Origin of the sequence: Microbacterium paulum (genome assembly GCF_015707995.1) — a bacterium.
Classification (GTDB): domain Bacteria; phylum Actinomycetota; class Actinomycetes; order Actinomycetales; family Microbacteriaceae; genus Microbacterium; species Microbacterium paulum.
This window is the reverse complement of sequence record NZ_JAAGRY010000025.1, coordinates 1-41,557: the sequence shown is the minus strand read 5'-3', so window position 1 is coordinate 41,557 and position 41,557 is coordinate 1. Positions and strand designations below refer to the sequence as shown.

The 41,557-nt window shown below is 67.7% G+C and carries 37 protein-coding genes and 2 pseudogenes; 27 read left to right on the top strand and 12 right to left on the bottom strand.

The window, feature by feature from the left end:
* Nucleotides 1–466, top strand: a pseudogene (locus G3N18_RS07785) (hypothetical protein); the annotation flags it as partial.
* An 89-nt stretch (nt 467–555) separates the two neighbouring features.
* On the opposite strand, the gene G3N18_RS07780 reads toward G3N18_RS07785, so the two are convergent.
* Nucleotides 556–1,962, bottom strand: a complete 1,407-nt coding sequence (locus G3N18_RS07780) for a sugar nucleotide-binding protein (protein WP_196383727.1) — start codon at nt 1,960–1,962, stop codon at nt 556–558.
* 4 nt (nt 1,963–1,966) lie between these two features.
* Nucleotides 1,967–2,965: a dTDP-glucose 4,6-dehydratase gene (rfbB, locus tag G3N18_RS07775; RefSeq protein WP_196383726.1), complete on the bottom strand. Its 999-nt coding sequence runs from the start codon at nt 2,963–2,965 to the stop codon at nt 1,967–1,969.
* An 87-nt stretch (nt 2,966–3,052) separates the two neighbouring features.
* On the opposite strand from rfbB, the gene rfbA reads away from it, so the two are divergent.
* The 6 genes from rfbA to G3N18_RS07745 all read left to right on the top strand — a co-directional run bounded on the left by rfbA (nt 3,053) and on the right by G3N18_RS07745 (nt 10,992).
* On the top strand, nt 3,053–3,937 hold the full coding sequence (gene rfbA, locus G3N18_RS07770) for a glucose-1-phosphate thymidylyltransferase RfbA (protein ID WP_196383725.1): 885 nt from the start codon (nt 3,053–3,055) through the stop codon (nt 3,935–3,937).
* 11 nt (nt 3,938–3,948) lie between these two features.
* A complete protein-coding gene (locus tag G3N18_RS07765) occupies nt 3,949–5,922 on the top strand; it encodes a rhamnan synthesis F family protein (protein WP_196383724.1) in 1,974 nt (657 codons plus the stop codon).
* Nucleotides 5,919–7,862, top strand: coding sequence for a rhamnan synthesis F family protein (locus G3N18_RS07760; RefSeq protein ID WP_338038385.1), 1,944 nt, complete (start codon nt 5,919–5,921; stop codon nt 7,860–7,862). The genes G3N18_RS07765 and G3N18_RS07760 overlap by 4 nt, the downstream gene beginning before the upstream one ends.
* 50 nt (nt 7,863–7,912) lie before the next feature.
* On the top strand, nt 7,913–8,824 hold the full coding sequence (locus tag G3N18_RS07755) for an ABC transporter permease (protein WP_338038384.1): 912 nt from the start codon (nt 7,913–7,915) through the stop codon (nt 8,822–8,824).
* Nucleotides 8,824–10,047, top strand: a complete 1,224-nt coding sequence (locus G3N18_RS07750; RefSeq protein WP_196383723.1) for an ABC transporter ATP-binding protein — start codon at nt 8,824–8,826, stop codon at nt 10,045–10,047. Before G3N18_RS07755 ends, G3N18_RS07750 begins: the two co-directional genes overlap by 1 nt.
* Before the next feature lie 327 nt (nt 10,048–10,374).
* Nucleotides 10,375–10,992: a DUF2142 domain-containing protein gene (locus G3N18_RS07745; RefSeq protein ID WP_196383731.1), complete on the top strand. Its 618-nt coding sequence runs from the start codon at nt 10,375–10,377 to the stop codon at nt 10,990–10,992.
* 39 nt (nt 10,993–11,031) lie between these two features.
* Here the strand turns inward: G3N18_RS07745 and G3N18_RS07740 are convergent.
* Nucleotides 11,032–11,487 (bottom strand): annotated as a pseudogene (locus G3N18_RS07740) (IS30 family transposase); the annotation flags it as partial.
* A 231-nt stretch (nt 11,488–11,718) separates the two neighbouring features.
* Here G3N18_RS07740 and G3N18_RS07735 point away from each other — a divergent pair.
* Nucleotides 11,719–12,924 (top strand): IS110 family RNA-guided transposase, encoded by a 1,206-nt coding sequence (locus tag G3N18_RS07735; protein WP_206693059.1) that lies wholly within the window; start codon nt 11,719–11,721, stop codon nt 12,922–12,924.
* A 5-nt stretch (nt 12,925–12,929) separates the two neighbouring features.
* On the opposite strand, the gene G3N18_RS07730 is transcribed toward G3N18_RS07735, so the two are convergent.
* From G3N18_RS07730 to G3N18_RS07720, 3 genes are all read right to left on the bottom strand, one after another.
* Nucleotides 12,930–13,649, bottom strand: a complete 720-nt coding sequence (locus G3N18_RS07730; RefSeq protein ID WP_196383721.1) for an IS30 family transposase — start codon at nt 13,647–13,649, stop codon at nt 12,930–12,932.
* 617 nt (nt 13,650–14,266) lie between these two features.
* Nucleotides 14,267–16,240: a DUF7657 domain-containing protein gene (locus tag G3N18_RS07725; RefSeq protein WP_196383720.1), complete on the bottom strand. Its 1,974-nt coding sequence runs from the start codon at nt 16,238–16,240 to the stop codon at nt 14,267–14,269.
* Between the two features lie 14 nt (nt 16,241–16,254).
* The gene (locus G3N18_RS07720) at nt 16,255–17,175 is read right to left on the bottom strand and encodes a glycosyltransferase (protein ID WP_196383719.1); all 921 of its coding nucleotides are present in this window, start codon (nt 17,173–17,175) and stop codon (nt 16,255–16,257) included.
* 121 nt (nt 17,176–17,296) lie between these two features.
* Here G3N18_RS07720 and G3N18_RS07715 point away from each other — a divergent pair, with 121 nt between their 5' ends.
* The 8 genes from G3N18_RS07715 to G3N18_RS07680 are packed head-to-tail and all read left to right on the top strand — an operon-like array spanning nt 17,297 to nt 23,746.
* Entirely contained in the window at nt 17,297–17,782 is a 486-nt protein-coding gene (locus tag G3N18_RS07715; protein ID WP_196383718.1) for a GtrA family protein, read from the top strand.
* Entirely contained in the window at nt 17,779–18,675 is an 897-nt protein-coding gene (locus G3N18_RS07710) for a glycosyltransferase (protein WP_196383717.1), read from the top strand. The genes G3N18_RS07715 and G3N18_RS07710 overlap by 4 nt, the downstream gene beginning before the upstream one ends.
* A gap of 49 nt (nt 18,676–18,724) precedes the next feature.
* Nucleotides 18,725–19,342: a DapH/DapD/GlmU-related protein gene (locus G3N18_RS07705; RefSeq protein WP_196383716.1), complete on the top strand. Its 618-nt coding sequence runs from the start codon at nt 18,725–18,727 to the stop codon at nt 19,340–19,342.
* Entirely contained in the window at nt 19,339–20,436 is a 1,098-nt protein-coding gene (locus G3N18_RS07700; RefSeq protein ID WP_196383715.1) for a DegT/DnrJ/EryC1/StrS family aminotransferase, read from the top strand. Before G3N18_RS07705 ends, G3N18_RS07700 begins: the two co-directional genes overlap by 4 nt.
* The gene (locus G3N18_RS07695; RefSeq protein WP_196383714.1) at nt 20,436–21,449 is read left to right on the top strand and encodes a Gfo/Idh/MocA family protein; all 1,014 of its coding nucleotides are present in this window, start codon (nt 20,436–20,438) and stop codon (nt 21,447–21,449) included. Before G3N18_RS07700 ends, G3N18_RS07695 begins: the two co-directional genes overlap by 1 nt.
* Nucleotides 21,450–21,454: 5 nt before the next feature.
* Complete coding sequence (glf, locus tag G3N18_RS07690) at nt 21,455–22,591, top strand: UDP-galactopyranose mutase (RefSeq protein WP_196383713.1); 1,137 nt, start codon at nt 21,455–21,457, stop codon at nt 22,589–22,591.
* A gap of 40 nt (nt 22,592–22,631) precedes the next feature.
* Nucleotides 22,632–23,363 carry a glycosyltransferase family 2 protein gene (locus G3N18_RS07685; protein ID WP_196383712.1) on the top strand — a complete coding sequence of 244 codons (732 nt, stop codon included), beginning with the start codon at nt 22,632–22,634 and terminating at the stop codon, nt 23,361–23,363.
* The gene (locus tag G3N18_RS07680; RefSeq protein ID WP_196383711.1) at nt 23,360–23,746 is read left to right on the top strand and encodes a DUF2304 family protein; all 387 of its coding nucleotides are present in this window, start codon (nt 23,360–23,362) and stop codon (nt 23,744–23,746) included. Before G3N18_RS07685 ends, G3N18_RS07680 begins: the two co-directional genes overlap by 4 nt.
* On the opposite strand, the gene G3N18_RS07675 is transcribed toward G3N18_RS07680, so the two are convergent.
* Complete coding sequence (locus G3N18_RS07675) at nt 23,707–25,227, bottom strand: DUF2142 domain-containing protein (protein WP_196383710.1); 1,521 nt, start codon at nt 25,225–25,227, stop codon at nt 23,707–23,709. The two genes, G3N18_RS07680 and G3N18_RS07675, sit on opposite strands and share 40 nt — an antisense overlap.
* Nucleotides 25,228–25,403: 176 nt before the next feature.
* Here G3N18_RS07675 and G3N18_RS07670 point away from each other — a divergent pair, with 176 nt between their 5' ends.
* Both G3N18_RS07670 and G3N18_RS07665 read left to right on the top strand, forming a co-directional pair.
* Nucleotides 25,404–26,462 carry a glycosyltransferase family 2 protein gene (locus G3N18_RS07670; protein ID WP_196383709.1) on the top strand — a complete coding sequence of 353 codons (1,059 nt, stop codon included), beginning with the start codon at nt 25,404–25,406 and terminating at the stop codon, nt 26,460–26,462.
* Nucleotides 26,459–27,541: a UDP-N-acetylglucosamine 2-epimerase gene (locus G3N18_RS07665; protein WP_196383708.1), complete on the top strand. Its 1,083-nt coding sequence runs from the start codon at nt 26,459–26,461 to the stop codon at nt 27,539–27,541. Before G3N18_RS07670 ends, G3N18_RS07665 begins: the two co-directional genes overlap by 4 nt.
* An 8-nt stretch (nt 27,542–27,549) precedes the next feature.
* Here G3N18_RS07665 and G3N18_RS07660 read toward each other — a convergent pair whose 3' ends face one another.
* Together G3N18_RS07660 and G3N18_RS07655 are read right to left on the bottom strand one after the other, a co-directional pair.
* On the bottom strand, nt 27,550–28,434 hold the full coding sequence (locus G3N18_RS07660; protein ID WP_196383707.1) for an alpha-1,2-fucosyltransferase: 885 nt from the start codon (nt 28,432–28,434) through the stop codon (nt 27,550–27,552).
* On the bottom strand, nt 28,431–29,711 hold the full coding sequence (locus G3N18_RS07655) for an oligosaccharide flippase family protein (protein ID WP_196383706.1): 1,281 nt from the start codon (nt 29,709–29,711) through the stop codon (nt 28,431–28,433). Before G3N18_RS07655 ends, G3N18_RS07660 begins: the two co-directional genes overlap by 4 nt.
* A 199-nt stretch (nt 29,712–29,910) precedes the next feature.
* On the opposite strand from G3N18_RS07655, the gene G3N18_RS07650 reads away from it, so the two are divergent.
* From G3N18_RS07650 to G3N18_RS07625, 6 genes are all read left to right on the top strand, one after another.
* The gene (locus G3N18_RS07650) at nt 29,911–30,849 is read left to right on the top strand and encodes a GDP-L-fucose synthase family protein (protein WP_196383705.1); all 939 of its coding nucleotides are present in this window, start codon (nt 29,911–29,913) and stop codon (nt 30,847–30,849) included.
* Nucleotides 30,850–30,851: 2 nt separating this feature from the next.
* Nucleotides 30,852–32,021: a DegT/DnrJ/EryC1/StrS family aminotransferase gene (locus G3N18_RS07645; protein ID WP_196383704.1), complete on the top strand. Its 1,170-nt coding sequence runs from the start codon at nt 30,852–30,854 to the stop codon at nt 32,019–32,021.
* Nucleotides 32,022–32,067: 46 nt separating this feature from the next.
* Nucleotides 32,068–33,117, top strand: a complete 1,050-nt coding sequence (gene gmd / locus G3N18_RS07640) for a GDP-mannose 4,6-dehydratase (RefSeq protein ID WP_196383703.1) — start codon at nt 32,068–32,070, stop codon at nt 33,115–33,117.
* A gap of 65 nt (nt 33,118–33,182) precedes the next feature.
* Entirely contained in the window at nt 33,183–33,713 is a 531-nt protein-coding gene (locus G3N18_RS07635) for a hypothetical protein (RefSeq protein ID WP_196383702.1), read from the top strand.
* Between the two features lie 10 nt (nt 33,714–33,723).
* Nucleotides 33,724–34,524, top strand: a complete 801-nt coding sequence (locus G3N18_RS07630) for an ABC transporter permease (protein ID WP_196383701.1) — start codon at nt 33,724–33,726, stop codon at nt 34,522–34,524.
* Entirely contained in the window at nt 34,524–35,264 is a 741-nt protein-coding gene (locus tag G3N18_RS07625) for an ABC transporter ATP-binding protein (protein ID WP_196383700.1), read from the top strand. Before G3N18_RS07630 ends, G3N18_RS07625 begins: the two co-directional genes overlap by 1 nt.
* A gap of 28 nt (nt 35,265–35,292) precedes the next feature.
* Here the strand turns inward: G3N18_RS07625 and G3N18_RS07620 are convergent, their stop codons facing one another.
* Genes G3N18_RS07620 through G3N18_RS07610 form a run of 3 tightly spaced genes read right to left on the bottom strand, consistent with a single transcriptional unit; the run spans nt 35,293 to nt 39,104 of the window.
* Entirely contained in the window at nt 35,293–36,303 is a 1,011-nt protein-coding gene (locus tag G3N18_RS07620; protein ID WP_196383699.1) for a glycosyltransferase, read from the bottom strand.
* A 12-nt stretch (nt 36,304–36,315) separates the two neighbouring features.
* A complete protein-coding gene (locus G3N18_RS07615) occupies nt 36,316–37,719 on the bottom strand; it encodes an O-antigen ligase family protein (protein ID WP_338038381.1) in 1,404 nt (467 codons plus the stop codon).
* A complete protein-coding gene (locus G3N18_RS07610; RefSeq protein ID WP_196383698.1) occupies nt 37,698–39,104 on the bottom strand; it encodes an O-antigen ligase family protein in 1,407 nt (468 codons plus the stop codon). The genes G3N18_RS07615 and G3N18_RS07610 overlap by 22 nt, the downstream gene beginning before the upstream one ends.
* A 41-nt stretch (nt 39,105–39,145) precedes the next feature.
* Here G3N18_RS07610 and manA point away from each other — a divergent pair, with 41 nt between their 5' ends.
* From manA to G3N18_RS07595, 3 genes are all read left to right on the top strand, one after another.
* Nucleotides 39,146–40,309, top strand: a complete 1,164-nt coding sequence (gene manA, locus G3N18_RS07605) for a mannose-6-phosphate isomerase, class I (RefSeq protein WP_196383697.1) — start codon at nt 39,146–39,148, stop codon at nt 40,307–40,309.
* A gap of 160 nt (nt 40,310–40,469) precedes the next feature.
* Nucleotides 40,470–40,787: a WhiB family transcriptional regulator gene (locus tag G3N18_RS07600; RefSeq protein WP_230403990.1), complete on the top strand. Its 318-nt coding sequence runs from the start codon at nt 40,470–40,472 to the stop codon at nt 40,785–40,787.
* 92 nt (nt 40,788–40,879) lie between these two features.
* A partial coding sequence (locus tag G3N18_RS07595) for a glycosyltransferase family 2 protein (RefSeq protein ID WP_196383696.1) occupies nt 40,880–41,557 on the top strand: 678 nt, incomplete at its 3' end.

Below are 41,557 nucleotides of genomic sequence, written 5' to 3'. Positions count from 1 at the left end.
GTATGGACCGAACCACGGGTTCGCGGAGACGGTGCAGTTGCCGACGGGGACCTCGACGGTGTGTGCGTACGCGATCAATCAGGGTGCTGGCGGGAACGCGTCGCTCGGCTGTACGACGGTGACGGTGCTCCCGACGATTGCGGATCAGGGTCGTGTGCCGTTCGGTGTGCTGGAGGCTGTTCAGGTGTCGGGGAACTCGGCGGTTGCGTCGGGGTGGGCGATCGATCCGGATACGGCGTCGCCGATCAGTGTGCACTTGTATGTGGGGAGTGTGGGTAAGGCGGTGACGGCGGATCGTGCGCGTTCGGATGTGGGGGCGGCGTATCCGGTGTATGGACCGAACCACGGGTTCGCGGAGACGGTGCAGTTGCCGACGGGGACCTCGACGGTGTGTGCGTACGCGATCAATCAGGGTGCTGGCGGGAACGCGTCGCTCGGCTGCAAGACTGTCACCGTCGGCGGCTGAACACCGGGGACCGCGGGTTCGTTCTCCATCGCGCACGCACCGGCGCGCAGCCTCACGCGAAGGCGCCCCGCAGTACCCGTCCGGACGGTTCAGGGGAGACGGTTGCGCAGCGACGCGGTGGCGTCGGAGGGCACGAAACCGATGCTCTCGATCCGAGCCAGGTCGAGCACGCTGTTGCGAGGACGGGCCGAGATCGGCCCGGGCGCGGTGGCGAAGTACTCCTGGGTCGACACGCCGGTGACCCGCGCGGGGTCGTGCCCGTTCAGTTCGAACACGAGGCGCGCCACATCGGCCCAGGATCGCGGCTCGCCCGATCCGGTCAGGTTGTACACGCCATAGGGAGCGTCGGTCTCGACCAGGTGGCGGATGCCTCGAGCGAGGTCCTCCGTGAAAGTGAGTCGGCCGATCTGGTCGTCGACGACCTTGGGGTCGATGCCGCGCTCGGCGAGCGAGGCCATCGTGCGGACGAAGTTGTCGCCGTCGCCGATCACCCAACTGGTGCGGACGATGTAATGACGCGGCGCGGTCGACACGACGGCGTCGCCTGCCGCCTTCGTCTGGCCGTAGACGCCGAGCGGGCACACCTCGTCGTCTTCGCGGTAGGCGCGTTCAAGACCACCGTCGAACACGTAGTCGCTCGAGACGTGTACGAGAGTGATGGCGTTCGCCGCGGCGACGGCGGCAAGGGCCGCGACGGCAGAGACATTCGCCGCCCAGGCTTCCGCTCGCCCCTCGCGTGTCTCGGCGAGGTCGACCTTCGTGTAGGCGGCGGCGTTGATGATCGTGCCGTAGTCGCGCCACCGACGCGCCGTCGCGAGACCCGGCGAGGCGAGGTCGAGCGTCGCGCGGTTGGCGTATTCGATGTGCGGTTGGTCGCCGTACTCGGCGCGCAGCGCGCGGCCGAGCTGGCCGTTCGCGCCGAGGACGAGGACCTTCTTCGGCGGGATCGGCGTCACGTCCGCGAGGCGCGGGTGGGCGAGGTCCTTCGGGGAGATCTCGACGTCGGTCAACGGGATCGGCCACTCGATCGCGGCAGTCTCATCGGCGAGGTTGAGGAACGAGTACGCGGCATCGGGCGACCAGTGGTCGTTCACGAGGTACGTGTACGCCGTGTCGGGTTCGAGTGTCTGATATGAGTTGCCGACGCCGCGCGGCACGAAGATCGCCTTCGACGGATCGAGCTCGGTCGTGTAGACGGCGCCGAACGAGGGGCCCTCACGAAGGTCGACCCATGCACCGAAGATGCGCCCCGTCGCCACCGACACCCATTTGTCCCACGGTTCGGCGTGGATGCCGCGGGTCGTGCCCACGGCATCGTTGAAGGAGATGTTGTTCTGCACCGGACCGAAATCGGCAAGGCCGAGCGCGGTCATCTTCTCGCGCTGCCAGTTCTCCTTGAACCAGCCGCGCGCATCGCCGTGCACCGGGAGGTCGAAGACAATGAGCCCCGGGATCGCGGTCTCGGTGACGGACAGCTGTTTGCCGTACTCGGTCATGCGGTCACTGGCCCTTCGACGCGTAGAACGCTTCGACGCCGTCCTTGTCGGCTGCCCACCACGCCTCGTTGGCCTTGTACCAATCGATCGTCGCAGCGAGGCCCGCCTCGAAGTCGCGGTACTGCGGCTGCCAGCCGAGCTCCGTGCGGAGCTTGGTCGAGTCGATCGCGTAGCGCAGGTCGTGCCCGGCGCGGTCCGTGACGTGATCGTACGCATCCGCCGGCTGACCCATGAGCTCGAGGATCAGCTCGACGACGGTCTTGTTGTCTTTCTCGCCGTCGGCACCGATCAGGTAGGTCTCACCGATGACGCCCTTATCGAGGATCGTCAGCACCGCCGAGGAGTGGTCGTCGGCGTGGATCCAGTCGCGCACGTTCTCGCCCTTGCCGTAGAGCTTGGGACGGATACCGCGGATCACGTTCGTGATCTGACGCGGGATGAACTTTTCGACGTGCTGGTACGGGCCGTAGTTGTTCGAGCAGTTCGAGATCGTCGCCTGCACGCCGAACGAGCGCACCCACGCCCGCACGAGAAGGTCGGAACCCGCCTTCGTGCTGCTGTAGGGCGACGACGGGTTGTACGGCGTCGACTCGGTGAAACGCGCCGGGTCGTCGAGCTCGAGGTCGCCGTAGACCTCGTCGGTCGAGATGTGGTGCAGACGCGTGCCGTGCTTGCGGGCCGCTTCGAGCAGCGTGTAGGTGCCGATGATGTTGGTGTCGAGGAACGGGCGCGGATCGTTCAGCGAGTTGTCGTTGTGCGACTCGGCTGCGTAGTGCACCGCGGCATCTGCGTCGGCGAAGAGCCCGTCGACGAGTGCGGCGTCGGCGATGTCGCCCTCGACGAACGTGAGCCGGTCGGCAGGCAGGCCCTCGAGCGAGGCCCGGTTGCCGGCGTAGGTGAGCTTGTCGAGCACCGTGACGTGATCGTCGGTGTGCTCGATCACGTGGTGGACGAAGTTCGAACCGATGAAGCCGGCGCCGCCGGTCACGAGCAGTTTGCGCATCAGACCAGATTAGTGGGGGCGATCCTGAGCGCTCGGTGCAAGCTGTACCGAATTGGACTGGGCCGGATGGGATGGGAGACTGGGGGAATGCGCGGCATCATCCTCGCCGGGGGCGCGGGCTCCCGGCTTCACCCGATCACTCTCGGTATCTCGAAGCAGCTGGTCCCGGTCTATGACAAGCCGATGATCTACTACCCGCTCTCGACGCTGATCCTCGCCGGTATCCGCGACATCCTCATAATCACGACGCCGCAAGACTCCGATCAGTTCCAACGTTTGCTCGGCGACGGTTCGCGGTTCGGTGTGTCGATCACTTACAAGACGCAGCCGTCGCCCGACGGACTCGCGCAAGCGTTCATCCTCGGGGAAGAACACATCGGCTCCGATTCGGCGGCGCTCGTCCTCGGCGACAACATCTTCTATGGTCAGGGGATGGGCACTCGGTTGCGGCAGTACACCGATCTCACCGGCGGCGTCGTGTTCGGCTACTGGGTCGACGACGCCACCGCTTACGGCGTGGTCGAGTTCGACGACGACGGGAAGGTGGTCTCGCTCGAAGAGAAGCCCGTCGTCCCGAAGAGCAACTACGCGGTTCCGGGGCTGTACTTCTACGACAACGACGTCGTCGAGATCGCCAAGAACCTGACGCCGTCGCCCCGTGGCGAGCTTGAGATCACCGATGTGAACAAGGCGTACCTCGAGCGCGGCGACCTCAAGGTCGAGCTGCTCCCTCGCGGCACTGCCTGGCTCGACACCGGGACCTTCGACTCGCTCAGTGAAGCGACAGACTTCATCCGTACGGTGGAGAAGCGACAGGGGCTATCTATCGGATGCCCGGAGGAAGTCGCGTGGCGCATGGGGTTCCTGACTGATGACGAGCTGCGCGAGCGTGCGGAACCGCTGGTGAAGAGCGGGTACGGCGCGTATCTGCTCAAAGCCCTCGCCCAGGGTCACACCGCCAGCGCGGGCTAGGCTCGTCGTTCGTGCCCTCTTCTGAACGCGACCTCCTCACGACGTCCCCATCCGCCGCCGTAGCCGATCCCGGGGGGTTCGGGGCGGGTGGTCGTCGTCTTGTGGTGTATGTGGTGTGGGATCGGCGTGGTGGTGTGGATGATTTCGTCGCGTTCGCGTTGGCGGGGTTGCGGGAGCATGCGTCGCGGGTGCTGGTGGTTGTCAATGGGGCGTTGACCGATGAGGGCCGGGCGAAGTTGGAGCCGGTGTCGGATGAGATTCTGGTGCGGGAGAACGTCGGGTTCGATATCTGGGCGCATAAGGAGGCGCTGGAGCACGTGGGGGAGGGTATCGCCGAGTTCGACGAGGTGGTGCTGACCAATGACACGTGGTTTGGTCCGGTGCGTCCGTTCGGTCCTGTGTTCGATCGGATGGATGCCCGTGACGTGCATTTCTGGGGGATGACCGATCATGCCCGGGAGGAGCCGAATCCGTTCACGGGCAAGGGGGTGCTGCCGTATCACTTGCAGTCATTCTGGATCGCGGTGCGTCGGGAGATGTTCCTGTCGGAGGCGTGGCGCGAGTATTGGCGGGATCTGCCGCAGATGCCGTCGTATTTCGATGCGGTCCTCAAGCACGAGGCGCTGTTCACGGAGCGGTTCTCCGATGCCGGGTTCATCCACGCCGCCGCCTACCCCCACACCGAGTATCCAACCGATCACCCGGCGCTGTTTAACCCCGATCTGCTTCTGGCGGACGGATGCCCGTTGCTTAAACGACGACCTCTGTTTCACTATCCGCCGTTCCTCGACCGGCACGCAGTGATCGGTCGCCGGATCCTCCAGCAGGTCGACTCCTACGGATTCCCGATCGCCATGATCTGGCAGAACCTCGCGCGTAATGTCGCTCCGAAGACGCTCAACGCCGATGCCGGCATGCTCGAGGTGCTGCCCGACGTCGATGTGGCGTACGAGGCGTTGTCGCCGCTGTCACTGTTGGTCTCCCTACACGTTGCCGACGCCGACGACGTGGGAGACGTTTTCACTCGTATTGCCGAGATTCCCGTCCCGTTCGACCTGGTCATCACGACGCCGTTCGCCGATGACGGGGCGAAAGTGCGCGAGCGAATCGATGCATGGGATGCACCGAACGCGCATTCTGTCGACGTCCGCGTAATTAGATCGCCCAGAGGTCGGCACATGAGCGCATTCTTCGTGGGATGCCGCGATTTGCTCGATGACCAGCGATACGACCTAGTACTCAAGCTCCACACGAGGGTCCCAGCGAAGCGGAAAGCAACGGTGTCGCGCTACTTCCGGCGTTACCAGACGGAGAACCTTCTGAGCAGTCCGGGATATCTGCTCAACCTCCTCGCTCTCTTCCAGCGCGAGCCTGGCCTCGGGTTGGTATTTCCCCCGATGATCCACACAGGTTATGCGACCGCCGGGAGAGGGTGGCTCTCGTATCGTGAGCGCGGCGTCGTTCTGGCCAAACGGCTCGGCATACGCGTCCCTCTCGACGGAATCTCACCTCTCGCCCCGCTCGGCGGCATGTGGGCGGCGCGCCCCGCGGCCTTGCGACTCATTCGTGACGCTGGATGGAGATACGAAGATTTCGGAGCGCCGGAGAAGAAGGGGCTCGCGCGGACCCTCGAACGGCTGGTTCCCCTCGCAGCCGGTGAGCTTGGTTACCACACGCGCACGGTTATGAACGCGGAGTTCGCGTCGCTCAGTCACCTCTCGCTTGAGTACAAAGTCGATCAGCTGTCGGCAACATTGCCGGGCTACCCGATTGAACAGATCCAGTTCCTGCATCGCGCGGGTTGGGCGGGTCATGGAGGTATCGTGGCGATCACGCGCATGTATATGAAGCTGAACCACCCCAGGCTGGCGCGCGCGATCGAGCCGGTCACCGTTCCGGCCGGGCGCGCGGCTCGGTTCGCGATTCGGAGGTTGCGTGCGGTGAAGGCGCGACTTCGCGGCGGCGGATCGGAGGACCAGCCGTGAGTTCCGATACGACTGTGGCGGTGCGGTTCCCTGTGGGTGGTCGTCGTCTTGTGGTGTATGTGGTGTGGGATCGGCGTGGTGGTGTGGATGATTTCGTCGCGTTCGCGTTGGCGGGGTTGCGGGAGCATGCGTCGCGGGTGCTGGTGGTTGTCAATGGGGCGTTGACCGATGAGGGCCGGGCGAAGTTGGAGCCGGTGTCGGATGAGATTCTGGTGCGGGAGAACGTCGGGTTCGATATCTGGGCGCATAAGGAGGCGCTGGAGCACGTGGGGGAGGGTATCGCCGAGTTCGACGAGGTGGTGCTGACCAATGACACGTGGTTTGGTCCGGTGCGTCCGTTCGGTCCTGTGTTCGATCGGATGGATGCCCGTGACGTGCATTTCTGGGGGATGACCGATCATGCCCGGGAGGAGCCGAATCCGTTCACGGGCAAGGGGGTGCTGCCGTATCACTTGCAGTCATTCTGGATCGCGGTGCGTCGGGAGATGTTCCTGTCGGAGGCGTGGCGCGAGTATTGGCGGGATCTGCCGCAGATGCCGTCGTATTTCGATGCGGTCCTCAAGCACGAGGCGCTGTTCACGGAGCGGTTCTCCGATGCCGGGTTCATCCACGCCGCCGCCTACCCCCACACCGATTACGACACGAAGAATCCGTCGCTGCTCAACGCCGACGAGATGCTCGATCGGGGTTGTCCGCTCGTGAAGCGCCGCGTGTTCTTCCAATCGCCCCCGTACCTCGACCACTTCGCGGTGATCGGACGGTGGGTGCTCGAGAAGATGGCGCTGTTCGGCTATCCGATTGCGCTTGCGCTTGCGAACCTCGCACGGACGGTACCGCCGAAAGATCTCAACACCGATGCGGGGCTTTTGTCCGTCCTCCCCGACGTGGACGTGTCCTTCGACCCGTCGAAGCCGTTCCGCACGGTCGTCATCGCGCACATCTTCTACGACGAGATGACCGATGAGATCCTCGACCGAGTGGACACCTTGCCCGGTGAGTACGACCTCATCGTGACTACGCCCGACGCGGATCGTGCGGAGCGGATTTCCGCAGCGATCGCGAATCGGCCAAGACGGGCGCGGGCGGTCGACGTACGGGTAGTGGACTCCAATGACGGTCGCGATCAGAGTGCGTTCCTGATCGGATGCCGGGACGTGCTGCTCAGCGACGATTACGACATCGTCGTCAAGCTGCACTCCAAGAAGACGCCGCAGGACGGTTTCAACGTGGGGCGGCATTTCAAGGAGCAGCAGTTCGAGAACCTCCTGAACAGCCCTGGATACACAGCGAATCTTCTCGCCCTGTTCCAGAACGAACCTGGGCTGGGTCTGGTCTTCCCCCCGACCATCCACATCGGATACCCGACGATGGGGAGGGGGTGGTGGTCGAACAAACCTGGTTTCGAAGTGCTCGCGGAGACGCTCGGTATCCGAGTCCCCCTCGACGACCTCACGCCGCTCGCTCCCTACGGTTCGATGTTCATCGGGCGTCCGGCAGCGCTGCGAACGCTCGTCGCGCACGAGTGGCGTTACGACCAATTCGGTGGTCGAGAGGCCTATCAAGACGGCGGACTCGCCCACATCCTCGAGCGGATGCCCGTCTACGCTGCGGCGGAGCGCGGGTACCACAGCCGAACGGTGCTGACGTCGGAGCAGTTCTCGATCAGTCACACCGCGTTTGAGTACAACTTCGATGAGTTGTCATCGACGATTCCGGGTGCCACCTACGAGCAGATCGAGTTCCTTCGGCTTGCCGGCTACATGGGCACGGGACGGCTACGAGACTTCGCTCGCATCTACATGCGTCTGCATCACCCGGGTACGGGGGCGCGGCTGCGACGCCTACTGGAGCCCGATCGGCGAGTCGGCCGATGGTGGCATCGACTGCGTCATCCGCGCGCCACCCTCAGAAATGCGGCGCGTCGGATCGCCAGGCATTGACGGGGGTCCTCCCCGACTATCATTGACCGACCCGAACGAGTTAGAAACAAGTGGATACGACCGACCGATTCGCCCGGCTCGCCCGAGAGCCCTTCATCGTCATCGACGACACCGGAGTCCGCTCCACCCAAACGGGTGGGAAGATCCGGGAGATCTTGCGTCACCGGGAGCTGCTTGGGCTTCTGGTGCGCCGCGATCTGCAAGCGCGCTACCGCGACAGCTTCCTCGGGTTCCTGTGGACGGTGATCCGGCCGATCGTCCAGTTCCTCATGTACTACATCGTGCTCGGCCAGTTCTTGCGCGCCGCCCAGGGTATCGACCAGTTCGCGATCTATCTCTTCTCGGGTCTAACGCTGTTCGCTTTCTTCAGCGACATGGTGTTCGGGTCGACCGGCTCGATCGTCGGCAACGCGGGCTTGATCAAGAAGATCTACCTGCCGCGCGAGATCTTCCCACTCGCCGCGATCGGCGGCGCGGGGTTCATGTTCCTCATCCAGCTGGCGATCCTGTTCTTCGCGGCCGTCATCTTCCGAGCGCTACCGGAGCCGTCGCAGTTGCTCTGGTTCTTCCCGTCTGTGCTTCTCGTGGCCGTGTGGGGGCTCGCCATCGGGCTTTTTCTCGCGGCGGCCAACGTGTACCTCCGCGATATCCAGTACCTCACGGAGGTGATCATGATGCTCGCCATGTGGGCTTCTCCCATCGTCTACTCATGGAGCATGGTCACGGATGCCATCTCGCGACTCGGCCTGCCCGCATGGACGATCGAGATCTACACCGCGAATCCGATCACTCTGGGCGTGCTTGGATTCCATCGCGCGTTCTGGGGCCCGGGAGGGGCCGGTGATTATCCAGATCACCTCGCCCTACGGATGCTGATCGCCGGTGTCATCGGTCTGGTCCTGCTCATCGGTGCGCAGCGCGTCTTCACTCGCCTGCAGGGCAACTTCGCTCAGGAGCTGTGATGCGACACGACACGACAGCAGATGCAGGGGACGGCGTCCAACCACGCCCCGACATCGTTCGCTTGGCGGGCGTCACCAAGCGTTTCCGCGTTCGGAAAGACAACAGTCTGAAGGATCGGATCGTTCACCTCGGCCGGCTCGGCAAGGCTTACCGCCAAGATTTCTATGCGGTCAAAGAAGTCTCTCTGACGATCGAGGCTGGTACCACGGTCGGTCTCATGGGAGCCAACGGCTCGGGCAAGAGCACGCTCCTCAAGCTCATCGGCGGCATCGTGACGCCGAGCGAAGGAACCATCGAGCGTCGCGGGCGCATGGCGGCGCTGCTCGAGCTGGGTGCGGGGTTCCATCCCGACCTCAGCGGCCGCGAGAACGTTTACCTCAACGCCGCCATCCTGGGGCTGAGCCGCGTGGAAGTCGACGAGCGCTTCGACGACATCGTCGAGTTCAGCGGGATCGGCGAGTTCATCGACACGGCGGTCAAGTTCTACTCGTCTGGGATGTATGTGCGCCTCGCGTTCGCGGTCGCTGTTCACACCGACCCCGATATCCTGCTTGTTGACGAGGTTCTCGCCGTCGGCGATGAGGCGTTCCAGCGCAAGTGCATGGATCGCATCAATCAGTTCCGTGAGGAGGGGCGCACGATCGTCCTCGTGAGTCACTCCGCACAACAGGTGGCCGAACTGTGTGACCGAGGCGTCGTCCTCAGCGACGGCCAGGTCGTGTTCGACGGCGGGACGCGCGACGCCATCACGGCACTCCGCAATGTGCTGGAGGGGCGCCGAGCCGACCAGGGGCCGGCTGCGGAGACGATCCACCCGATCCAGGTGAAGTCCGTCGAGTTGCTCGATGCCGATGGGCGGAGCAAGACCGAGGTCCGCGAGGGCGACCCGCTGACCATCCGCGTGAACGTCGACTCCCTGCGTCCGATCGAGCGCTGGGAGATCGGCTTCAGCATGGACACGCCGCTCGGGCAGATGGTGCTCGCCTCGAACACCGAGGTGCTCGGGGTGACGCTCGCCCCAATCTCGGGTCCGACGTCGGTGGAGCTCACTCTCGACGCCGTCCACTTCGGGCCCGGACAGTACTACGTGAACGCGAATGCCGCCGGTGTGAGCGAACCCAGCAGCCACGGCCTCATGCAGGCCGCGATGCTCACCGTCCTGGGCGACGACTCGACAATGGGAACCGTCTCCGCACGCATCCGGGTCGCGGAGCGTAACTAGCCCCGCGAGGACACGGCGAATCCTTCGCCTGTGGGGTGCCTCTTCCGCCTTTCTCGTCCTGTGCGCGGTCGCGCTGGGCTTCTTCGTCGTCGCGACCCCTCCCGGGTGGGGGCTCGACGAGCAGTCCCACGTCATGCGCGCCTACCAGGTCGGTGAGGGGCACCTGGCCCCGTACACGCGCGAGGACGGCGTAACCCTCGGCGCCGAGGTGCCCCGCGCCCTGCACGACCTGGAGATGCACGGCCACACCATCTCGAACGTCATCGACCGCGAGGCCGGGTGGTGGGACCGCCGCGACCTCCGCGATGCGCATCGGATGGTTGAGCTCTGGGGGCGCCGCTCAGCTCGGGCGGTGAGACGGTCGACTTCGACCGCTCCAATGCGGCCGCCTCGCCGTTCATCGCGTATCTGCCGGCCGCCGCCGGGTTCCGGATCGCCTCATGGCTCGACGTCGGCGCGGGATGGGCCATTCTCTTGGCCAAACTCTGCAATGCGGCCGTGTACGTCGTGGGCGGCTGGTTCGCTCTGTGCCTCGTGCGCGGACTGCGTGTGCGGTGGCTGCTCTTCGCGATCGCGCTGCTGCCGCAGGCGGTGTTCCAAGCGGTCTACATCACCGCCGACACCTACGCCAACGCCGCCGCCCTGGTTTTCGTCGCCGCGGTGCTCCGATTGATCCTCGGCCGAGGGCATCCGCCCGCCGGCGTCATCGTCACCGTCGCGGCGGCGGGACTGGGCGTCGTTCTCGGCAAGCCGTCGTACGCGATCCTGCTCGCCCTGCTGCTGGCCGTCCCGCCGTCGAGATTCATCCCGGCGCAGCTTCTCGGCTGCGTCGGGGAGCGCGTCCGGCGGGTGGGGTGGTCGGTCCTCGCGGGGTACCTCGTCGTCGCCGCGGCGCTGACGCTCGCCCTCCTGCGCCTCACCTCTGACGCTGACGGCGCTCACTGAAATTCCTCGGTTCTGCTCGGCGGGTTCCAGCGATCGTCGCTACACGGCTCTCTCCTGAATGCTAGCGAAGAGCTCGTGGGGTGTCTTCCAGTCGAGCGTCTTGCGGGGCCGCCTGTTGAGCTCGTCGCTGACCCGCTGAAGGTCCTCGGCCGTGTGGACGCGGAGATTCGTGCCTTTCGGGAAATAGTCGCGTAGGAGCCCGTTGGTGTTCTCGTTCGTGGGCCTCTGCCAGGGCTTACCGGGGTCGCATAAGTAGACCGGCATGCCGACTGTTTCCGCGCCGGTGTGGTGGTGACTCATCTCACTGCCCTGATCCCACGTCAGCGCGCGCCGCATCTCCGGCGGTAGCGCGCTGAACGTCGCGATGAGCTGGTCCCGGACGGCGCCCGCTCGAGATTCGCCGTCAAGGTGAAGCAGGATCGTGTAGCGGAAGGTGCGCTCGACGAGGGTGCCGATCGCGGACCGGTTGTACGCGCCGACGATGCAGTCCCCCTCCTTACGTTGTTGGGGAGGCCGGAAGGCAGATTGTCGTAGCGTTTCGGTCACCCTCGGGCAGCGGGTATGGCTCAGGTCTCCCTGCCGCATGGACGGCTCACTGGGAATGGCCGCCCGCTGCCCGCTGATGGCTCGACCGCTGATTGAGAATTGCGACATTGATCGTTGGGTAAGGACGTGCCGGCGTGGTCGTCAACAGGGACCAGACAACCGACCGAAAGGAACACGATCATGCAAACGATTTGGGCTGGAATCGACTCAGGGAAGCGGGCGCACCATTGCGTCGTCATCGACCACGCCGGCACTGTCCTGCTGTCTCAACGCGTCGAGAATGATGAGGCCGAGCTGCTCGAGCTCATCGCTGCGGTCACGGAGCTTGCTGTTGACGGTGAAGTCTGCTGGGCGACAGATCTAAACGCCGGTGGCGCTGCGCTGCTGATCGCGTTGCTCACCGCGCACGGACAGCGGGTGCTCTATATCCCCGGCAGGATCGTTCACCACGCCGCGGCAACCTATCGCGGTGATGGGAAGACGGACGCGAAGGACGCGAAGATCATCGCCGACCAGGCGCGTATGCGGACGGACCTGCAACCGGTGCGGGGAGCGGACCAGGTCGCGGTGGACGTGCGGTTGCTGACATCTCATCGCCTCGACGTCATCCACGACCGGGTACGCGCGATCAACCGCCTCCGCGCGACGCTGTTGGAGTACTTCCCTGCTCTGGAGCGGACGTTCGACTACTCCAAGAACAAGGCCGCGCTCACTCTCCTCTCCCGCTATACGACTCCCGACAGCCTTCGCAGAGTCGGCGTCACCCGACTCGCGACATGGTTGAAGGGGCGCGGCTGTCGCAACAGCGCGAAGGTCGCCCAGGCCGCCGTCGATGCTGCGCACGCGCAACACACTGCTCTCGCGACAGAAGCGGTCGGCTCCGCCCTCGTGACGAGGCTCGCCGCCCGGATCACCGCGATCGACGAGGACCTCGCGGAAATCGACGCGAAGATCGCCGAGCACTACGGCCAACACGAAGATGCCGAAATCCTGCTCAGCCTGCCCGGATTCGGCCCCGTCCTTGCCGCGACATTCCTCGCGCAGATCGGCGGCACCCTGGACAACTTCGACACCGTCGACAGGCTCGCCTGCGTCGCCGGGCTCGCACCCGTTCCACGCGACTCCGGACGCATCAACGGCAACCTCCACCGGCCCCGCCGGTTCAACCGTCGGCTGCTGCGCACCTGCTACCTCGCTGCGCTCTCGAGCCTGAAGAACAGTCCCGCATCGAGGACGTTTTACGACCGCAAACGCGCCGAGGGGAAGTCACACAAACAAGCGCTCATCGCTCTCGCGCGACGCCGGATCAACGTGACCTGGGCCATGCTCCGCGACCACACCCCCTACGCCGAACCAGCAGTCGACAGCACCCCGATTGCCGCTTGACAACTTCATTGAGATTCCCAGTGGCCAGGCTCGACCCGTTCCAGCACTTCGGCTGGTCTCTGGTCGATCGGGGTGATGGGCACAATGAACCGAGGCCGGCGCTGATCACCGCGGCGGCGAGGACGTCGATGCGGGCGCCCGGTTCGCAGCACGGCCCGCGGATCCCGTGCGATCACGCGGGTCGGCGCGTAGAGCGCCTGGTAGATCGTCTCCACCGCGATCGGCGATCCATGCTTCGTCGCGAGCTCGTGCGCGATCTGCTCGGGACTCCAGTGCTCGTCGAGATGCTTCTGCACCCGACCCCGAAGCGCCGCGTCCATCTCGAGCCTTCGAGGCTTCGGACGCGGGCGGCGAGTTCGCATGAGCGCGTGCGCGGTGAACGGGTGATAGGCACCATCGCTGGCACGGTTGCGCGTCAGCTCCCGAGCGACCGTCGAGACCGCGCGCCCCAGCTCCATCGCGATCGCCCGCGCCGACTTCCCCGCCCGGTGGCCGTCCGCGATCACCACCCGCTCGGCCTCACTGAGATACCGGTCGGACTCAGGCTTACCCTGGTACCGCCCGATGACGGGTTCGATTATCCGCGTGCCCGTGGACGTGACGACCGCGCCGCCGTTCTTCCACCAGTGCCCAGTCTTGCGGTCGATCCCGAGACGCCGGCACGCCTCCGAGATCGACATTCCCTGCTGAAGTAGCTTCGCGAACGACCGCTGCTTGTCCACCATCGGCTGCCGTCCCCGGACGACGCGTTGAACCAGATCTCATACCCACCCATTTACCTCAGGTGTAGCGACGATCCCTGGAACCCGCCGAGCAACTCTGGGGAATTTCGATGAGCGCCATCAACGCCTCGGCGGCGATCGCCGCGACCTACCACCGCGGCGCCGACCCGGCCCTGCAGCTGGAGGGGATCCTCGACGCGCCGTGGCACCTGCCCAGCGTTATCGTCGACTCGATCAGCGCGTATGGCGACTCGTGGGTCGGGGCTCAGTCGGCTTGTTCGGATACAACGCCGTCCCGCTGCCTCAGCCGTTCGCACTCGCCGCGGTCCTCTCGGTCGTGCTCGCCGCGCTGGCCGCCGAGCGGGTGGGGCACTGGCGCGGAGCGCTGTTCGCGGGAGTCGCGATCGCGTGTGGGCTGCTCGCGATCGTCGCCATCTACCTGTCGGCCTCGCCGTCGCAGCCTGGATGCCGGGGCGCTACATCCTCAGCGATCGCGCGTCGCGCGTCCTCTTCCCCGGCATCGCAGCACTGTGCCTCGCGGCGGCCGCCCTGAAGTGGGTGCTGTAGCTGTTCTGAGTGCTCTGCGCCGTGGGCTTGAGCTCTCCGCGATCGATCTTCGGTCAGGGCGCAGCGACGTCGTAGACGTGGAAGGTCTCGCCCGACCACTGGACGGTGCCCGCGCCGGTCAGGCAGGGTGCGCTCAGATCGTGGCTGGACGCGATGTGCGTGAGTTCGGGCACGGCCTCGGCGACGGCGCATGGCGAACCGTGCAGGATGACGACGTCGGCGACGGGCTGTGTGATGGTCACTTCGTCGTCGTCGGTCCAGTCGAAGGTTATGTGCAGTCCACCGCGGTTCCACCAGCCAGCTCCGTCGGCGTCGGGATCGAGGCGGCGCCAAGCATCCATGTCAGGGCCGACCTGCTGGCGCACGCTCAGCGACGGCGTTCCCGTCGCGGTGAGCAGGGAGTCCAGCGACTGCGAGTCCGTCGCCCACACGGTGCCATCGGCGCGTGCCTGTTCCCCCCACGCCATGAACTGGTGGGCCGTCTCACTCGCCCGGAGATCTCCCAGGCCGAACAGGATGGGCGAAGCAGTGAAGGTCAGCGACGCCGCGGCGACGGCGGCGACCAGGAGGGACCACCAGCGGTCGGTCCACTGGACGACGACGAAGACGACGGCGCCCGCGAGGGCGGCGCTGAGCCACACCATCCACACCGTCAGGCCCGGGAGGGCGCTGTCCTGGAGCTGCGACCCGGCGTATCCGGTCACGAAAAGGGTGAGCGCTCCGGCCATGCCGGCCGTCGCGATCCGCCGTTTCGGGCGCCACTGCGACATGAAGAGGCAGAAGGCGATCACGGCGAGGTACCCCACGCCCTGGGCGGCGCGCGAGTTCGGCACGCGGTTGACGAGCGGGATAAGGCTGCCGAGCGTTCCCCAGTTGAGCGTCGCCCAGCTGAGCCAGAAGACGGCGAGGCCGACGATGGGGATGAGCGCGGCCGCGGTCGCGCGCTCGCCGCGCCAGCGTGCCGCGGCGAACAGCATCGCGAGCACGAGCAGCAGCACGGTGAACGAGGTGACGAACTCGGAGGCCGGCAGCGTCGCCGAGCCCTGCACGAGTTTGAGGAAGCCGAGGCTCGGCGCGCCGAAGACGAGCCCGATGTCCATCGATTCGCCCGTGCTCGTGCGGAACCCGGGATACACGGTCGCCAGGCCCGCGGCGATCGCGTCGCGGTTCTCCCAGAAGATGAGGCCCGTCCACGCAGCCCCCGAGACGGCGATCAGCGCCAGGCTCAGCAGAGATCGGCGCAGCGGCACGGGACGCCACAGCAGATAGGTGGCCGTCGCGAGGATCAGCGGAATGCCGACGACGATCGCAAGAGGTTGGTAGTAGGTGGGGAAGCGTGCCAGCAGGATGCCCGATCCCAGGATCGCGACGATTCCCACCGCCCACGAGCGGCGCTCGATCCGGCGTGCGCCGTAGATCGCCAGAGCACAGCCGGCGGCGACGAAGCCGAGCGTGTTGACGGGGCGTCCCGACCACCACATGCTCGCCGGCGCGACGACCGTCAAGAACGCGGCGAGGTACCCCCAGCGCAGTCTGCCGGTGAGCTGGCGGAACCACACCGGCAGGCCGAGGAACAGCAGCAGTGTCGGCAGCCACCACTTCGCGGCGAAGAGCATCTCATGCGGGATCCATTGCCCCAGTGTGAGTGCGGTTCCGTCGAAGAAGACCACCGCCGACACGGGACCGTCGGGGAGCTGGGCGAAGAAGTCGTTCGACACCGTCAACGGCGTGACCGCGTCCTGCCCGCCGCGGGCGAGTTCCCCCAGCCAGATGGGCGACTCGGTGCCGTACTCGTCGCCGCGCACGGCCTGCGACGTACCGATCTGGAGGCCGTGCGGGTCGGCGGGATCCTGCCGCAGGCTGTCGATGCCGATGTTGGAGTTCGTGACGCCGAACAGGACGAGGAGGAGGTACACGACCACCGGGATGACGAACACGGCGCGCGGTTGCCAGCGCACCCACCGTTCGGTGAGGCCCAACCAGAGTGTCTTCTCGCGCTCGTCGCCCGCGGTGCTGCGCTCGCTCACGGTTCGCGGTCCTCTCACGCCGTCGGCGGCGCGGGGTAGGTCAGGTAGTTGAGCCGGCTGATCTCGCGGCGCGACTTCAGGACGCCGTCGAGGATAAGCCCGATCATCCAGGCCAGGAAGGCCACCAATACCACGCCGACGGCCAGCACGGCGGTAGGAAGGCGCGGCACCAGTCCCGTGTCGAGGAAGTCGACGATGACGGGGACACCCAACAGCACGCCGATCAGGGCCAGGACGGCTCCGATTACACCGTAGAACATCATCGGCCGCTCATGCCGGATCAGCCCGAGGATCAGCGAGAGGATGCGGAAGCCGTCGTGATAGGTGCGCAGCTTGCTCTCGCTGCCCGCCGGACGGTCCTTGAAGCCGACCGGCACCTCCACCTGGGGGACCCGCAGGCTCATCGCGTGGACGGTGAGCTCGGTTTCGATCTCGAACTCGCGCGAGAGTGCGGGGAAGCTCTTGACGAATCGGCGCGAGAACACGCGGTATCCGCTCAGCATGTCGCTGACGGGTGACTTGAACACGCTGCTGACGAACCAATTGAAGCCGCGGTTTCCCAGTTCATGCCCGGCGCGGTACGCGCTGCCGACCTCGGTCTCGCGGCGCACGCCCAGCACATGGTCGTACGGACCTTCGCGCAGTTCCGCGATCATGGCGGGGAGGTCCGCCGTCGCGTAGGTGTCGTCGCCGTCGATCAGCACGTAGATGTCGGCCTCGACGTCGGCGAAGGCGCGGCGCACGACGTTGCCCTTGCCCTTCGCGTACTCGTGGCGGATCTCGGCCCCCGCTGCGCGGGCGACCTCGACGGTACGGTCGGAGCTCGCATTGTCGTACACGTAGACCGTCATCTCGGGGACCGCTGCGCGCAGATCGGCGACGACGGTGCCGATCGCGAGTTCCTCGTTGTGACAGGGAACGATCGCAGCGATCATGGGCGCCGATGATGACAAGGGGGCTCCTTTATGGACGGGCCTCGTCCGAGCACACCAGTCTTCGAGGCGGCTCCCAAGGTATCATGGCGGGTCGAGCCGTTTCCGGGATCAGAGGAGTCGAATGTCCGATAGTACCGGCCGCCTCGGTCATCTCCGGCGCGGCGGCGCGTTCCTCGTCGTCGGAGGGATCGCGTTCGTCGTCGACGCCGGCGTCTTCAACCTCCTGGCATTCGGGTTCACGGGGCACGGACCGCTGTACGACGCGCCGCTCGTGGCGAAGACGATCGCGATCCTGCTCGCGACGGTATTCACTTACGTCGGCAACCGGTATTGGACCTTCGGCTCGCGGCACATCGAGCGCCGGTTCTCGCGCTACGTCCTGTTCGTGCTGCTCAACGTCGTCGCGATCGGCATCCAGCTCGGCTGCTTGGCCTTCTCGCGCTACGTCCTGGGCCTCGAGGGCATCGTGGCGGACAACGTGTCGGGCACGCTCATCGGGCAGGCCCTCGCGACGCTCTTCCGCTACTTCACTTATGACCGCTGGGTCTTCCCCGAGGCGAAGGAGCCGGTGTCCCCGGCGGTCGTAGCCTCCGAGCGGGCGGCATGAGCGCCGACGGACAGGATCAGCGTGTCGCCGGTGTCGTGCTGGCCTACCGTCCGGAGCCTTCGATCGTCGACAACGTACGCGCCCTCCTCCGGCAGGTCGCCCGCGTCTACGTGGTCGACAACTCCCCGGAGGGCCCCGGCGAGAAAACCGACGCGGATGCCGAACGCATCATCGCGACCCTGCGTGCCGAGGAGCGCGTGAGCATCCTGCCGCAGGGGGGCAACGTGGGCGTCGCTGCGGGTTTCAACTCTGGCATGCGCGCCGCGCTGGACGCCGGATTCGACTTCGTCTGGATCTTCGACCAGGACAGCACCGTCACGGACGGCTCGCTCGCGCGCTTGCTGGCGGCCCGTGCGGCCGCGGGCGTGCGGGTCGGAATCGTCGCGCCGGCGCTCCGGTCCCACGCGACGGGGATCGTGTACGCGCGCGAGCAAGGCGAGGGGCCGCGCGAGGTGGACGTGTTGATCAGTTCCGGGTCGCTTTTCTCCCGGGGACTCGTCGATACCGTGGGTCTGCACGACGAGCCTTTGTTCATCGACTACGTCGACCATGAGATCAGTCTCCGTGCGCGCAAGTACGGCTTCCGCAACCTGAAGGTCCACGACACGCTGCTCGACCACCGGTTCGGCGACTCCGATCCCATCCGGGTCTTCGGTCGGCGCGCGTATCTGGCGAATTACTCCCCGGTGCGGCACTTCCACGCCGCGCGCAACCGGATCATCATCATCCGCCGATACGGATTCGGCCGGTGGTTTTGGGAGGATCTGTGGTTCACGGCCAAGGCCTGGACGAAGCTCCTGCTCGCCGAACCGGCCAAGTGGTCGAAGATCACCGCTGCTGCCCGCGGGGTGGGCGCGGGGCTTCGCTACCCCGCCCGCGAACTGCACTTTTGACGGCTGTGCGCCCGTGTCGGCAGAGCGGTGCCCGGTAGACTCAGTAATCGTGTCAGCAGCATCACTCGACCCCGATGTCCGTGTCAGTGCGAGCGCCGATGTGGATCCCGGTGCCGTCATCGCGGACGGCACTCGGGTCTGGCATCTCGCGCAGGTACGTGAGTCGGCGCGAATCGGACGCTGCTGCATCGTCGGACGCGGCGCCTACATCGATGCCGGCGTCATCGTGGGCGACAACTGCAAGATCCAGAACTACGCGCTGGTCTACGAGCCGGCCGTCCTCGAGGACGGCGTGTTCATCGGACCCGCCGCCGTCCTCACCAACGACATGCATCCCCGCGCCGTCAATCCTGATCTGACCCCCAAGAGCGCCGACGACTGGACCCCGGTCGGCGTCACGATCCGGCACGGTGCCTCGATCGGCGCACGGGCGACGTGCGTCGCCCCCGTCGAGATCGGCGCGTGGGCGACGGTTGCCGCCGGCGCCGTCGTGGTCAAGGACGTCCCTGCGCACGCCCTCGTGGCAGGCGTTCCCGCCCGCCGGATCGGCTGGGTCGGCGCCGCCGGGGTTCCGCTCCGCGACGCGGGCGACGGGCTCTGGCGGTGTCCGAAGACGGACGAGACATACATCCAGGACGGCGAGACGTTGACGAAGGTGGAGAGATGACCGATTTCATTCCCGCGGCAAAGCCGATCATCGGCGACGAGGAGCGCGAAGCCGTCGACCGGGTTCTGCGCTCCGGCATGGTCGCGCAGGGGCCCGAGGTCGCCGCCTTCGAAGCCGAGTTCGCCGCCCACTTCGTCCCCGGCCGCTCGGCCGTCGCCGTCAACTCGGGGACTGCCGGACTCCACCTGGGTTTGCTGGCTTCGGGAGTCGGCGTGGGCGACGAAGTCATCGTCCCTTCCTTCACGTTCGCGGCCACCGGCAACTCCGTCGCGCTGACGGGGGCGACGCCGGTGTTCGCCGACATCTCGGCCGACAGCTTCACGCTGGACCCCGCCGCGGTCGAAGACGCCATCACGCCCCGCACGAAGGGCATCATGCCCGTGCACCTGTACGGTCACCCGGCGGCCATGCGAGAGCTCCTCGCGCTCGCGGACGCCCACGGGCTGCAGATATACGAGGACGCCGCCCAGGCGCACGGTGCGAGTCTCGACGGGCGCCCGGTCGGAGCATTCGGCGCGTTCGCCATGTTCTCCCTGTATCCGACGAAGAACATGACCAGCGGCGAGGGCGGGATGATCACGGCGGAGGATGCCGACATCCTCCGCCGCTCCCGGCTTCTGCGTAATCAGGGCATGGAGCGCCAGTACGAGAACGAGGTCGTCGGCTTCAACGCCCGCATGACCGACATCCACGCCGCGATCGGCCGCGTGCAGCTGACCAGGGTCGACGGATGGACGAAGACGCGCCAGCACAACGCCGCGCTCCTGGACGCCGAGCTGCGCGGGGTCGTCGCGCCGCCGGTCGCTCCCGGTGCGGTGCACGTCTACCACCAGTACACGATCCGTGTCCCCGAGGACCGTGACGGCTTCGTCACGGCGCTGCGCGAAGAGCACGGGGTGGGCAGTGGTGTCTACTACCCGATCCCCAACCACCGCCTGGCCTCCCTCGCGCCGTTCGCGTCGGGTCTGGACCTGCCCGAGACCGAGCGGGCCGCGCGCGAGGTCGTGTCGCTGCCGGTGCACCCGTCGCTGACCGACGCCGACCTCCAGCGGGTCGTCACCGCCGTCAATACCGTCGCGGCAGCGGGCTCCTGATGGCCGCGCTGCGAGCCGGGCTCGTCGGTCTGGGGATGATGGGGCGACACCACGCACGGCTCCTTCGCGAGATCGACGGGGTCGAGCTCGTCGCCGTGTCCGATCCCGGCGGCGACCCGCACCGAGTGGCGGGAGATCTCGCTGTGCTCCCCGACGTCGCGGCCCTCGCCGCGGAGTCGCTCGACATCGCGGTGGTCGCCGTGCCGACGCGTTTCCACGCGGACGCCGCCCGCGCCCTCGCCGACGCCGGCATCCACACCCTCGTCGAGAAGCCCGTCGCCGACGACGCCGAGACCGGCCGTGAGATGGCGCGCATCTTCGCCGACCGCGGTCTCGTCGGGGCCGTCGGGCACGTCGAGCGCTTCAACCCCGCGCTGCAGCAGCTGCGGACGCGGCTCGAGGCGGGAGACGCCGGCGACGTCTATCAGATCGCGACCCGTCGACAGAGCAGCTTCCCCGCTCGGATCGGCGATGTCGGGGTCGCGAAGGACCTCGCGACGCACGACGTCGACCTGACCGCCTGGGTCGCGCAGTCCTCGTACCGCGCTGTGTCCGCCCAGACGGCGCACAAGAGCGGCCGCGACCACGAGGACATGATCGCGATAACGGGCCGGCTTCGCAGCGGGCTCATCGTAAACCACCTCGTCAACTGGCTGAGCCCCATGAAGGAGCGCGTCACCGTCGTGACGGGCGAGCGCGGCACCTTCGTCGCCGACACCGCGACGGGCGATCTCACCTTCTTCGCCAACGGCACGGAGCCGCACGAGTGGGAGTCGGTGACCACCTTCCGCGGGGTCTCCGAGGGCGATGTGACGCGATTCGCGTTCGCGAAGAAGGAGCCGTTGCGGGCGGAGCTCGAGGCCTTCCGCGACGCCGTGCTCGGTCGCGAGACGCAGCTGTCGTCGATGGCATCGGCCGCTCACACGCTCGACGTCGTCGAGGCGGCGCTCACTTCGGCGACCACCGGCGGCGCGCTCGTCGAAACCGACCTCCCGACCGGTACGGCGGTCTGAGCGCCATGGATCTGCTGGTCGTCGGGTCGGGGTTCTTCGGGCTGACAGTCGCGGAGCGCGCCGCGGCGTCGGGTCGGAAGGTGACGGTGATCGACCGCCGTCACCACATCGGGGGCAATGCATACAGCGAGGACGAGTCGGTCACCGGCATCGAGGTCCATCGATACGGGGCGCACCTGTTCCACACGTCCAATCGCGCGGTGTGGGAGTACGCGAACCGGTTCACGACCTTCACAGACTACGTGCACCGGGTGTACACGAATCATCGGGGGGTCGTTTACCCGCTGCCGATCAACCTCGGCACGATCAACCAGTTCTTCCAGGCTGCGTACTCGCCCGATGAGGCGCGAGCGCTCGTGCACGAGCTCGCGGGGGAATTCGACCCGAAGGATGCCCGTGATCTTGAGGAGCGTGCGATCGGGCTGATCGGACGCCCGCTGTACGAGGCGTTCATCCGCGATTACACCGCCAAGCAGTGGCAGACCGATCCGAAGGACTTGCCGGCCGAGGTCATCAGCCGACTGCCGGTGCGCTACACCTACGACAACCGGTACTTCAACGACACGTGGGAGGGTCTGCCCACGGACGGGTACACGGCGTGGCTCGAGCGGATGGCCGACGACCCGCTGATCGAGGTGAAGCTCGGAACGGACTTCTTCGACGATGCGCAGCCGCTGCACAAGGGGGCGACGGTCGGACAGCTGCCGATCGTGTACACGGGTCCCGTCGACCGTTATTTCGACAATGTAGAGGGCGAGCTATCGTGGCGGACGCTGGACTTCGAGCAGGAGATCCTCGAGATCGGCGACTTCCAGGGCACGAGCGTCATGAACTATGCGGATGCCGACGTGCCGTACACGCGGGTCCACGAATTCAAGCACTTCCATCCCGAGCGGGCGGACCGATACCCGCGGGACCGCACGGTCGTCATGCGCGAGTTCTCGCGGTTCGCCGAGCGCGATGATGAGCCGTACTACCCCGTAAACACGGCGCAGGACCGCGCGCGGCTGCTCGCCTACCGGGCATTGGCGGAGGGAGAGTCGGGAGTGCATTTCGGCGGGCGCCTCGGCACCTACCAGTACCTCGACATGCACATGGCAATCGGGTCCGCCCTCTCGCTCTGGAACAACCACCTCGCCTGAGCGCTCGGGTGCTGAGCGGGACGAAAGCTAGAATCGACGTATGGCTTCCACCTCTTCCCGCGTGCTGATCGTGGTGCCCGCGCTGAACGAGGAAGAGGCGATCACAGCCGTCATCGACGAAGTGCGCGCGACTCTGCCGGGTGTGCGCTGCCTCGTCGTGGACGACGGATCGACAGACTCGACTTCCGCGGTCGCGACGGCTGCCGGCGCGACCGTCGCGCGGCTTCCGTTCAATCTCGGTGTGGGCGGTGCCATGCGCCTCGGGTTCAAGTACGCGCTCGAGAACGGCTACGACGTCGTCGTGCAGATCGACGCCGATGGTCAGCACGATCCGGCCGCCGTCCCGCGGATGCTCGAGCGACTCGACGAGGCCGACCTGGTCATCGGCGCGCGCTTCGCGGGCGAGGGCGACTACCGGGCGCAATGGCTGCGCCGCTTCGCGATGCGCACGATCGCCGCCGTCCTGAGCCGCTCGGCCAAGTCCAAGCTGACCGATGCGACCTCCGGTTTCAAGGCCTGCGGCCCGCGCGCGGTGGCGCTGTTCGCCGAGAACATGCCGGCGGAGTATCTCGGCGACACCGTCGAGGCGCTCGTGATCGCGGCGCGGGCGGGATGCCGCATCACGCAGGTCCCCGTCGCGATGCGCGAGCGCGCCGGCGGCAAGCCGTCGCACAATCCCGTCCGCGCCGCGATCTATCTGCTCCGCGCGTTCGTCGCGCTCGGCTTCGCCTATGTCCGCCCGGTACCCACGATGGCGGGAGCCTCCGCGTGACCCCCACGGGCTACATTCTCGGGGTCGTCGCGGCCCTCATCACCTTCGGGGTGGTGGTCGAGCTGTTGCGTCGCCGCCGACTCCGGGAGCGTCACGCGATCTGGTGGCTCGTCGCTGCCTCGCTCGCCCTGATCGCCGGCTTGTTCCCCGACTTGCTCGTCTGGGCGACCTCCGTCGTCGGTGTCGTGCTGCCGACGAACCTCATCTTCTTCATCAGTATCGCCGTGCTCTTCCTCGTGTGCATCCAGCACAGTGCGGAGCTGACCAACCTCGAGGCAGAGACGCGCGTGCTCGCCGAACGGGTCGCTCTGCTGGAACTGCGCGCGAGCGAGCTCGAGCAGCGTCAGGCGCGCGAGGACTCGGCGGGCGACACTTCCTCCTGAACCGCGTCGTTCGCGACGGGCTCGGAGACGGCCTCCTCGAGCGCCGGGCGGCGCGCCGCCGACCAGATCGCGAGCGCGAGCGCGGCGGCGAAGGCGGCCGAGCCGAGCAGCCACCACGCCATGGGCGAGACCGGGATGTTCCACCACCAATCGATCGGCCAGTTCAGATTGACGTTCGTGACGTCGAGGCCCGTGATGTAGCGCCGCATGTTGGTGTGGAGGGCAATCGCGTTGGCGAGCGCAAGGGCCGCCCCCGCCACGATCAGCTGCACGCGCGTGAGCCCGAGGCTCGAGCGGGCGAAGCCCACCAGCGCGATGCCGCCGAAGATGATCAGCATCGGGTAGACGTAGCGCGGCTGGACGTTCGAGCCGACGATCATCCCGTCGTGGACGAGGATGTACATCGGCACGACGATGAGGGCGAGCCCGACGCCCGCGAGGGCGAGGAACTTCCGCCAGTCGCCGCGGCGCAGCCCCCAGAAACACAGCGCGGCGAACAGGCCGACCGTCGTCCCCCAGACCAGACCCGGCATCGTCGTATCGAGCCACCCGAGCCCCCAGAGTCCGAAGGCTCCCATCCACAGCTGAGGCAGGAGCTTGAGGTTGGTGAAGATGAGGGACGAGAGGGGCATGGAGGCATCCACGGCCGTATCTCCCGAGATGATCGCCGACTGGCCGACGCTGAAGAACATCTGGACGGCGACGATACTCAGCCCCAGCGGTAGGAGCAACTCGACGAGATAGCGGCGGTCGCGTCGGAACCCCAGCACGGATGCCGCGAGCAGGGCGAGCACGCCGTAAACGGCGGCGTCCCCGCGTGCACCGGCGCCGATCAGGAGGAGGAGGAGCGCCATTCCCGCGAGCAGCCATTTGCGTGTCCCCGACGTGAGGAAGAATCCCCACGCGGCGAGCCATAGTCCCGTCGCGGACAGGATCGCCCACCCGCTCGGGTTGACGCTCGGGATGAGGAACGTGCCCAGCGGCACGATCGTCAAGAGCGAGGTCCACACGACCAGCGGGCGCTTGCGTCGCGGCAGCAGGAAGAACAGCGCGGTCAAAACACTGACGTACAGGCCAGCATTGAATGTTCGCATGAGGAGAATTGACGTGTCGAAGTCATCCGTCACGAAGACGTTCATCACTGCGTAGAAGTACGGCGGATACGCATGGCCCACCCAGTTGCCGCGATCTGTGGACCGCATGCCATGCGGTACGGGGCAGGACGCGGACTGGTCGGGCAGGAACGCGAAGCAGCTTGACGCCCTAACCAATTCCGCGGGTAGTCCCCGCCGGTCAGGGGAGCTCGTCTGCTCGCAGCGGCCGTCGACGTCTCCGGACGCGCACCAGATGCTCGCCATGTGGTAATCGTCGTCGGGGCTCGACCCGGGAGGCGACGACCCCGCCCACGCGAGCAGCGCCAGGAGCATCGCGACGGGGAGGGCGATTCCCGCGAGGATGTGCAGGATTCGTCGGTGTCGCATGCGGAAATCGCTCCTGGTCGATAGGGGCCGCGCCCGCGCTCGAGGATGAGCGTCCATCCGGACCGGCCCGGTAGGCTGAAGCGGTGATCGCCCAGCCGTACCCATCGTATCCGGGCGGTGCCGTCGAAACGACGCCGACGCTTCGCCGAGTCGCACGCCCCGGGAGCGTGTAGACGATGCCGGATGCGACAATCCCCTCGCTCAGCATCGTCATCCCGGCCTTTGACTCGGCGCCGTGGCTGCCCTCGACGTTCGCGGCGCTCGCCGAGGCGATCACGGTGGCGCGTGCGGAGATCGAAGTCATCGTCGTCGATGACGGATCCACCGACGATACCGCCGGTACGGCATGCTCGCTCGCCGAATCCTTCCCGGCCCCCGTGTCGGTGATCACCCAGCCAAACGGCGGACGGTTCCTCGCGAGATTCGCAGGGCTCGAAGCGGCGCACGCACGCCACGTGCTGTTCCTGGACTCGCGCGTGCTCGTCGATGCCACCACGATCCGACACGTCCTGGCGGCGCTCGAGGCGGACGGCGCACCGCGCGCCTGGAACGCCTACGTCCGCACCGACTCCGCGGCGCCCCTGGTCGGGCTCTTCTGGGAGGTTCCAACCCACGTGTTCTGGGGCCGGTTCCTGCGGTCGCCACGCCCGTTCGATCTGACGCCCGAGACCTTCGATCAGGCGCCGAAAGGGACCACGATGTTCCTCGGTGAGCGGGATCTGCTTCTCGACGCCTTCAACGCGACGTGGCCCGAGGGCGATGCACGGCTCGTCTCGGACGATACGAAGCTGCTTCGTTGGATCGCCGCGCACGCGCCGATTCGCCTCGACCCGGAGTTCTCGGCGACCTACCGCCCGCGGACGACCCTCGCGTCGTTCGTGCGCCACACCTTCGACCGCGGGACTCTTTTCGTCGACAGCTACGCGGGTACGACGCGTCTGCGCTCGGTCGTGCTGGTCCTGCTCGCCCTCGCGCCGGTCGCGCTGCTGGCCGGAGGAGCGCTCCTGCTCGCGCGCGGCGCACGGGGGGCGGTCGCCGTCGGCCTCGGGCTGTCGGCGGCGGCCATCCTCGCGCCGGTCGTTCTCGCCGCGCGCAACCGTGCGCCCGCGCGCGGCATACTCGCCTATGTGGCGTGCCTGCCGGTGTTCGTCGTGCCGTTCTGGCTCGGTCTCGTGCGCGGCACGATCCTGCACCGCGCATCCTTCACCCCGAAGCGTGACGAGGAGTCCGCATGATCATCTTCATATACGGAACGACGGCCGAGGCGATCAAAGTCGCCCCCGTAGCGCGCAGGCTGCAGGAGCGCGGCATCGCCTACGAGCAGTGGATCACCCAGCAGCACACCGTGGCGCTGCGCCGCGCCATCCCCGAGCTCGGGCTGAAGGCGCCGGACCGGATCATCGCCGACGGATGGCGGGGGAAGCCCCTGAAGACGCCGCTGCAGATGGTGGGCTGGGCGTTCGACGTCGTCGCGTGGGGCGTGAAGAACCTGCGTCGGATCCGGCGCGAGCTCCCTCCGGGGTCGCTCGTCGTCGTGCACGGCGACACCATGACGACGGTCCTCGGCACGTTCATCGGACGGCGACTGCGGACGCCCGTCGCGCACATCGAGGCGGGGCTGCGGTCGGGCAACTGGCGCCACCCGTTCCCTGAGGAGCTTGACCGCCGCGTCGTCGGCAGGTTCGCGACTATCCACTACGTCCCCTCGCAGGAGGCCGCGGACAACCTCACCGATCGGCAGAACGTGGTCCTGACGCATGGCAACACCGCCAAAGACGCCGTGCGCGATGCGGCGCAAGGCGCGACGGATGCCACGGCCGACCCTTACGCCCTCGTGCTACTGCACCGCTACGAGTTCATCTCCAACCCAGCGCTCGTCGCCGAGACGCTGCGCACCCTCGATCAGAACAGCCCGCTCCCGCTGCGCCTGATCGTCGACTCCTACTCGCGGGAGGCGATCGAGCGCTCGATCGCCGACCTCGGTCTCACGAAGTTCTCTGTGATGACAAAGCTCGAGCATGGGCAGTTCGTCGCCGCGATGCAGGGGGCGAGGTTCATCGTGACCGATTCCGGTGGCATCCAGCAGGAGGCCGCGGCGCTCGGCATCCCCACCCTCATCCACCGTAAGGTCACCGAGGGGCAGGAGGGGTTCGGCACGAGCGCCGTGCTGTCCGGCTGGGACCAGGGCACGGTCCGCTCGTTCCTCGGTGACTACGAGCGGCTGCGGCAGACAAACATCGAGGCGGGCGCGTCGCCCTCCGACATCATCGTCGACGACCTCATCGCCCGAGGCTTCGCCGTACCCGGAGAGTGAGGCGCCGCTCAGCGCGCGTCGAGGCTGATCCAGTCGGGGTCCAGCAGGTCGGCCTTCGCCGTGCCCGTCTGCGTCCACGGCCGCGGTGCGATGACCGGAGTGTCGCCGCCGAATCGGCGCCGCATGAGCTCGGCGCCCCACCAGCTGAAGCTCGAGTTGCTCATGATCATCGCGCGCCCGGCCGACATCGCCTTTAGGCTCGCCCATGTGCCCAGAAGGCCGTCCTCGACGAACTCGAAGTCGCCCGGGATGCCCCGCAGCTCCTGTTTGACGAGGTCGACCGAGTCGGAGAACACGCGAACGGGAAGATCGACGCCCATCGAGCGCAGCAGACGGATCGCGCGGACCGCGTAGGCGACCGACGCGATGAACTGCCGATCCTCCGAGACGGCGAGATAGTCGCCGCGGCGCAGGTGTAGCGAGATCGCGGGGTTCTCGAGCATCTGCGAGATCGTCGCCGCCTCGGCGTCGGAATCCGGCACGGCGAGCATCGACGCGCTCAGTTCGTCGCGCACCGAAGGGAAATACTTCGGCGACTGGAAGTAGCCGATGAGGGTCGTGCCGGGGCGGATCCTCTCGATCGCGGGCGAGTAGGTGTCGCCGTCGCGCTCGAGGTAGATGTGTCCCCAGGGCCGGCGGGGGACCGGCAGCACACGCTCGCGGTTGATCCGCACAGAGCGCCACGGAGACTCCCCCGGCTCCAGCACGGTCGCGGGATGGTCGAAAGCATCGAGCCCGTACGCGAACGTGCCGCCGACCGCGAAATGCGACCGGTCGAGGTGGACCGGTACGCCCAGCCGTCGAGCCTGCTCCCACGCCGCGGCGAGAATGAAGATCTGATTGCCCAGGCCGCCCATGACGTAGCCTGTGACGCCGTCGCGATGCGCGTTCATGCGTCCGTCCTCTCCGCCGGGTCTGTCCGCCTGGCATGTCTGCTGTCGATCACGAGGAAGGACGCCACCACGACGACGCCGATCGCGCCGAACCACACGAGCATCGCGGTGACATCCGGGGTGACGGTCTGGAAGGCGAAGAACTGGACGGCGACCGCGACGGCGAGGACGGCGGCCCCGGCGCGTGAGGCGAACGACGTCATCTTGATGAGCATCCCCTGCGCGGCCATCCACGGCAGGTAGGCCAGGCACACCGGAACCAGGAGTTCTGCCGTCATGGCGAACTCCTCGCCGTACAGCAGGTGGATCAGCCACGGCCCGAGAAGGGCGAACACCGTGATCATCGCGAGGCTCGTCGCCAACGACAGCCCCAGGGTGACGAGAACGCCCATTCGCGACAGATGACGGTTCCCGCGGTTGCGAACGAAGCGGGGGAGGAGGTACAGCGAGAGCGTCGAGGGGACGAGGAATCCCGCCTTGACGAGTACCGTCGCGGCCGCATACGACCCCGCAAGCGCGGATGCCTCCCCGGCGCGGAGGAACAGGACATCGGAGGAGGTCAACCACGCGAAGGCGACTGTCAGGACGACGATCGCCGCGCCGTCGCGGGTGAACGCGCCGCCCGCGGGACGCGGCACGCGCCGCGCCGACCACACCGCTCCGACGAGAGTCGCCGCCGTCGCGACGACGACGGCGCCGATCACCCCCGCGATGCCCCACGCAGCGATGATCGCGATGACGAGGAGGCCGACGCGGAGGACGAGCGAGACGGTCGACCACCAGACCGCCCGCGACACCTGGCCAGATCCCTGCAGAAGTCCGAGCGCGTCGGCGAAGACGAAGCTCAGCGGAATGCAGAGGGCGGCTGCGAGCACGACGCTCGCCGAACTGTCCAAGGCGGCCCCGAGGAACGGCGACGCGGCGGCGACAAGTGCGCCGCCCACCGCGCCGATCACGAGAGCGTCGACGGGGATGCGGCGCCGGGCGACGGGCCGCTCCGGATGGGCGAGCGCATCGGCGGTCTGCACCGTCACGATGTTCTGCAGCGACGAGCTTCCGATCGCCGCGGTGCTGACCACCGCGAGGAAGGCCGACAGCAGACCGAACTCGGCGGGAGCGAGGTAGCGCGCGCTCGCGATCTGGAACACGAACGACGCGAGAACGCCGAGGATGCTGGCGAGCACGACCTCCGACAGGCCCCGGGCGTGCGACCGCACGTGCCCCGACAGTCCGCCGCGGGCGACGTCGTCCTCGGGGGCGGGGGGGTGATCGGACATGGTGGTGTGCGTGCCTCACGGACGTGGGCGGACGCCGGCAGCGTCCGTCGGGGGTGCCCCGGCGCGCGGCGCACGAGACCGGGCAAGTCTACCCGTGCCCGCGGGCCCGCCCGAGAGGGCGGCGCCGTCTACACTGGAGCCCGGTTCCGACTCTCATGGGGAGGGTCCCGTCCCACCTTCCTCGACTGGAGATCGAAACATGCGCGTTCTGCTGACCGGTGGCAATGGCATGCTCGCGCGCGCGCTGCAGGATGCCTGGGCGCGCCAGTCCCGCACCGACGAGTTGGTCGTCGTGACGCGCGCCGACGCCGACCTGCGCGATCAGGCATCCGTGCGCGCGTTGATCGAGCGGATCCAGCCGGCTCTCGTCATCCATGCCGCGGCGCGCGTGGGCGGCATCGCCGCCAACATGGCCGATCCCTCGGGCTTCCTCATCGACAACATCCTCATGGATTCGAACCTGCTGTCGGCGGCGACCGATGCGGGCGTCGAGAGGTTCCTCTACTTCGGCAGCTCCTGCATGTATCCGAAGGACTACCGCCAGCCGCTCGTCGAGGAGGACGTGCTCGCCGCGCCGCTGGAGCCCACGAACGAGGGCTACGCGATCGCGAAGATCGCGGCCGCGCGCTACTGCCAGTACGTCTCAGACCAGCTCGGCCGAGCCTACCGCGTCGTGATCCCCTCGAATCTGTACGGCCCGAACGACGACTTCTCGCTCGACAAGGGCCACCTCGTCGCCGCGACGATCGCGAAAGCGCACCGCGCCAAAACGACCGGAGCGGTCTCTATCGACGTGTGGGGAGACGGTACGGCACGTCGGGAGTTCACCTACGTCGCGGACCTCGCCGACTGGGTCGTCGCGAGCCTCGACGACATGGCGGACTGGCCGACGCTGCTCAACGTCGGCCAGGGCGACGATCACAGCGTCCTCGACTACTACCGCGCGGCGCTGGAGACGGTCGGCTACGAGTGCACGCTCGCCACGGATGCCTCCAAGCCCGCGGGCATGCACCAGAAGCTGATGGACTCCTCGCGCGCGCAGCGCTTCGGGTGGGATCCGCAGACCTCGCTGCGCGACGGGATGCGCGCGTCGTACGCAGCGTTCCTGGATACCCTGGAACCGACGGAGGGACATTGAGCATGGATGTCGTTTACCCGCTTGCCACGACCACGTGGGACGAGGCGGAGTACGCCGCGCTGCAGAAGGTGATCGAGAGCGGTCGCTTCACGATGGGCCCGCTCGTGCGCGAGTTCGAGGAGCGGTTCGCCGCGGCGATGGGAGCCCGTCGCGCCGTCATGGTCAACTCGGGCAGCAGTGCGAACCTCATCGCCGTGGCCGCCGCCCTCGTCAACCCCGACGTCGATCTGAACCCGGGCGACGAGGTCATCGTGCCGGCGGTGTCGTGGGCGACGACATACTATCCGGTTCATCAGCTGGGGCTGCGGCTGCGGTTCGTTGACGTGGACCGCGACACCCTGAACATCGACACCGCACTCGTCGCCGAGGCGATCACGGAGCGCACGAAGGCGATCCTCGCGGTCAACCTCCTCGGCAACCCCGCGGATCTCCCGGCTCTCCGCGCCCTCGCCGAAGCCCACGGGCTCGTGCTCATCGAGGACAACTGCGAGTCGCTCGGGGCGACGCTGGACGGCCGACACACGGGCACGTTCGGCCTCGCAGGCACCTACAGCGCCTTCTTCTCGCACCACATCTCGACGATGGAGGGTGGCCTCGTCACAACTGACGACGAGTACACCTACCAGGCGGCCGTGTCGCTCCGTGCTCATGGATGGACGCGCGAACTGCCTGCCGACAACCTCATCCACCCCAAGAGCGGCGACGCGTTCGACGACCTCTTCCGTTTCGTGCTGCCGGGCTACAACGTGCGGCCGCTGGAGATGTCGGGCGCGCTCGGCATCGAGCAGCTCGCCAAGCTCCCCGCGCTCATCGCGGGCCGGCGCGAGAACGGACGCGAGTTCGTCCGCCTGTTCGGCGACCGCGACGACCTGACCATCCAGCGCGAGAACGGCGAGAGCAGCTGGTTCGGCTTCGCCATGGTGCTCGAGGGGCGCCTCGGCGGACGCCGCGCGGAGCTCGCCCGCGCCCTCGCGGCTGCAGGAATCGAGGCGCGGCCGGTGGTTGCGGGCAATTTCACCCGCAACCCCGTCATGCGCCATCTCGACGCGATCGTGCCCGACACGCTGCCCGTCTCCGACGATATTCATGAGAACGGGCTGTTCGTCGGCAACCACCACTACCCGATCCCGCGCCAGCTCGAGCTGCTGGCGACGGTCGTCGACGGTCTGTGACGTTGAACACCATCGGTCACGGCCGTACGAGAAGACAGAGGACGACATGACGCACACCGCCAAGCGCGCGCTCATCACCGGCATCACCGGCCAGGACGGCAGCTACCTCGCCGAGCTGCTGCTCGCGAAGGGCTACGAGGTGCACGGGCTGATCCGCCGCGCGTCGACGTTCAACACCCATCGTATCGATCACCTCTTCACCGACCCGCACACGCCCGACCCGCGCCTCACACTCCACTACGGCGACCTCACCGACGGGTCGCGTCTGGTGACCCTGCTGGGGACGATCCGACCCGACGAGGTCTACAACCTCGCCGCGCAGTCGCACGTGCGCGTGAGCTTCGACGAGCCGGAATACACCGGCGACACGACGGGACTCGGCAGCGTTCGCCTCCTCGAAGCCGTGCGCGTCTCGGGTATCGACTGCCGGTACTATCAGGCCAGCAGCTCCGAGATGTTCGGTGCGACCCCGCCGCCGCAGAACGAATCGACCCCGTTCTACCCCCGCTCGCCGTATGGCGCCGCGAAGGTTTATTCGTACTGGATCACCAAGAACTACCGCGAGGCGTTCGGATTGTTCGCCGTCAACGGCATCCTCTTCAACCACGAGTCGCCCCGTCGTGGCGAGACGTTCGTGACCCGCAAGATCACGCGCGCCGTCGCGCGGATCGCCGCGGGCGAGCAGGAGGACCTCTACATGGGCAACCTCGACGCCGTGCGCGACTGGGGCTACGCACCCGAGTACGTCGAGGCGATGTGGCGCATGCTGCAGCACGACACTCCGCAGGACTACGTCGTGGCGACGAACACGGCGTGTACGGTGCGCGAGTTCCTCGAGTTCTCCTTCTCCCGAGTCGGGCTCGACTGGGAAAAGTATGTCCGCTTCGACGAGCGCTACCTCCGCCCTACTGAGGTCGACGCGCTCATCGGCGACTTCGGCCTCGCCCAGCGCGAACTGGGCTGGTCACCGCAGGTGACCGCGCCCCGGCTCGCCGAGATCATGGTCGATCACGATGTAGCGGCACTGGCCGAGGGCCGCGCTCACGCCGTGGACGTCGTCGACTGGGCGGCGATGTCGGGATCCGCCCCGGCATGAGCTCGCGCGGACGACTCGGACCGACCTGGACCTCGGGAGCGACCTAGGTACTACTGGCCCTCGGAGTGATCCTCGCGATCGTCTCGTTCGCCTCCGTGCTGGCGATGCCCGACCTGCTCTGGCATCCCGCCCGCGACGCGGAGCTGCGGGCGACCTATGACGCGTACCGCGAGACCGGCACGCTGCTTATCAAGGAGACCGGGTCCGGATCGTATGGCGTGCAGGCGCCCGCCCCGGGGCCGCTGACCTTCGCGACGTGGGACGACGATCCGGGCTCGTACATCATCGCGAGTCTCATGAGCGACGTGACCGGCTCGGACTCGCCCTACCCGGGTCTCGAGCTCGCACAGGCGCTTCTGGTCGCCCTCCCGCTCGTGTGGCTTCCCTTGGCCGTCGCCCGCGTCGTCGGACGCGTGCGCGCCGGGCTCGCAGTCGTACTGGTGCCTGTCGTCATGTTCGTTCTCAATCACGGAACTTGGCTCGCTGGCACCGAGTACGGTCAGGCGAATCTCGTCAGCAGCCTCCCGGTCTTTCGCCGCGCGCCGGAGCCGGAGCAGACCTCCGCCCCGCGCGGTCCTGTCGCCCCGGCGCCATAGACTCGACCCCATGCCCACCGCCGTAGCCGGCGCCCCAGGCTCCGCCCGGCGCTATGTTCACTCGTTGTGGCTGCTGTCGGCACGAGACCTGAAGGTCCGCTACTCGACGAGTGCGCTCGGGTATGTGTGGTCAGTCCTCGATCCGCTCGTGATGAGCGTGATCTACTGGTTCGTCTTCACCCTCGTCTTCCAGCGCGACGGCATCGGCGGCGAGCCGTACATCGTGTTCCTTCTCGCGGGCCTCCTGCCATGGGTGTGGTTCAACTCGTCGGTCAGCGACTTCACGAAGGCCTTCAAGCGGGATGCCAAGCTCGTGCGCTCCACGGCGATTCCACGCTCCATCTGGGTGGGCCGGATCGTCCTCAGCAAAGGTGTCGAGTTCCTCTTCTCGATCCCGGTGCTGCTCCTGTTCGCGCTCTTCGCACGGCTGCAGGTGCAGTGGAATCCGTTGATCCTGCTCTTTCCCCTCGGCGTCCTGCTGCAGACCGTTCTGCTCGTCGGGCTGGGTCTGCTCGTCGCACCCCTCTGCGCCCTCTGGGGTGACCTCGAACGCACCACCCGGCTGATCCTGCGTGCCCTCTTCTACGCGTCGCCCATCATCTACGGGATCTCCGACCTGCCCTCGACGTTCCGCGAGCTGGCGCTGTTCAACCCGCTGTCGGGGATCTTCACGCTCTACCGCTCGGGCATGTTCCCCGAGGAATGGAACCTGCCGGCTGTCGGCGTCGCGGCAGCGATGTCACTCGCGTTCCTCGCTCTCGGCGTCGTCGTGTTCCGCCGGCTCGAGCCCGCTGTGCTGAAGGAGCTGTGATGGCGTCCGAGCTCGCGATCCAGGTCGAGAACCTCGGCGTGCACTTCCGACGCAATCGGCGGGGCGGTCGCAGCCTCAAAGACCTCTTCGGCGGATCGGCCCGCCGCACGCGCCCGGGTGAGTTCTGGGCGCTGCGGAACGTCAGTTTCGACGTCGCGCGAGGTGAGGCGATCGGCGTCGTCGGCCGCAACGGGCAGGGCAAGTCGACCCTGCTGAAGCTCGTCGCCGGAGTGCTGCTGCCCGACGAGGGCTCGGTCACCGTCCACGGGGGAGTGGCGCCCCTGATCGAGATCACCGGTGGTTTCGTCGGCGACCTGACCGTGCGCGAGAACGTGCGCCTCACGGCGGGTCTCCACGGCATGTCCAAGGCCGAGATCGCGCGCCGCTTCGACGACATCATCGGCTTCGCCGAGATCGGCGATTTCGTCGAGACCCCCTACAAGCACCTCTCCAGCGGCATGAAGGTGCGCCTGGCTTTCGCCGTCGTCTCGCAGCTCGACGAGCCGACCCTGCTCGTCGACGAAGTGCTGGCCGTCGGCGACAAGGCGTTCCGCGAGAAGTGCTATCGCCGCATCGACGAACTGCTCGCCGATGGTCGCACCCTCTTCTTCGTCAGCCACAACGAGAAAGACCTGCGCCGCTTCTGCACACGCGGTCTCTATCTCGACAAGGGTGCGCTGAAGCTGGATGCCCCGATCGCCGAGGTGCTCGACGCCTACAACGCCGACTACAACCGCTGAACGCTCAGCGCTCGGCCGCGCTCAGCTCTCAGCCGCGCTCAGCCGCCACCAGCGGCGGCATCGGCTGCCACGCGCGGTCCCGGGCGATCTTGCGTCCATCGCGGAGGCCCCGGAACAGGTTCGACGTGCCCGAGATCTTCCGTTCGACGAAGAGTAGGCGGATGATCTCCTTGCCGAACGTGAGGGTGGTGCCCAGGCCGAACAGAACCGGCTGATAGACATCCAGCGCCCGGTAGTACTGCTTGATGAGCGCGCGGTTGCGCATGATGTAGTACCGGTAGGCATCCGATGACGCGTTCATGTGGCGGATGCCCATGTCCCACTGCTTGATCTCGCGGGTGCGGCGCAGCACGAACTCGTTCACGATCACCGATGTCGTCACGCGCGACGCGAGCCAGCCGTAGGTCTGGTCGTCCCAGTAGATGAAGAACCGGGGATCGGGCAGGCCGATCTGGCCCACGATGTCGCGGTGGATGAACATGCCCTCGAAGCAGCCCGAGTTCATCTCTTTGTAGCCCGAGTCGTCGAAGCCGCTCGGCGCGAACGGGATCGGGATGCCGAGACGCTCGGCGATCCGGTACTGCCAGTAGAACTCGCTGCCGTCGAAGTCGTAGCGCCGCCCCTGGATCGAACGGAACCGCGGCGCCCACGCGCCCATGCGGGCGAGACCGTCGGGCATGACCTCGACGTCGTCGTCCATGACCCAGATCCAGGTCGAACCCAGCTCGTAGGCGATGCGCATGCCCTCGCTGAACCCGCCCGACCCGCCGGTGTTGGTGTCGAGGCGCCGATAGACGATCTCGGTGCCGATCGAGTCGCGATACGACTCGACGACATCGGTCGTGTCATCGGTCGACGCGTTGTCGACGATCACGACGTGCCCGGGCTTCGGGTCCATCACGGTGATCGAGTCGAGCAGGCGCGTCAGCAGCGCCGAACGGTTGAAGGTGACGATCGCGATCGTCGCGCTCGCGGGCTCGAACGGCGCAGCGGAGTCCGCGTCGCCCGTCGCCGGGCGGGAAGAAGAGGGGAGCGTCATGACCTGGCGATTCTACCCCGGCGGCAGGGTCTGGACCGTCCCGGTGGGCGGCGGGCCGCTCGCGCCCAACCGCTCGCGCCACCCCCGCGACTGCCCGGCGCGCACGGCGCACAGCACCAGCAGCATCCATCCCAGACCGAACAGTGCGACCGACTCGAACACGCTCGTGACAGCGAGGGCGATCACCATGAGCGGCGTCCAGGCGTACACCACCGACCGCCGCTGGCTGGCGTCGAGCCACGACCTGACGAGCGCGAGCCCGCCGAGCACGCAGAAGAGCATCACGCCCACCCAGCCGAGCTGCAGGTGCACGTCGACATACGCGTTGAGCGCCGTCGTGTGCCGCTGCGAGAGTAGATGATTGATCGACGCGAACGGTTGCTCGGCGACGTCCCACGAGCCGTACCACCCCCAGCCCAGCACCGGCTGGCGCGCGGCGAAGTAGCGCGCCATCGCCCACAGGTGCGAGCGCATCGACAGGTCGTCCCGCGCGCCGAGCAGGTCGACGATGCGGGCGCGCTGCAGATACAGCGCGACGGATGCCACGGCCACGACCCCTGCGACGATCCACTGCACCCGCGTACGCCGCGCCGCCGGCACCGACCGTACGAGGGTCAGCACGGCTGTCGCCGCGCCCACCACGACGGCGAGCACCAGCACCGTCGGCGACGCCGACAAGAGCCCGAGCGCAGACGCCAGCGACAGTGAGAACACGGCGAGCCCCGGCCGCACCGAGTGCGTGCGCATCTCGACCGCGAACGTGATCATGGCGACCACGGCGACGAACCCCAGCATGTTGCGTGTGCCGAAGATGCCCTGGATCGGTCCGAACGAGGCGATGTGGCCCTGGATGCCGAGAAAGCGCAGCGGCGTGTCGAAGATGATGCCGCTCAGCACCTCGAGCACGAGCGAGAGCGTGAGCGCCGCGCGCAGCACGTCGCCGAGCGCCCGCACCGTCTGCAGTGTGTCGCGCACGTGCCCGATCGTGACGGCGAGGAGGGCCACCGCCGCCATCGCCGTCCATCGCCAGAAGCTCGAGAAGGCGTCGGTGCTCCAGAACACACTCGCGAACGCCCACGCGACGACCATCAGGAGTGTGGTCGGCACGAGGCGCAGGAACGAGATCTCCTCGCGCCGCGCGGCGAGCATGCCTACGGCGACGAGACACAGCCCCGTGATGACCGTGCGAAGTGTCACGACTCCCGCCACCGCGACGATCAGGTGCGTACCGACGAGCGTCGCGAACACCACCAGGGTGAACGCGCGGGCGAAGTCGGCCGATGCCGCGAGTCGCGCGAGCGCGCTCCAGCCGGAACCGCGCCCTGAGGCGGAACCGCCGCCTGCGCCGAGGCCGTTCATCCCGCCGGGGCCGCGCGGCACACCGGCATCCGATGTCACGGCGTCGCCCGCTCCCACTCGCCCTGCTCGCCCACGAGCCGCTGCTCCGACGCGCCTCGGCCGACGAGCGGCGCCTGCTTGATCTTGAAGGCCAGCATCACGACGAACAGCCACCCCCACCCGAGCAGCGGCGCCGACTCGGCGAGCCCCTGCACGAGCAGGATCGCGCCCACGAGCGTCGGCACGAGCGTGATCGGCGAGTACGGCCGGTCGGCGACGAGATCCCAGCGCGGCCGGTCGACGGCGAAGAACCACGACCGCCACACGAACGCCAGCATCGTCAGCCCGATGAGTGCGACGCCGATGATGCCCAACTGCAGGAACACGTCGAGCCACATGTTGTGCGCCTGCATGACGGTCTCGCCGTGGTCGACGATCCATCCGTCGAAGTGCGGTTCGGTCGGCACCCACGGCGTCGAGAAGCCCCAGCCGTGCCACGGATGCTCGATCGCGCGCTCCCACACCGCGCCCCAGATTGTCTCGCGCCCGGTGAGGTCGGAGGATCGCCCGAGCGCCGCGAAGATCCGTTCGCGCAGCACCCACAGCGTCGTGAGGCCCCCGAGGGCGACGACGGCGTACGCGATGTAGAAACGGGTGCGGCCGCCGGGGCGGCGCGTCGTGCGCATGAGCAGCACGGCGGCGAGCACGACGATCACGGCCGCCGCGGCGAGCGACGCCGTCGCCGAGCCGGCGCGCACGAACAAGAAGGCGGCGAGGACGAACCACAGCACGAGGAGCGTGCGGCGGGGCGCGCGCGAGGCAATCCGCACGGCGAAGACGATCATCGCGAGAAGGGCCGCGTAGGCGAGCGGGTTCGCGTTGCCGAACAGGCCTTGGATGCGCCCGCCGTCGAACAGGTTGTCGCGCGACCAGTACACGATCGGGTCGTAGTGCACCCCCGGCGTGGGCCGCACGAACCCGGGCAGGATCGGCCCGCCCCAGACGAGCGACACCCACAGCTCGAAAACGAGCGAGAGCCCCAGAACCCACTTCAGCGCCGACGCGATCGCCCGCACGAGCTCTCGCCACGTGAGCACCGACCCGACGAACATCGCCTGCACGGTCGTCGTCAGCAGCAGCAACAGCGTGAGTGCGGTCGCGGACGGGTACGCGCTCCAGAGCAGGGATGCCACGGCCCACAGCACGTACAGCAGTGCGAACCACGGGAGGCGCCGCCACTGCACTTCGGGCCGCAGGATCACCCAGAGGAGGCCCGACACGAGCCCCGTGACGACGGCGACGATCGCCGAGACGAGCGTGCCGAACGCCATCAACCACGACGTGCCCGCGACGGCGGCGGCGATCACGAAGATGCACCACCCGCGCAGCAGCAGGTGCCCGGTCGTCTCGCGGATCGGCGCCTGCGGCGGTGCCGAGACGGGATGCTTCGTGTGGACGACCATGGTCTGATCAGGGTATCGCGCGCGCGTCCTAGGCTTGGGGCATGCTGATCCCGATCTCGAACACCCCGCGGGACTACTCGTGGGGCTCCACCGACCTCATCGCGCGCCTGCAGGGGCGCACGCCCACGGGGCGGCCCGAGGCCGAGATCTGGTACGGCGACCACCCCGGCAGCCCCTCGCAGGTGCTCGGCGCCGGCGGCGGCACGCTCGATACGGCACTTGCCGACGCGGGTGAGGCGCCGCTGCCCTACCTTTTGAAGCTGCTCGCCACGGGGTCGTCACTGTCGATCCAGGCGCACCCGACGCGCGCGCAGGCCCGCGAGGGCTTCGCCCGCGAAGAGGCGGCGGGTGTACTGCGGGATGCCGCCGACCGCCTCTACCGCGACGACAACCACAAACCCGAGATCATCGTCGCCCTGAGCGACGAGTTCCACGCTCTCGTCGGAGTGCGTGATCTCGCCACCACGCGGCGGCTGCTCGCCGCGCTCGGCGACGGCCCCGCCCTCTCGCACCTCGATGGCCTGCTCGCAGGCGCCGACCCCGAGAGCGCCGTGCGCCGAGCCCTCGAGTGGGCGCTCACCGAGGCTACCGCGGCCGACGTCGCCGAGCTGACGGCCGACCTCGAGCGGGCGACCGATCCGGCGTTCGCCGACGAAATCGCGTCGCTCCGCATCGCGGCGCGCGACTTCCCCGGCGACCGGGGGCTCTTCGTCGCGCTGCTGATGAACCTCGTCGTCCTGCACCGCGGCGAGGCGCTCTTCGCGCCCGCGGGCGTCTTGCACGCCTATCAGTCGGGGCTCGGCGTCGAACTCATGGCGGCGAGCGACAATGTGCTGCGCGGCGGACTGACCCCAAAGCACGTCGACGTGCCCGAGCTGCTGCGCGTGCTCGACCCGTCGGTGGGGCCGGCTCCGCTCGTCGCGCCGCAGCCGCTCGCCAACGGGGTGGCGGAATTCGCCCCGCCAGTGGACGATTTCGCCCTCACCCGCGTCGAGCTGGGCGGAACGCCCGTCACGCTTGACCTGCGCGGCGCGGCCATCGCCCTGGCGACCGGGGGAGAGGTGACGATCGACGACGGCGACGAACGGGTCGTGCTCGCTCCCGGCAGCGCGGTGTACGTCGGCGGGGGAGCCCGTTCGATCGTGCTCTCGGGCGTCGGCGAGGCCTTCGTGGCGCAACCCGGGCGCGACGCCGTCGAGGCCTGATCGCGCGCCCGTGACGGGCGCGACACGCCGGTCGGAACGCGGGTGAAGGTTCAATGACGCCTTGAGGGTTTACGATCTGCGACTTGACCCCAGCGAATGACAGCGGTGTAATTATCCCAACACGCGCACCGGCGTGAAGGGAATCAGTGGGGAGAACGATATGACGGGTTACCGTTCCGGGGTCCCTGAGAACTGGTTCGTCGATCCGGTGAACCTCGGCGTTCCCGGGGTGCGGCGTCCGGCGGCCACCGACGCGGACAGCACCCTGGCCTGGCAGGCAGACGCCCTGTGCGCGCAGACCGATCCCGAGGCGTTCTTCCCCGAGAAGGGCGGCTCGACCCGCGACGCCAAGCGCATCTGCACCACGTGCGACGTACGCGATCAATGCCTCGAGTACGCGCTGCAGAACGACGAGCGCTTCGGCATCTGGGGTGGGCTCAGCGAACGCGAGCGCCGCAAGCTCAAGCGCCGCGCCTGACGACGGTCGCTCCACGCTCCTCCTGCCGGGTTCGGCCGGTCACCGTGTCGCGGGCTGGGGCGGGCCGCACCCGCGCTTAGGCTGACCAGGTCATGCCCGCCCGAGTACACGCGCTGCTGGTCGTGCGCCCCGAGGGGCGCGTGGCCGCCGACATCCATCTGGAACGGACGCTCACCGCGCTCCGTGCACAGTCGCGCCCGGTCGACGCGCTGACCATCGTGCTGTGCGACGCGGATGCCACGGTGCAGGCCGTCGCGGCGGCATCCCACGCGGAAGGCGTGATCTCGGCCGACCGTCGCACGAGCTTCGCCGATGCCTTGGCGCTCGGCTCGCACCGCCTCGAAGGCGACGCCGTGTGGGTGCTCACGCACGACACGATTCCGGCGCCCGATGCCCTCGCCCGCCTCGCCGGAGCGCTCGAGACGGCGCCCTCGGTCGCGTTCGCCGCACCCAAGCTCGTGCGTGCCGACGAGACCGACCGCATTGTGTCGCTCGGGGTCTCGATGACCCGCTACGGCCGCACCGTGGGCCTCGCCGACGGCGAGCACGACCAGGGTCAGCACGATGCGGGCGAAGATGTGCTCGGCACCGACGTGCGCGGCATCCTCGTGCGTGCCGATGCCTGGCGACGGCTGGGCGGCATCGACCGGGCGCTCGCGGGAGCGGACGAAGGCCTCGACCTCGGCATCCGTGCCCGCCTGCGCGGCGGCCGGGTGGCCCTCGCGCCCACCGCGATCGTCGCGATCGCCAGCGTCGGCCCCGCGCCCGCG

Excerpts from the sequence above, each read along its gene's own strand:
- G3N18_RS07780 (WP_196383727.1), bottom strand. The coding sequence starts at position 1,962 with ATGACCGAGTACGGCAAACAGCTGTCCGTCACCGAGACCGCGATCCCG.
- rfbB (WP_196383726.1), bottom strand. The coding sequence starts at position 2,965 with ATGCGCAAACTGCTCGTGACCGGCGGCGCCGGCTTCATCGGTTCGAAC.
- rfbA (WP_196383725.1), top strand. The coding sequence starts at position 3,053 with ATGCGCGGCATCATCCTCGCCGGGGGCGCGGGCTCCCGGCTTCACCCG.
- G3N18_RS07750 (WP_196383723.1), top strand. The coding sequence starts at position 8,824 with ATGCGACACGACACGACAGCAGATGCAGGGGACGGCGTCCAACCACGC.
- G3N18_RS07735 (WP_206693059.1), top strand. The coding sequence starts at position 11,719 with ATGCAAACGATTTGGGCTGGAATCGACTCAGGGAAGCGGGCGCACCAT.
- G3N18_RS07730 (WP_196383721.1), bottom strand. The coding sequence starts at position 13,649 with ATGGTGGACAAGCAGCGGTCGTTCGCGAAGCTACTTCAGCAGGGAATG.
- G3N18_RS07720 (WP_196383719.1), bottom strand. The coding sequence starts at position 17,175 with ATGATCGCTGCGATCGTTCCCTGTCACAACGAGGAACTCGCGATCGGC.
- G3N18_RS07715 (WP_196383718.1), top strand. The coding sequence starts at position 17,297 with ATGTCCGATAGTACCGGCCGCCTCGGTCATCTCCGGCGCGGCGGCGCG.
- G3N18_RS07710 (WP_196383717.1), top strand. The coding sequence starts at position 17,779 with ATGAGCGCCGACGGACAGGATCAGCGTGTCGCCGGTGTCGTGCTGGCC.
- G3N18_RS07700 (WP_196383715.1), top strand. The coding sequence starts at position 19,339 with ATGACCGATTTCATTCCCGCGGCAAAGCCGATCATCGGCGACGAGGAG.
- G3N18_RS07695 (WP_196383714.1), top strand. The coding sequence starts at position 20,436 with ATGGCCGCGCTGCGAGCCGGGCTCGTCGGTCTGGGGATGATGGGGCGA.
- glf (WP_196383713.1), top strand. The coding sequence starts at position 21,455 with ATGGATCTGCTGGTCGTCGGGTCGGGGTTCTTCGGGCTGACAGTCGCG.
- G3N18_RS07685 (WP_196383712.1), top strand. The coding sequence starts at position 22,632 with ATGGCTTCCACCTCTTCCCGCGTGCTGATCGTGGTGCCCGCGCTGAAC.
- G3N18_RS07675 (WP_196383710.1), bottom strand. The coding sequence starts at position 25,227 with ATGCGACACCGACGAATCCTGCACATCCTCGCGGGAATCGCCCTCCCC.
- G3N18_RS07670 (WP_196383709.1), top strand. The coding sequence starts at position 25,404 with ATGCCGGATGCGACAATCCCCTCGCTCAGCATCGTCATCCCGGCCTTT.
- G3N18_RS07665 (WP_196383708.1), top strand. The coding sequence starts at position 26,459 with ATGATCATCTTCATATACGGAACGACGGCCGAGGCGATCAAAGTCGCC.
- G3N18_RS07660 (WP_196383707.1), bottom strand. The coding sequence starts at position 28,434 with ATGAACGCGCATCGCGACGGCGTCACAGGCTACGTCATGGGCGGCCTG.
- G3N18_RS07655 (WP_196383706.1), bottom strand. The coding sequence starts at position 29,711 with ATGTCCGATCACCCCCCCGCCCCCGAGGACGACGTCGCCCGCGGCGGA.
- G3N18_RS07650 (WP_196383705.1), top strand. The coding sequence starts at position 29,911 with ATGCGCGTTCTGCTGACCGGTGGCAATGGCATGCTCGCGCGCGCGCTG.
- G3N18_RS07645 (WP_196383704.1), top strand. The coding sequence starts at position 30,852 with ATGGATGTCGTTTACCCGCTTGCCACGACCACGTGGGACGAGGCGGAG.
- gmd (WP_196383703.1), top strand. The coding sequence starts at position 32,068 with ATGACGCACACCGCCAAGCGCGCGCTCATCACCGGCATCACCGGCCAG.
- G3N18_RS07630 (WP_196383701.1), top strand. The coding sequence starts at position 33,724 with ATGCCCACCGCCGTAGCCGGCGCCCCAGGCTCCGCCCGGCGCTATGTT.
- G3N18_RS07625 (WP_196383700.1), top strand. The coding sequence starts at position 34,524 with ATGGCGTCCGAGCTCGCGATCCAGGTCGAGAACCTCGGCGTGCACTTC.
- G3N18_RS07620 (WP_196383699.1), bottom strand. The coding sequence starts at position 36,303 with ATGACGCTCCCCTCTTCTTCCCGCCCGGCGACGGGCGACGCGGACTCC.
- G3N18_RS07610 (WP_196383698.1), bottom strand. The coding sequence starts at position 39,104 with ATGGTCGTCCACACGAAGCATCCCGTCTCGGCACCGCCGCAGGCGCCG.
- manA (WP_196383697.1), top strand. The coding sequence starts at position 39,146 with ATGCTGATCCCGATCTCGAACACCCCGCGGGACTACTCGTGGGGCTCC.
- G3N18_RS07600 (WP_230403990.1), top strand. The coding sequence starts at position 40,470 with ATGACGGGTTACCGTTCCGGGGTCCCTGAGAACTGGTTCGTCGATCCG.